This is a genomic window from Streptomyces sp. NPDC087215, assembly GCF_044744885.1.
Lineage (GTDB): Bacteria > Actinomycetota > Actinomycetes > Streptomycetales > Streptomycetaceae > Streptomyces.
This window is the reverse complement of sequence record NZ_JBIUZD010000017.1, coordinates 55,630-111,047: the sequence shown is the minus strand read 5'-3', so window position 1 is coordinate 111,047 and position 55,418 is coordinate 55,630. Positions and strand designations below refer to the sequence as shown.

Genomic DNA, 55,418 nt, shown 5'->3' with positions numbered 1-55,418 from the left:
GGGCGCGCTGGGAGCCGTCGTCCTCGCCGACACCCGCCGCCTGGAGGGCTGCTTCCCGGCGGTCGACCACTTCGAGCACCGGAAGATCCCCTTCGTGGCCGCGGCCGACTGCTTCACCGGCGCGCGTGCCCACGGAGCCGCTGATGTCTCTCGCGCCCTCGACCTGTACCGGGGCGCCCCGGTCGTCCTGTGCGACGCGCCCGACCGGGACTCCGGAAAGGAGGTCCTCATCCGTGCCGTCGAGCACGCGGGCCGGGTCCACACGGCCCGCTTCCTGGACACGGCGAACCGATCCGGCCCGTCCGACCGTCAGGACCACCACCCCGTCCTCCCGGTAGCCGTACGTCATCAGGGAGCGCGCGTCGGCGTACGGGAGCACGCCCCGGCGAGCGTCCGCCCTCCTTGATCCGCCGTACCCCGGCGCCACACCCACCGTGAGCCCGTCCCGCCTCTGGATTCCGCGCCACGGGGCCGGGATTCCCGCGGCACGCGCGGGCGTGGTGGGGTGCTTGCCCTGTTCACGACAGTGCGTAAGGCTTGCGGCGATACGGCTGACCACAGCGGTCCGGACCACGGGAGCCCGGCCCGCAGGGGACACACCAAGCAGGGGGAGGACCACTGATGGCACTGGACAAGGGACTTGACTGGCTGCTCGACGACCTGACCCAACGCGTCGGGTTCATACGACACGCGTTGGTGCTCTCGAACGACGGCCTGGTGACGGGTGCGAGCAGCGGGCTCGTACGGGAGGACGCCGAGCACCTGGCAGCCGTCTCCTCCGGCCTGCACAGCCTCGCCAGGGGCTCGGGACGGCACTTCAGGGCGGGCAGGGCCCGCCAGACGATGGTCGAGTTCGACGAGGCGCTGCTCTTCGTCACCGCGGCGGGCGAGGGCAGTTGCCTCTGCGTGCTGAGCGCGGCGGAGGCGGACGTCGGTCAGGTGGCGTACGAGATGACCCTGCTGGTCAACCGGGTCGGCGAGCACCTCGCCGTGGAGGCGCGGCAGCCCGGCGGGCTGGGCGGAGGGTCGTTCTGACGCCCTGACACTCGTTGTCCACAGGCCGTGCGACCTTCGTGACTCTGAGTTACTTTCGTGGAGTGGGTCCGACGGACTCACGGCACGAAGACACGGAGAAGCACGGGGAGGGCCGCGGAATGGCGGTGGACGAAGGAGTACGCACGGTGGCACCGGGGCGGGCCGCGCGAGAACTGGAGCTGAGGCGCGAAGAGTTCCAGCTCGCGGTCCAGATCGGCCTGGTGAGGACGGTACCGGCGGGTGAGAGCGGGCGACGAAGGGTCGAGCACCGCGAGATCGACCGGCTCAAGGCCGCGCCCGACTTCCCCGCCGGGCTGCGCGACCGGGTGAGGGCGGTCGGTACGGCCGAGGCGGCGGCGCTCCTGGCGATCACTCCGGAGCGCTTCACCCGGCTGGTCAGGACCGGGCACCTCAATCCGGTGCGGTTCTCGCTGAACCGCTACCGGGCGGTCGTGTGGACCTACCTCGCCGAGGAAGTGGTCGAGTTCGGGCTCCTCTGCCCCGACCTGCTCACCGGGCGCCTGCCCCAACGACTCCGCGACCGCCTCGCCGCCGACGAGGACCTGCGCCCCAGGAACTGGCGGACCCGTCGGCTCGGCGCTCAGCTCCGCGCCACGGACGACCCGTGGGCCAAGGCCGCGGCCATCGCCGACCTGCTCGACCCGGTGCAGGTGGCCGAGGTCGTCGACGACCCCTACGAACGACACCACCTCGACCGGCTGCGCCCGCCGCCGCTCCCGGGCCTGTCCTTGCGCGCCGTGGCGGCCCGGGACATCGCCGAGCGACTGACGCGGGCCGACGACCCGGACGAGATCCTGTGGCACCGGCTGAGTCTGGCCCTGGCCCTCGACGAGGCCCGCGCCGAGCGCGAGGCGCCGCACCCGGGGGAGGGGACCAGGGGGAGTGAGCGGAAGCCGGTCCCGTGGGAGACCGCCGCCGGGTGGGACCGAGCGACGAGGTGGACACCACCGGGGACGCGGGAGGGAGGCGGACCCTTCCGGACCGGCGCTTCGGCTGGTCGGACGGGGGTGCGGGGGCTCACCGAGCCCTTGCCGCCGGGGGTGCCGCAGCGGCCGGGTGAACGTCCGGGGCCTCTGAGCCCTGCGGGCTCTCCGGGGACTTCGCAGACTCCTGGGGCTTCGATGACTTCGGGAGCTCCGAGGCCGACAGGGCCCGGGGCGCCGTTGAGGGTGCCTGTGAACCGTCCTCCCGTGATGCCGCCGGTAGGCCCGGCGCCTCCGCCCGTGCCCGCGATGCCCCCGGCTGTGCCTCCGATGCTCCCGCCCGTGCTTCCGATGCCCTCGGCCGTCGTCGCGCCCGCCGGGCGCCTTCCGGCGGAGGACCGGCCACCCGGCAGGGCGGCCTGCGGTGGGCTGTTCGCCCGGTTCCGTCGAGCGTGTGAAAGGGCGGGCGGGCGACGGCCCGATCGGCGCGGACGCGAGGACACCTGGCCCTGACGATCCGGGCCAGGGTGTCGGCCGCCACCTGCCCCGACGTACCTCCGGCCCCGGCCCCGCTCGCCCGAGCGATGTGGATCTGCCCCGCACCGCACAGTCCTCCGTGATGCCGTGCTGTCGCGGGTGCCGGGGTGCCGGGGTGCCGGGTGCTGGCGGGAAGCGGGAAGCAGGAGGCTGGGGAGGGGAGGGGGCCACAGGGGGGGCAGGGGAGGCAGGAGCGCGTGCGGGCGTTGGTGTCTGGGGCCCGTGCCGGATTTCGCGTCGGCGTGCGGGAGGAACGGGGTTGTGGGGACGATGGGGGCATGATGTTCTCCCGTGTCGCGGAGGTGTCCAGAGAGGTCGCCGCCACTCCCGCGCGCTCGCGCAAGACCGAGTTGCTCGCCGAGTTGTTCGTGGAGGCTGAGCCTGCGGAGAGCCCCCTGGTCATCGCCTATCTGTCGGGTCGGCTGCCGCAGGGGCGGATCGGGGTCGGGTGGAGCGTTCTCAAAGAGGTCGTGCCTCCCGCTGTGCCGCCCGTCGAGCGGCCGGAGCTGACGTTGGGGCGGGTGGACGCGACGATGACGGAGCTGGCCGGGGTCTCCGGGGCGGGGGCCCGCGCGCGGCGGTCGGAACTGGTGCGCGCCCTGTTCGCCACCGCCACCCACGGCGAACAGGAACTGCTGTTGCGGCTCCTGGCCGGGGAAGTGCGGCAGGGGGCCCTGGACGCGGTGGCGCTGGAGGGCGTCGCGCGGGCGGCGGGCGTTCCCGCCACCGCGCTGCGGCGCGCGGTGATGCTCGAAGGGTCGCTGCCGCCGGTGGCGCGGGCCGTCCTCACCGAGGGGGTCTCCGCGCTCGACCGGTTCAGTCTGCGGGTCGGCACTCCGGTGCAGCCCATGCTGGCGCACACCGCGGCTTCGGTCACCGAGGCGATCGGGCTGGTCGGCCCCTGCGCGGTCGAGGAGAAGCTCGACGGCATCCGCGTCCAGGTCCACAGGCTCGGTGACGAGGTCCGCGTCCACACCCGTTCCCTGGACGACATCACCGACCGGCTGCCCGAGGCGGTGGCGACGGCCCGTGCGGTGGCCGCCGACGCGTTCGTCCTGGACGGTGAGGTGATCGCCGTCGATCCCGGGACGGGGCGTCCCGCCGCGTTCCAGTCCATCGCGGGCCGGGTCGGTTCCCGTACCGATGTGGCCGGGGCGAGTGCCGCACTGCCGCTGACGCCGGTCTTCTTCGACGTCCTCGCGGCCGACGGCGAGGAACTGATCGACCGGCCGGGGCGGGAACGGCACGCGGTGCTGGCCCGGCTCCTTCCCGCCTCCCAGCGGGTGGGGCGCCTCGTCGTCACCGATCCGGGCGACCCGGCGCAGGTCGAGGCCGCCGAGCGGTTCTTCGCCGACACCTTGGCGCGGGGGCACGAGGGTGTGCTCGTGAAGGCCCTGGACGCCCCGTACGTCGCCGGGCGCAGGGGGCGCGCCTGGCTCAAGGTGAAACCCGTCCACACGCTCGACCTCGTCGTCCTCGCGGCCGAGTGGGGCCACGGGCGCAGGACCGGGCTCCTGTCCAACCTGCACCTCGGCGCCCGGACCGCGGACGGCGGCTTCGTCATGCTCGGAAAGACCTTCAAGGGGCTCACCGACGAGATGCTGCGCCGGCAGACGGAGCGGCTCGGTGAACTGGCGGTGGAGGACGACGGATTCACCGTGCGGGTCCGGCCCGAACTGGTCGTCGAGATCGCCTACGACGGGCTCCAGGCCTCTTCGCGCTACCCGGCGGGTGTGACCCTGCGGTTCGCCCGGGTCGTACGGCACCGGCCCGACAAACCGGCCGCCGAGGCCGACACGATCGAGGACGTCGTCGGGCTGCACTGAGTCGGATCGTCGGACTCCACTGAGCCGAGAGGAGGAGTACGGCGGAGAGAGGCGCCGAGGGGCGAGTGGGATGCGGGCGCCCGCAGCGGTCGCGGCGCGCCACGGAGCACCCGAGGGAGGGGCGGGCGTCATCCCTCGCGGGCGGGAGGCCCGCGAGGGATGCTGGAGACGTGCCAGGAGGAGCGGTCGGCGCGATGGACAGGACGGCCACCGTGCGACCTGCGGGCCGCGAGGAGATGAGCGACGTGTACGACTTGCACATCGACACCGATGTCACCGTGCAGCTCAGTGACTGCTGCCGGGAGGACGCCCAGGCCGTTTTCGACGTGCTCGACGGCGTCTACCAGCGGGAGGACGTGACGGCTTCGAGCCCGCAGGCGGCCTCAGGGCCCGCTGTCACCGTATGGACGGCCACTTTCGACACGGCGGGCGGGCAGCGCCGGGAGGCGACTCCCGCCTCGTTGACAGCACCGGTCGGCGTCACGCTCACCGGCGGTTACCACGCTGTCGAAGCGGTCGAGAAGACCCTGGCCGTGGGTTTCGACGTCCGATCCCTGCAATCGGTCTCCGGTGACCAGGAGACCGAGGCGCGTCTGCTGCTCGCGTCTCGTTGAGAGCCACCCCCGATTCCCCGTGGCAGGGGCGCGGAGAACGCGGAGAACGCTGACACCCGGGTGCGACGGAACCGGTGGTCGGCGGTTTCGCGCCCGCCGTGCGACCCCGGTGACCCTTCTCGGTATACACCATGTGTAGAGTGCTTGATCGGTCGTGCAAACCATCCTGACCTGGCGGTTTCCGGCTGTACCGAAGACACCACAGGGGAAGCGGGTTCCGATATGTTCCGATCCAAGCTGGGCCGACGCAAGGGAGCGGCCGCCGCGCTGCTCGCCACCGCGTCTCTGATGCTGACGCTCGGCGGCTGCGGAATGGACACCGTCACCCCGCAGGACGCCCGGGGGGAGGCGGGCGCGGACGCGAAGGAGGCCGCTCCCTCGCGCCGGGTCGACTGCGACAAGGTCAAGTGCATAGCGCTGACCTTCGACGCGGGTCCGGGCAAGGACACGCCCCGACTCCTCGACGTCCTCAAGGAGGAGAAGGTCCCGGCGACCTTCTTCCTCCTCGGCAGCAAGCACGTCGACCGCTATCCCAAGGTGGTCAAGCGCATCGCCGACGAGGGGCACGAGGTCGCCAACCACACCTGGACCCACCGGATCCTGACCGACCTCGACGCCTCGGAGGTCCGGGAGGAGCTGTCCAGGACCCAGGACGCCGTGGAGAAGATCACCGGCCGCAAGCCCACTCTGATGCGTCCGCCGCAGGGCCGTACCGACGACACGGTCTCCGAGGTCAGCAAGGAACTCGGACTGGCCCAGATCCTGTGGAGCATCACGGCCAAGGACTACTCCACCAACGACTCCGCCCTCATCCGCCAGCGTGTGCTCGAACAGGCGCATGGCGACGGCATCATCCTGCTCCACGACATCTACGACGGTACGGTGCCCGCCGTTCCCTCGATCATCGACGAGCTGAAGCGGCGCGGCTTCACCTTCGTGACGGTGTCGGAGCTGCTCGCCCCCGGCAAGGCGGAGCCGGGCGCCGTCTACCGCCCGGAGAAGGACTGACGAGAACCGTCGAAAACCGGGTGAGGTGACTCACACCGCCCACACGGGCGTTCTCGGAACATTGGGGAAAGGTCGACCGTTCATAGGTATGTGACGGCGAAGGGGTCCGGTCCCCAGGTTCCCCCCCCAGAGGCGACCGCTCTTCGCGTCACGGCAGATCGGCCCCGGTTGGAATCCCCCGTCCAGCCGGGGCTCTGTCGTTCCCGGACTTCCCGCACTCCCGCCCTTCGGTGAGGGGTGCCGGAGGGTGCGCCGACGGCGCCCGGGAGGCGCGTGCTCCGGCGGATCCGACCCGTTCGAGTGAGGGCCCGCATGGTGGCCCCGTACTCGGGCACCGATCATCCCGAGCGGGGGAGAAGCACCCCCCGCTCACCGTTCCGAACAGGGACGATCACAGGGGGACACCATGATCCGAGCGACCTCGCGCACCCACCGCACCCTCCTCGCCGCAGCTGGTGCGCTGATGCTCTCCGGCTGCACCACCGTGGTGCCCGACAGTTCCCTGACCTCCGGCGGGGCGGCTCGGGACACGCGGTTCGCGGTCGCCGAACACCGGCTCGTCGCGGAGTGCCCGGACGGCCGACTCCTCGCCCTCACGGAGAGGCCCCGCGCGCCCGACGTGAACCGCGCCCCGTGGGCGGAGCCCTTCGGTGTCGGTCCCGGAGCAGACTCCTTCACGACCACCCTCACTCTCTCCAGGGGCGGCTGCCTCACCGTCGCTCGCGGCGGGCTCTACGGCGACCGGCACGGCCCCTTCCTCTCCGGGGTCACTTCCGGGGTCACTGTCGACGGACTCCAGTTCGACGCCCGGTCCGGGACGAGAACCGACCCCGCTCACCGGGAGGCCCTCGCCCGCCGGACCGGCTGCGCGTCACCGTCCGACCGGCCGCACCCCGACCGGCCGTACTCCGGCGAGTCGTACTCCGACCTGCCCCGTCCGGCCGACATCGCCCGATGCGGCCCCGAGGGCGCACTCGCCGCCGTCCGTGCCCGGCTCGAAGCCGTCGAACCCGGTACGATCCGCGCCCTGCGCCACGGCGAGGTCACCACCTACCGGGAACTGCGCGCCCGCACGCTGAGACGGGCGGCCGAACCGGCAGGACCCACCACCCTCCCGGAGCAGGGCACGAGCCATCCGTGACGCACGCCTTCGCCGTCACCCGGCCCGTTCCGGAAGGGGACGGTGGTCACGATCACGGCGCCGACGACCGGCGGCGTTCCGGGACGGTGGGCGACCGGCAGTCGGCGCGGCCCACGGCCGTCAGGCGCGGGGGAGCGCCCCCACCGGGTGACGCAGGGCGGAGGCCAGCATCAGCCCCGCGCCCCGGACGACGCTGGTCTGCGGATCGTTCGCGAGACGGAGCCGGGCCCGCAGCAGGTGCGCCAGACGTCCGGTCACCTCCAAGGACAGAGCCCCGCCGCCGGTCACCAGGACGCCCCGGCGCAGCGCGCCCCTGACCGCGCCGGTGCGGTCCCGCCGCCACAGATCGCTCACCATGTCCGCCGCCGTACCCGCCACCGAGTCCGCGGTGGACCGGGCCGTCCCGGTCGGCGTGCCGCCCGGGACCGGCAGGTCGTCCACCCCCGCCTCGGCCAGCCGTGCGTCCTGGACGAGACCGTCCACGACGAGCGTCACCTCGGTCAGCCGTGCGCCGAGGTCGATGACCAGGAGGGGGCCGCCGCCCGCCGGAGCCGCGTAGGCCGCCGCGGCCCGCGCGCTGTCCACGGCGATGACCCGTGCCGGACCCAGGGCGTCCACCAGACGCCGGGCCGCCGCCCGTTCCTCGGGGGCGGCGAGCACGGGATGGGTCAGCATGACGACGGTGTCGTGCCCTTCGTCGCCCGGAGCCGTCGCGGTGAGACGGCGCAGCAGGCTGAGCCGGGAGCCGGGTCCGGTCGTGTGCCCGCCTCGGACCGGACCGCTCGGGACGTCGGCGAAGACGCCCGCGCCCGGCGCCCACGCGCGGGTCCTGGCGCTGCCGATGTCCAGGGCGATCCCGCGCACCGGACGCCTCGCGCCCAGGGCGCCGCCTGCTGAACCGAACGATCCCATCGCTTCCGTCGCTTCCGTCCGTTCCTTGCGGACCCGCTGATTACGAGGCCGATATGGGGCCTCACTATGCAGTATCCGTGGCGGAAGCGCCATGATGCTTGTGGATCGAAGGGATTGAAGGGATCGCAGGGGAGGGCTGGTTCGGGCTCAGGCGCCCAGCCACAGGTCGGGGCCGAACACCTCGTAGTGGATGTCGGCGGCGGACGTGCCGAGCCCGAGGAGGTCCGCGCGGACCGTCCGGAGGAAGGGGAGCGGGCCGCAGAGGTACGCGGTCGTGCCGGTCGGCAGGTCCAGCGCGGTGACGTCCGCGCGCCCCGGCAGGGCGCCGGAGTCGCCCGGCTCCTCGTACCAGAGGTGGAGCGTGCCCTGCGGCAGAGCGTCCACGAGGCGGCGCAGTTCGACGGCGTGTGCGTGCGATTCGGGCGAGCGGTCGGCGTGGACGACCACGACGGGACGGGTCGAGCCGCCGGCCGCGAGGTGGTCGAGCATGGCCAGCATCGGGGTGCTGCCGATGCCCGCCGAGGCCAGTAGCAGTGGGGTGTCGCCCTCGGGCAGGACCAGGTCGCCGAACGGGGCGGACACGTCCACGAGGTCCCCGGTCCGGGCATGGGCGTGCAGCCAGGAGGAGACCTCGCCCGCCGGGTCGCCGTCGACGCGCTTCACCGTGATCCGCCACCGGGGGTGGCCGGGAGCGGCGGACAGGCTGTACTGGCGGATCTGCCGGGCGCCGTCGGGCAGGGCGACCTGGACGCTCACGTACTGGCCCGGCCGGAAGGCGGCCGTGGGGGTGCCGTCGGGGTGCCGCAGGACGAAGGAGACCGTGTCCGGCGTCTCCTCGTGCCGTTCGGCGATCTCCATCGGGTGCCAGACCTCGCCCTCGGCGACCCCCGCCTCCTGGTAGAGCCGGGACTCGACGGCGATCAGGGCGTTCGCCATCAGCCAGTACACCTCGTCCCAGGCGCGGGCGACCTCCGGGGTCACCGCCTCGCCGAGGACTTCCACGATGGCGGCGAAGAGGTGCTCGTGCACGACCTCGTACTGCTCGGACGTGACACCGAGCGAGGCGTGCTTGTGGGCGATCCGGGACAGCATGGCGTCGGGCCGGGTGTCCGGGTGGTCCAGGAGCGCGACGGCGAACGCGGCTATCGACCCGGCGAGTGCCTTCCGCTGGTTGCCGCTGGCCTGGTTGCCCCGGTTGAACAGGTCCCGGAGAAGCCCGGGGTGGGCGGCGAAGAGGCGCCCGTAGAACCGCTCGGTGATCTGGTCGAGCGCGCCCCCGACGGCGGGCAGCGTGGCGCGGACGACCGGGACGGCCTGCTCGGACAGCATGACGACCCCAAATCTGGTAGATGATCTACCTATTTAAAAGTGGGCGTGAGGCGCCGCCGGACGCGGCGCCCGGGAAGGGCGGATTCAGTCGGTGGGGCGCGGGCCGAGCGAGAGCAGCAGGGGGCCGGTCGGGGATTCCACCAGCTCCGCCACCGTCACCGGGTCGAGCACCCGGTAGAACGCCTCCTGCGCCTGCCGCAGGGCGCCCCGCAGTCTGCACCCGGAGCGCAGCGGGCACGGCGGGTCGCCCTCGCAGGCGACGACCTCGTCCTCGCCCTCCAGGGTGCGGGTCAGCCAGCCCACCGAGGCGTGCCTGCCGCGCTCGGTGAGGGCCAGGCCGCCACCCCTGCCGCGTCGCGCCTCGATCACGCCGAGGTGCTGGAGCCGGGTCACCACCTTGGCCATGTGGGCGTAGGGGACCTCCATGGAGTCCGCCACCTCGCGGGTGGTGACGGATTCCTCGGGAGCGGTGACCGCCAGGCGCATCACGGCACGCAGCGCCAGGTCGGTGAACTTCGTCAGCCTCACGCCGTGACCGTATCAAAGCGGCATGGAGGATACGTATTAAGGGGGTGTCTCGCCTCTCCGCCTCAGGAGGTGTCTCGTCCCTCCGCCGTGGTCGGCCCGCCCGTTCCTCTCGTCAGGTCGGCCCGTCCGTTCCCCTCGTCAGGTCCGCCTGGTGTTCCCGTCCGGTCGGGCCGTCCGTTCCCCGCGCCGCCGATGAAGCCGTCGCCACTGCCACCAGCCCCCGGTCAGCAGACACGTGCCGGTGAGGACGATCCCGGCGACCGGCCAGCGCCCGTCGGCGATCCTGGTGTCCGAGACGACCACCAGGAACAGTCCGAGCAGCGGCAGCAGCAGCGATCCGGCCGCGCGCAGGGCCGCCACGGCGACGGCCGGATCCATCCGGAGGCCGCGCGGGGCACGCAGATCGCGGTCACCGACGTAGAAGACGGTGGCCCTGTCCATGAGCCGACGGGTGGCCCGCAGATACGCGACGGCCATGTACGGCAGCCAGACCAGCGGCGCGACCAGACCGGTCAGGAACACCACGCCGACCAGCGCCCAGCGACCGAGCCGGGCGAGCGGTCCGCCGGACGCGTCGGGGGTGAGCAGACCGAGGAGCCGCGCCATCCGCATGACCAGGTCGAAGAGCACCGCCACCCGGCCCGGCCCGGCGGCGCCACGGCGTACGGCGGCAGCGCCCCCTTCCACCCCCTCGCGGTCCGTTTCCACCGCCTCGCGGCCCGCGCCCGAGCCTTCCGCGTCCCCCGGACCGTCCTTCTCCGGGATCGCGGCCAGCGAGGTCCGTGCGGTCGGCACGTCCTCGTACACCCCTTGCAGGACGAGGAGTTCCGCGGCCCGTTCCGGGTCCGTGGGGTCCCGCCCCTCGACGGCGGCGAGTTCCAGCACCGTGCGCGCCTGGCTGAGGAGGGCGCCGCAGAAGGCGAACGGCACGAAGAGCAGGAAGGGCCCGCCGACGAAGGCCCCCTCCGCCGCCACGGCGCGGCGCCCCCGGGCCACGACCAGGGCGCGCAGGGCCGCGTCGTCGGCCCCGGGGCGGGCGGCACGGAGCCGGTCGACGGTGGCTCCGGCCCCCGGGCCCAGATGGCGCAACGCGAAGGACGCGAGCGACTCCGGGAGCCTGCCGGGCCGTGCGCGGATCTCCCCGAGCAGGGAGCCCGCGAGCCCGGCGGCCGGTGCCGCCCGCGCCCTCTTCCGCACCTTCGTGTGTGCTTCCTTCCGGGCCCTGCCGGGCCGTCCGGAGGTGCTCAGGCCAGGACCTTGGCCTTCGCCTTCTCGTACTCCTCGGGTGTGATCGCGCCCTTGTCCTTCAGCTCGGCGAGCCGTGCCAGCTCGTCGGTGGGACTGGGGGCGCCGCCCTGGGTCCCCGCGGTCTTGCGGATGTAGTCCTGGAACCTGGCCTCGGAGTCCTTGGCCTGTTTGGCGTCCCGCTCGCCCATGCTCCGGCCCCGGGCGATCACGTAGACGAGCACGCCGAGGTACGGCAGGACGATGCAGAGGATCAGCCAGCCGGCCTTGGCCCAGCCGTTGAGCGAGTGGTCCCGGAAGATGTCCGTGATCACCTTGAACAGCAGGAACAGCCACATGATCCAGAGGAAGAACCACAGCATGGTCCAGAACAGGTTGAGGAGAGGGTAGTCGTCCATTCCTGCACGCTCCGTTCCCGCGACGGCCGGGAGGGGCCACGCGTTGAACCGAGTCTCACCCGCCGACGGCGCCCCCGCACGTCGTGGCCGCTCCGGTGGCGGACCGCCGGAAGACGTGCCGCGTCAGGAGGCGCGCAGAGCGGCCAGGGCGCGGTCGGCGTGCGCGCTCATGCGCAGTTCGCTGCGCACGACCTCCCGCACCCGCCGGTCCCGGCCGATCACGAACGTGACCCGCTTCGTCGGCGCGAGGGAGAAACCGCGGGTGACGCCGAACCGGTCGCGCACGCTTCCGTCCGGGTCGGAGAGCAGCGGATACCCGAGCGAGTGCCGCTCTGCGAACTCCCGCTGCCGTTCGACGCCGTCCGAGCTGATCCCGACGGGCAGCGCCCCGGCGGCCCGGAACTCGGCGGCGAGGTCACGGAAGTGGCAGGCCTCGGCCGTGCATCCCGGGGTCATGGCCGCCGGATAGAAGAAGAGGACGACCGGCCCCTCGGCGAGCAGTCCGGTCAGGGAACGGGGGGTACCCGTCTCATCCGGAAGGGTGAAGTCCTCCACCAGGTCACCGACGTTCACAGCGGCCGTCCCCGATCGTGTGCGAGCCGCCACCGGCGTCTGACGGTGGCCGACCGGTGACGCTACCCCAGGGCGGGAGCCACCGTCACCCCGCACCCCGCACCCCGTCGCGGACGCCGTCGCGTGGCGGCCCCGTGGACGGGCCCCGGACTCCGCCGGAGTGCTCGGTCAGCCCAGACCCGCCGTCACCGTGCCCCGTGTCGTGGCGGCGCGCCGGTCCAGGACCGCGAGCACCCGCTCGCCCCACCGAAGGTTCTCCTCCTCGAAGTACCGGCCGCGCATGAGCGTGAGGTACGGACCCACCCGCTCGGCCTCGTCCAGATACCGTTCCTCGTCCCGGCCGTCCAGCATCCGGTCCCGCATCCGGTCGTAACGGGCCAGCTTCTCCCGTGCCGTCTCCATGCGCCGGGCCACGAACGCCCGCACGGCCTGCGTGTCGCCCTCGTCGCAGGACTGCACCTGCACCATCAGGTCGTCACGGACCGCGCTGGGGCGCGGCGGGGTGGAGGTGTAGGCGGCCAGGTCCCGCCGTCCCGGTTCGGTGAGGCTGAACATCCGCTTGTTGGGGCGCCGTTCCTGCTCCACCACGCGCGCCGTGATCAGACCGGCCTCCGCGAGCCGGTCGAGCTCGCGGTACAGCTGCTGCGGGGTGGCGGCCCAGAAGTTGGCGACGGACACGTCGAAGATCTTGGCCAGATCGTATCCGGAGGCCTCGCCCTCCAGGAGAGCTGCGAGGACGGCGTGCTTGAGCGACATCCGGACACGCTAGCAGTACGTTGAAGGGTTCCCTCCGTGCCCGATCGACCCGCGGCCGGGGGCCGGACGGACGCTCTACGCTGGCACGTCCGTCCGCCGCCTGCCTAGGCTTGGAGAGGGGACGGCACACCCGAGGGGCAGCGCGATGGACAGCGACACGTTCGTCTACACCACCTACATCCGGACCACCCCGGACGAGCTGTGGACGGCGCTCACCGACCCGGCGTCCACCCGCCGGTACTGGGGCGTGGCCTTCGAGACGGAGTGGACACCCGGCGCCCCCATGGTCTGGGAGGAGGCCGGACGCCGGACCGCCGACCCCGAGCAGCTCGTCCTCGCGGCCGAACCCGGCCGCCGCCTCGCGTACACCTGGCACACCTTCACCCCCGGCTGGGCGCAGGCGGTCCGGCTCGATCCGGAGGTTCACCGGAAGCTGCTCCAGGAGCGCAGATCACGGGTGACCTTCGACATCGAACCCACCGGTGACACCGTGAAACTGACGGTCACCCACGGGGACCTGGAGGACGGCGGCCTGATGAAGGGGATGATCGGCGAAGGATGGCCCGCGCTGATCTCCAGCCTCAAGTCCCTCCTGGAGACCGGCGAGGAACTTCCCGAGCCGCCCCGCTGACCCATTCGAGTCGTCTCGTCCACGATTCGCCCGCCACACCCGACCTCTTGATCATCCTTTCCTCCTCTCATCCGATGTGATGCAGCGGTCGGCGCCGTCCGCCGGCCTCACCGTCCGGGAGGAGAAGGTGTCCGACGTGCCGTCACGCAGATACGTACGGGGATGGGGCGCGGTGTCGCTCGTGGCCGGAGCGGTACTCCTCGGGACGGCCGCGCAGTTCCCGGACCGCCCCGAGACGCCGGACCCGGCGGCCCCGGCCCCGGGCGCCGTCGTCTCCCTCGACGGCTGCGTCGCCCCGGGCGGATGGTGCTCCGCGCCCCGGCACATCGTCCTCCTCGGTGGCACCACGATGCTCACCGGGCGCCCGTTCACCGTCGACCGCCGGGTGGACGGCCCCGTCGAAATCGCCCTGCGCAGCCCCGGAACGCTCGCCGACGTCACCGTCACGGACCGGCGGGGCCGCCGGATCGCGGGCTCTCCGAGCCCGGACGGCAGCCGGTGGACCAGCGCCGCGCCCCTGCCCGCCGGAAACCGCTTCGCCGCCCGGCTCGTCGTCGAGGGCGGCGGCGAAGGCCCCCGGCGGCAGATCGCCCGTCTGGACTTCCGTACCGTCCCAGCTCCTGTGGGCGAGCGGCTCACCGCCTCCTTCGGGCCGGACGACGGCGGTAGGTACGGGGTCGGGCAGCCGGTCACCGCCGAACTCAGCCACCCCGTCCCCGAGGACGACGGCGAGGCCCGCAGGACCGTCGAGCGCGGCCTCGTCGTCGCGACGGAGCCCCGGGTCGAGGGCTCCTGGTACTGGGTCGGCCCCCGCACCCTGCACTACCGGCCCCGCCACTACTGGCCCGCGCGCACCACCGTCCGGGTCCGCAGCGGTCTCGAAGGGGTCAGGATCGCCGACGGACTCCACGGCGGCCGGTCACGTGCCCTCACCTTCACCACCGGGGACCGGATCGAGGCCGTCACCGACGTCGCCGCCCATGAGATGACCGTGCTCCGCGACGGACGGGTGCTGCGCACCCTGCCGGTCACCACCGGCAGGGCCGGGTACCGCACCCGGGGCGGCACCAAGGTCGTCCTCGGCAAGGAACCCCTGGTCCGGATGCGCGGCGACTCCATCGGCATCGCGCGCGGCAGCCGGGACTCCTACGATCTGAAGGTGCGCTGGGCCACCCGGGTGACCTGGAGCGGCGAGTACCTGCACGCGGCACCCTGGTCGCTCGACGCCCAGGGCACCGAGGACGTCAGCCACGGTTGTACGGGCATGAGCACGCGGGACGCCGCCTGGCTGTACGACACCGTCCGCGAGGGTGACCTGGTGAGCGTCGTCAACGGGTACGGGGCACCGATGGCCCCCTTCGGCAACGGCTTCGGCGACTGGAACCTCGGCTGGTCCGCGTGGCTGCGGGGCAGCGCCCTCGGCCCCGACACCCCCGAGCGGGCCGCCGCCGCACCCCGTACGGGCGGCGCCGTGGTGCTCAGGCCCGCGCTGTGACCCGGCGCGCTCAGAGTTCCGCCGTCGGCTCCCGTGTTCCCGGCGGGGCGTCCGGCGACGACTCCGGTGAGGGGGCCGCGGGCGGGACCGCGGCCGGGGCGGGTTCGCCGAGACTGACACGGGGACGGCGCTGGAGCCCGGCGCCCACCAGGACGCCCAGGGCGATGGCCGCCACGGTGATCACGGTGGTCACGAGACTGTCCAGACCGCCGCCGGTGTCACCCTCCACGACGATCTCCGACACGCTCGTGAGCCCGACCGCACCCGGCACGATCAGCCAGAAGCACGGCAGGAAGACCACCTGGTCCGGGGTGTGCGAGCGGCGCGAGATCCAGCGGGCCATCGGCGGCAGCAGCATCCCGGCGGCGAACGCGCCGAAGGCCGTACCGGCGAACCCGGCGGCGGCCGACTGCACGAACCGTTCCACGAGCAGGGCGCCGAGCAGCCAGAACGTCACCCGGGGCGGCGCGGAGAAGTACAGCAGGAAGCCGAAGCCGAGCAGCAGCACCCCCACCCACGGCGCCCATTCGCCCAGCGGCTGCGCCGTGGGACCGGACGAGGGGTGCGGGCGCAGGAGTTCGGTGCCGATCAGGATGCCGAGCGCCAGCAGGAACAGCACGCCCGCGGCACCCGCCAGCCGGGCCATCCCGGAGAGGGCCGCCCCGGTGGCGAGTTCGATGGCGCCGAGCGTCAGCGCGGCACCCGGCAGGAAGGCGATCAGAGGCGGCACGTACAGCACGGTGGGCGCCTCGTGCAGCAGCGGACCGGCCCAGCGCAGCGACACCGCCGTGACGAGGATCGCCGCGACCACCGGCAGCGCCGTACGGGCCGCCGGGAGCCGGTCGCCGAACAGCCGGAGCAGACCGACACCCGCGCCGAGCACCGCGTATCCGACGACCGCAGGGACGGTCGCGTGCCGCATCGAGCCCAGGCCCACGGTCAGCAGCACATAGCCGAGGACCGTCGCCGCCGGGCTGAACCGCTCGGGACGCTCCCGCAGTTCCCGCAGCCCGCGCGACACCTCGGGGAACGGCAGCGCCTCGGCGCGCATCCGTGCCACCAGCGACTGCAGCGCCTCCACCTGGTCCAGCCTCAGATCGGGGCCCTCCACCGGCGCGAAGTCCAGTTCGCCGCCCCGGCCGTCGGGCCCGCCGCCGACCCGGACGAACAGACCGGTGGGGACCACGAAGGACCGCACCCGCATCCCGTACCGCGCCGCCACGTCGGCCAGCAGCCGCTCCACCTCGGAGGTCTGCTCCCCGGCCCGCAGCAGTTCGGCGCCCAGCTCGCACAGGATCGCGGCCAGGTCCCGCAGCCGCTCCCGTCCCGAGTCCTCCGCCTCCGGCACGGTGACGGTGTTGCCGCCGCGCCGCAGGAGCCGCAGGGTGGCGGCCCTGCGGGCGAGGCCACGCACATCAAAACGGGGCAAAGAGCGCATTGTGGAAAATTAGCAGTGTGGAGCGCCGGGTACCCGGCGGCGCCCGCAGCGGCGCGCACCCGTACCCGCCCGTCGGGGCCGCCTCAGACCCGTCCGCCGCCCGTGGTGTCGGAGGAGAGCCGCTGCGCCGCGTAGATCGGCAGCACCGAGAGGACGATCAGGACCGCCGCCACCACGTTGACCACCGGGGCCTGCTGGGGGCGGGTCATGTTGTCGAGGATCCAGACCGGCAGCGTCCGGAGCCCCGGACCGGCCGTGAAGGTCGTCACCACGATCTCGTCGAAGGACAGCGCGAAGGACAGCAGCGCGCCCGCGAGCAGCGCCGACCGGAGCTGCGGGAACGTGATGTCCCGGAAGGCGCGGAAGGTGTGCGCGCCCAGGTCCGCCGCCGCCTCCTCGTGCGAGCCGGGCAGTCCGCGCAGCCGGGCGGCCACGTTGTTGAAGACCACCACGACGCAGAAGGTCGCGTGGCCCACGACGACGGTGAACATCCCGAGTCCCACACCGAGCGGTTCGAGGACCGTGCCGAAGGCCGAGTTGAGCGCGATGCCGGTGACGATGCCGGGCAGCGCGATCGGCAGCACCACCGCGAAGGAGACCGCCTCGCGGCCGAAGAACGCGTACCGCTGGACCGCGAAGGCGGCGAGCGTGCCGAGCACCAGTGCCACCGCCGTCGCCGCGAGCCCGGCCCGCACCGAGGTCCACAGCGCGGCCCGCGCGCCCTCGTTCTCCCAGGCGGCGGCCCACCAGTCGAGCGTGAACCCGGACGGCGGCCAGCCCGCCGCCCGGTCGGGGTCGAACGAGCCGAGCAGCACGAGGAGCAGCGGCAGGTAGATCCCCGCGAGGACGAGCCCGGCGGCCGTGCGCAGCGCGATCCGCGCGGGACGGGAGAGATGCATCGGTCGGGTTCCTTCCGGCCGGTCACAGGCTGCGCAGCGCGCCGGAGCGGCGCACCGCCAGCAGGTACACGACGATGACGGCGACCGGCACGGTGCCCAGCGCGGCCGCGAAGGGCAGGTTCAGGGTGACGTGGGAGGAGATGACGTTGCCGATCAGCTGGGTCTTGCCGCCGACGATCTGCACCGTGATGTAGTCGCCGAGGCTCAGCGAGAAGGTGAAGACGGACCCGGCCGCGAGCGCGGGCCGCACCAGGGGCAGGACGACCGACAGGAATGTCCTGCCGGTCCGCGCCCCCAGATCGGCGGAGGCGTCCAGCACGTTCGCCGGGAGCTGGACGAGCGCCGTGTGGAGCGGGAGCACCATGTACGGAAGCCAGAGGTACGTCAGGACGAGCACGGTCGCCGTCAGGCCGTACCCCGGCCCGGACAGGCCGAAGGGGCGCAGCACCGAGTCCAGCGGACCGCCCTCGGAGAGGATCAGCCGCCATGCGTACACCTTCACCAGATAGCCCGCCCAGAGCGGGGTGAGCAGGGCCACCACGAGCAGGGGGCGGCGGCGCGGGTGCGCCACGCGGGCGGTGTAGAACGCGAGCGGAAAGGCGAGGACGGCGCAGAGGGCGGTGACGCCGAGGGCGACGCCGACGGTCCGCAGGGCGACGGCGCGGTGGACGGGGGAGGTGGCGAGTTCCTCGAAGTTCCGCGTGGTCCAGCTCCGTACGACCTCGGAGGTGAAGCTGTCGGTCGTCCAGAACGCGGACAGGAAGAGGGCGGCGAGCGAGCCGAGGTAGGCGAGGACCAGCCAGAGCAGCGGGGCGGTGAGCAGGGCCGCGAGCCGCAGCCGGGGCCGCCGGTGCAGAGCGCCGGCGAGACGTCTCACAGCACCGGCCCCCCGGGCCGCGCGGGCGGCTCCGGGGGTCTCGGCGGGGGGCTCGGGGGAGAGCCCCGGGGGGAGCGGGGTGAACGAGGTCACGGCACGGTCAGCCCTTGATCTCGGTCCAGGCCCGCACCCACTCGGCGTACGGGACGCACCGGGTGTCCGTCCGGCCGTCGAGGCACTGCTCGATCGGGGTGGTCCAGAAGTGGACCCGCTTCCAGTACGACTCGTCGGAGGCGTGGAAGACGGTGCAGTGGTTCTTGTCGGCGGTCTCGGCGCAGGACTTCGCGTTGGCGGGGGCCTCTCCGAAGTACTCGGCGACCTGGGCGTTGGCCTTCGGCGAGACGATCCAGTCGAGCCACTTGTAGGCGCACGTCGGGTGCTTGGCCTTCGCGGAGACCATCCAGGTGTCGGACCAGCCGGTGGAGCCCTCCTTCGGCACGACGGCCTCGACCTTGGCGCCCTCGGCCCGGGTGAGGTTGGCGATCACCTGCCAGCTGGTGCCGACGACGGAGTCGCCGCTCTTGAAGGCGGAGACCTCCTTGAGGTAGTCGCTCCAGTACTCGCCGATGTGCTTGTTCTGCTCCTTGAGCAGGGCCACGGCGGCGTCGAACTGCTTCCGGTCGAGGGCGTACGGATTCTCGATGCCCAGCTCCGGCCGGGTCGACTTCAGGTAGAGGGCGGCGTCGGCCAGATAGATGGGGGAGTCGTAGGCGGTGACCTTGCCGCTGTGCGCGGAGGCCCGGTCGAAGACGGCGGACCAGGAGTCGGGGGCGGGCTTCACCTTCTCGGTGTCGTACATGAGGAGGTTGGCGCCCCGGCCGTGCGGGATGCCGTAGGGGACGCCCTTGACCGAGTTCCACTCCTTGTTCTTGAGCCCGGCGAAGACATCGGCGTAGTTCGGCACGAGCGAGGTGTTCACGGGGGCGGCGTCACCGGCCGCGATGAGCCGCAGGGAGGCGTCGCCGGAGGCGGAGACGGCGTCGTACGCGCCGGTCTTCATCAGCGCGACCATCTCGTCGGAGGTGGCCGCCGTACGGGAGTTGACCTGGCAGCCGGTCTGCTTCTCGAAGGGGGTGACCCAGTCGACCTTCGGGTTGTTGGAGCCGTCCTCGACGTAGCCGGGCCAGGCGATCAGATCGACCCGGCCCTCGGGCGCGCCGAGCGACGCGGGTGCCTTCAGATCGGGCGGGTTGAGGCCGCCGGAGCTCGTGGCGCCTCCCGGTTCGGACGAGCCGCAGGCCGTGAGGAGGAGCAGCCCGGAGACGGCGGCTGCGGCGAGCAGGGAACGGTGCGGGCGCACGTGGTTCTCCCTTGAGTGAGGGGACGGGAGCGAGTGGGGGGAGAGAAGGGCGGCGGAGGGGTGGGAGCGGACCTGCCCAGGCGGGGAAGGGCGGGCCGGGGAGTGGAGGAGCGGGGCGGGGCGGGCCGGTTCGGGAGGAGGGGAGGAGCTGGAACGAGCCGGTTCTGGACGGGGGCGGCGGGCTCCGGACGGGGACGGGACGAGGGGCGGCGGGCTCGCTCCGGACGGGGGCGGGACGAGGGGCGGCGGGCTCCGGACGGGGGCGGGACGAGGGGCGGGCCCGCCCTAGACGCTGTCCGGTACGCGCACGGCGTGGCGGGGGTCCCAGCCCAGGTCCACCCGGGCGCCCCGGTAGGCGGTGAGGTCGGCCGGGGAGGTCTCCACGTTCTGCTGGAGGGCGGTGAGCCGTCCGCCACCGTCGATGTCCACCAGGAAGCGGGTGGTGGCGCCGAGATAGGCGACCTCGGCGACGGTGCCGGTGGCGGTGAGCAGCCCGGATCCCGCAGGCTCTGCGGGGCTCCTGAGGACGCGGATCTTCTCCGGCCGGATGTTGTACGTCCCCGAGGCCCCGAGGAGCCGCCGGGCGATGTCGCCGACCAGCAGGTTGGAGGTGCCGACGAACCCGGCGACGAAGGGGGTGCGGGGACGTTCGTAGATCTCGGCGGGTGCGGCGACCTGTTCGACACGGCCCTGGTGGAGGACGGCGACACGGTCGCTCAGGGCCAGCGCCTCCTCCTGGTCGTGGGTGACGAAGACGAAGGTGATGCCGACCTCGCGCTGGATCTCCTTCAGTTCGAGCTGCATCCGCTCGCGGAGCTTGAGGTCGAGCGCGCCCAGCGGTTCGTCGAGGAGCAGCACCCGGGGCCGGGCGACGAGCGCGCGGGCGAGGGCGACGCGCTGGCGCTGCCCGCCGGAGAGCTCGGCCGGTCTGCGCCGTCCGAGCCCGTCGAGTCCGACGCGGGCGAGTGAGGCGCGGGCCCGCACCAGACGTTCGGCACGGGCCACCCCGCGCACCTTGAGGCTGTAGGAGACGTTCTGCTCGACCGTCATGTGCGGGAAGAGGGCGTAGTCCTGGAAGACGGTGTGCACGTCCCGCTCGAAGGGGGCGAGCCGGGTCACGTCACGTCCGGCCAGTTCGACCGTGCCCGAGGTCGGCGTCTCGAACCCGGCGATCAGCCGCAGCACGGTCGTCTTCCCCGAACCGGAGGGGCCGAGCATCGAGAAGAACTCGCCGTCGGCGATCTCCAGCTCCACTCCCGCCACGGCCTCCACCCGCCCGTAGGTCTTGCGCAGTCCCGTCAGCCGGATCGCCGGTCCGTCCATGGGGAGAGCCTTTCTGGTGCGATGGGGTGTCGATCGGGCGTGAGCGTAAAGATATGGAACCATAGTTCATGGCTCAAGACCCCTTTAAGGTGAAACCTGAGTCAACGCTTGACGCGCGAGGTGGTGAACGGTGAGACCAGACGGCAGGCCGGACGACGGCGGGGCACCCGGGGCGGGCACCGCCCGCAGGGCCGTCTTCACGCCCGTCGACACCCGGGCGCGGGTGGACACCGTCGCCCGCCGCATCGGCGACGCCATCGAACTCGGACTCCTCGCCGACGGGGAGCAGCTCCCCGGCGAGACCGAACTCGCCGGACAGCTCGGAGTCTCCACCGTCACCCTCCGCGAAGCCCTCATGGCCCTGCGGCAGCAGGGGCTCGTCATCACCCGCAGGGGCCGGGGCGGCGGCAGCTTCGTCACCCTGCCCGACGACCCGCCGCGGGAACGGCTGCGCGCCCGCCTCGCCGACTGGTCCACCGAGGAACTGCACGACCTCGGCGACCACTGGGCCGCCGTCTCCGGCGCCGCGGCACTGCTCGCCGCGCGCCGCACCCAACCCGGCGACCTGCGCCCCCTCGTCCGTATGGCGGACGAACTCGACGTCGCCGAGGACCCGGCGACCCGCGGCAGGCTCTTCGGGCGCTTCCACGTCGAACTCGCCGCCGCCGCCCGGTCCGCGCGCCTCACCCGTGAGGAGATCGCCCTCCAGACCGACCTGGGCGCACTGCTCTGTCTGGTCCTCGACGACCCGGAGCATCTGGCGAGTCTGTCGGATCGTCACCGCGACGTGATCTCGGCCGTGCGGGACGAGGCCGACGAGCGGGCCAGGACGCTCGCCGAGACATCTGTACGGGAGTCGGTGGGGCGGCTGATCGCGCTGCGCCTCGCCTTGGCGGGCCGCCCTCGGGGCACCCGCCACGAGCTGCGAGGATGACGGCATGAGCGACCACGACGAGAAGGACGCGCGACTGGCCGAGGCCGTCGCGCTGCGCGGGCGGGGAGAGAAGGAGGAGGCCCGCAGGCGGCTCGTCGCCCTCGCCGCCGCACACCCGGACGACGCCGAGACCGCCTACCAGACGGCCTGGGCGCATGACGTCCTCGGCCTGGAGGCGGAGGCCGTGCCGTACTACGAACGCTCCCTCACGGGCACCGGACTCACCCCCGAGGACCGGCGGGGCGCGCTCCTCGGCCTCGGCAGCACCTACCGCGTCCTCGGACGGTACGAGGACGCCGTCACGCTGCTGTCCGGCGCCGTCGAGGAGTTCCCCGACGACGGCGCCCTGCGGGCCTTCCTCGCGATGGCCCACTACAACACCGGCCGGAACCACGAGGCGGTGGCCCTGCTGCTCCGGCTGCTCGCCGCCACCAGCGAGGACCCGTCGGTACGGGCGTACCGCCCGGCCATCGAGCACTACGCGGCGGACCTCGACGCGCTCGGCTGAGCCCGGCCCGTCAGCTCCCGGTTCGGTGAGCCCAGGGGCCCCGGGGCGCCGCCCCTGGCCGCCGGGGCCGCGAACGGTGGACATGACCCCATGCTGCTGCCCCGCACCCGTACCGAGACCGAGGTCGTCCGGTTGACCGCCCCCGGACACCTCACCCCGAAGGGCCTGTCCGGCGACACCGTCGACATCCGGGTGGAGCACGAAGCACGGCGGGCCCTGGAGCTGATCGCCGCCCTGCCGCCCGGAGAACAGCACCGGTGCTTCGTCCCCGGCTGGGGAATCAGGGCCCACGGCCCCGCCGACCCGCTCTTCGGGATCGCCTTCTGCTTCCGCTGCCACGGCGCCCGCCTCCGGGGGCCGGACGTCCCTCCCGGGCTGCGGGGGCAGCCCTTCGACGCCGACAGCCCGGCAGCCCATGAACTCCTCCGCCGGTTCCGGGCCCGCCTGCCCCCGGAACCGGCCGACGCGCCTTCCGGGTGACCGGATCAGTCGTTCACCGCCGTCAGGAGCACCACCGCGTCCTCCAGGGCGGTGAGCCCGTGCCGCTCCTTGGGGATCATCCGCAGCGCACCCGTCGTCAGTTCCTCGGCCCGCCCCGCCGCCGTCAGGTCCACCCGGCCGCGCAGCACCTGGAGGCTCGCGGCGGGCGGTGCGTTGTGCTCGTCCAGGGAGGTGCCCGAGGTGAGGGCGATGACGGTCTGCCGGAGCACCCCGTCGTGCAGCACCACCCGGGCGCTGCGTCCGTGCGGCGCCGTGCGGGCGGCGCTCAGGTGCTCGTCGGCGAGGGCGGCGAGGTCCAGGATCATGTCTCTCCCTGCGGGTGCGCGGCCGGATGCCCCCAGCCTCCCGCCTGCCGACGGTGCCGCAACTCGGGAAGGCCCGGACTCAGCCGTCGTCCCGGGGGAGCAGGGCACCCGCGAGATGGTCGTGGGCCACGTGCGCGTGCAGCCGCACAGCGGTCACCAGGGTGTCGTCGTCCGCGTAGAAGCCCGGGTTGTGATTGGTCGCGAGCCCCCGGCCGCCCGGTTCCGGCACCGGCCGGCCCGCCGCGTCCAGCACCGTGTCCTGGACGCCGAGCATCACGTACAGGCCGCCGAACCGGCCCACGAGCTCGGACACGTCGTCGTACCCCAGCGTTCCCGGCGTCTCCACCACCCGCTCCGCGCCGACCACCCGCCGGAACGTCGGAAGACCGGCCGCCACCCACGGACCGGTGTTGCGCACGGGCGGTACCGGCTGGAGGTACGCCACCTCGGCCGTCGCCCCGTACGCCGCCGCCGAGTGCTCCGCGAGCGTCGTCAGACGCTGCCGCACCCGCTCCATGTCGGACTCCACGGCGCAGCGGACCGTGCCCCACAGCGTCACCGTCTGCCCGACGATGTTGAAGCGGCCGACGTCCTCGACGTGCCCGATCGACACCGTGACCGGATCGAACGCCGACACCTGCCGGTAGAGCTGGCCGATGCCCGTCAGGACCGCCCCGACCGCGGGCATCGGATCGACGCCCTCCCACGGCGTGGAGCCGTGCGTCTGCCGGCCGGTGACGACGATCCGCACGAGGACCGAGGCGCCGTACTGGTTCCCGATCCGGTACCCCACGTACCCCTTCGGATACGGGGTCACGTGCAGCCCGAACACCATCGTCGGCACGGGACCGTCGAACGCGCCCGCCTCCACCATCGCGCGGGCCCCGCCCTCCTCGGTGACCGGAGGCCCCTCCTCGGCGGGCTGGAAGACGAACAGGACGGTGCCCGGCAGCCGCTCGCGGACCCCCGCGAGGACCGTCGCGGCGCCCAGCAGCGCCGCCGTGTGGCAGTCGTGCCCGCAGGCGTGGGAGACCGGGAAGGGGCCGCCGGGGTACTCCGTGTCGACCACCTCGGAGGCGAACTCCGCCCCGCACAGGTCCCGGACCGGCAGGGCGTCGGTGTCGGCGCGCAGCGCCACGACCCGCTCGCCGGGCACGCCCCCGCGCAGCACACCGACGACCCCGTGGCCCGCGATGCCCGTACGGACCTCGTCCAGGTCCAGGGCGCGCAGCCGGTCGGCGACGAGGCGGGCGGTGTCCACCTCGCGGTTGGACAGCTCCGGATGCCGGTGCAGATGGCGGCGCCATGCCACGACCTGCTCCGCGACGGCCGCCGCCCGTTCGTCCAGCTCGTCATGGATCGGGTCGCTGCCCAAGGGAACTCCTCCGGTCGCCGGACGTGGTCGCCGGACGCCGGGGCGGCCGGAGCGGTGACGGGCGGCCGTCCGGGGACGGTGGCCGTGCGGGCATGGTCCCACCGGAGCGCGAACGGCGCACGCCCCGCCGGGAAGGGCGGGGCGTGCGCCGTTCGCGCGGACGCGGGGGCGTGCCCTGTCCGGGCGGCCGGTCAGCCGGTGAAGACCTCCACCAGGGACCAGATCGCGAGACCGGCCATGCAGACGCCGCCGATCCGCTGCACGACCTTGAGCGGTACGCGCTTGGCGATGAACCGGCCCGCGACCAGGGCGAGCGCGGAGACGCTCATCAGAGCGGCGAGGGAGCCGATCGCCGTCGACCAGGTGCCGTTCGTGGCGGCCAGGTTGGCGGTGGTGATCTGGGTGAGGTCACCCCACTCGCTGATGAAGACGGCCATGAAGGCGGTCGAGAAGACGGGCCAGAAGCCGGTGACGGTCTTGCCGCCCTCCTCGCTCTCGTCGTCGTCGCCCCCGCCGCGCAGCAGCATGAACGCGCCGAAGGCGAACAGCAGGGCGGAGACCAGCTTCACCGACCAGCCCGGCAGCAGCCCGAGCAGGCTGCCCGCGCCCACGGCGATGGCGACATGGGCGAGGAAGGCGGTCGAGGTGCCGAACCAGACGTACAGCGGACGCATCCGCGTGCCCATGGCGAGGGACGCGAACATGGTCTTGTCGGGAAGCTCGGCGAGGAAGATCAGCCCGAAGGCGGTGAGGATCGCCAAGGGGTCGAGGTGCATACCGGGGCTCTCTGCTCGGTCCGGGCCCCGGGCCCGGCACGGCACCAAGAAGGCGACGGGAGGACCACTCGGCCCGGCATGACGGACCACGCCCACGGAAGCGCGGACGCGGTTGATGCCTGGCCGAAGGTCTCGCCCGTCCGTGTCACACGGACCCGGTCACCGGGAACCCGGAGGTTCCAGTATGTCGACGGCCGGTTCGCAGGGCTACTCCCCTTCGCTGCGCCCAGTGTAGCCGACTGAGCCGGACGGGTGAGGAGACGGTGTCCGCCCCACCCGGGCACCACCCGCGCCGGACGAACCACACGCCGGACGGAACCACAGGCCGGACGAACCTCATGCCGGACGGACCACAGGCCCCGGCACTCCCCGCCGCCCCGCCCCGGCGGCGGACACGCCCGGACCCCGCGCCACCCGGGACCGGACGCCGCTCCTGCGTACGATCATGAAATGCCCGCAGGTCATCGGAGCCGTCCCGGTTCAGCGACGCGCACCCAGTTCAACCTCGGTCGCACCCTGCCCTTCCTGGTCCTGGCCCTGGCGTTCCTCATGGACCTGGTGACCCCCGACCAGGAGCGGTTCGACCGGCTCCTGATCGCCGCCCCGACGCTCGCCGCCGTCACCTGGAGCGTGCGCGGCACCCTCGGCATCGGCCTGCTCGCCATGGTCGCCCGGCTGCTGCTCGGCCTCATCCGGGGAGAACCGCTCGTCTCCGAGGTCCTCGCCAGCGAGGTGGTCCTCGTGATCGTCACCCTCGCGGGCGCCTGGGTCAGCCGCGTCCGCACCCGCTACGAGCAGGATCTCGCGGAACTCAGCGCCGTCGCCGAGGTCGTCCAGCGGGTCGTGCTGCGCCCCCTGCCCGCACACCTCGGCCGGTACGACCTCCACCTCCTCTACGTGGCCGCCGCCGCCAAGGCCCGTATCGGCGGTGACTTCTACGAGGCGGTACGGGTCCCCGGCGCGGTCCGGATCATGCTCGGCGACGTCCAGGGCAAGGGCCTGGGCGCCGTCGAGACCGCCTCCGTCCTGCTCGGCTCCTTCCGCGCCGCCGTCAGCGACGCCGTCGACCTCGCGGCCCTCGCCGACCGTCTCGAAGAGGGACTCGCCCAGTACGGAGCCTGGGACCCGGACTCCGACGCCGCCGAACGCTTCGCCACGGTCGTCCTCGTGGAACTCCCCGACGGCCGGGACCTCGCCCGCCTCCTCAGCTGCGGCCACCCCGCCCCCCTGGTCCAGCGCGGCACCGAGGTCACCCAGGTGCGCTTCACCGACCCCTCGCTGCCGGTCAACCTCGCCGGGCTGTGCGCCTCCCGCCACCGGATCGAGGAAGTGCCCTTCGGACCGGGGGACCGGATGCTCCTCTACACCGACGGCGTCAACGAGACCCGCGACCGGGCCGGGGTCTTCTACCCGCTCGAACAGCGGCTCCGGGGATGGGCCGGGGAACCGGCCGGGGAACTGCCGGGCATCCTCCACCGGGACCTCACCCGCTACGGCGGCGGAGACCTCGACGACGACGTCGCCGCCCTCGTCGTGGTCTTCCCGGCCCGACCCCGCTGAGACGGACCGCCCCCGCCCAAACCTCCCGCCGGGGGGCGGCTTGTGTCGCCGCCGCGCCGCCGGGTGTCCCGTGCGCTCTCCGCGCGCTCTGGCCGCTCCGCCCGGGATGCGTGAGGCTGGCGGACCGTCCGTCCCTCGGACGGCCACGAGTCCAGCCGAGAGGAACGGGTGCACGTGTCCCAGCAGAACCCCTTCACCACCGGCCCGGCCGAACCCTTCCCCGGCTTCCCGGGCATCACGGCCGGACTCACCGACGCCGAGGCCTCCCGGATCGCCGGACGCGGCCTGTGGGCCCCCGACGGGACCGTGGAACCCGGCGCGGTCCGCCTCGGCCAGACCCTCGCCAACGCCCTCCTCACCGGGACGCCCGGCGACCCCGACCGCACGGCTGGGAACGCGGACACCGCCCCGACCGCGCTCCTGCCCGCCGGGCTGGCCGCCGTCGTCGAGGAGGTGCGCGGCCTGGCCCTGCCCGCGTACCACCGGATCGAGGGTGCGTCGGACGACGTCCGGCTCTCCGCCCTCAGCCTCCGGCAGCGCGGTCCCGGCCCGCACCCGCTCGTCGTCCTCCCGGCCGGCTGGACCCCCTTCGGCTGGTCGCTCTTCCTCTGGACGTACCTGGTCCTGGCCCGCAAGGGCTACCACGTCCTCGCCTACACCCCGCGCGGCCTCGGCACCCCCGGCCTGCCGTCCACCTCCAGCGGCCTCGTCGACGTCGCCGGACCCCACGACTGGGCCGACGGATCGGCCGTCGTCGACTTCGCGGTCGACCACTTCGCCCCGAGCGTCATCGGCTTCATGGGCGAGTCCTACGGATCGGGCATCAGCCAGCTGGTCGCCGCCCACGACGACCGGGTCGCCGTCGTCGTCGCCCTCAGCACCTGGGGCAACCTCGCCACCGCCCTGTACGACCACGGGACCCGTCACGTCGCCGCCGTGAAAGCCCTCCTCGCCCTCACCGGCGGACCCGTGGAGACCAAGTTCGACGAGGACAACCAGAGCGTCCTCGCCGACTTCCTCGCCGACCGGAACCTGCCGGACGTCGTCGACTGGGGCCGCCGCCGCGCCCCGGAGTCGTACCTCGATCTCACCAACGACAACGGCACCCCGACCTTCTTCTCGAACACCTGGCACGAGAGCCTCTTCGCGGTCAACCAGCTCCTGGAGACCTTCGAGGGCCTTGACGTGCCCAAACGGCTCAACCTGTGGATCGGCGACCACGCCGCCCCGGAGGGCCCCGGGCTCATCGGCCCGCCCGGGGAGACGGACCCGCCGCTGGCGGAGGCGTACGCCTGGCTCGACCACCACCTCAAGGGCGCCCCCAACGGCGTGGCCGCGTGGCCGGAGGCCAGCGCTCAGGTGATGTTCACGTACACGACGGAACCGGTGCCGGACCCGGCGACCGGCGAACCGACCGGCGAGCGGCGGATCCTCGCCCCGGCCCGCCGCGAGGCCCACGAGCGGTGGAGCGGCTTCACCCGCTCCACCGAGGTGTTCGGCCTCACCGGCGACGGCGCGGGCGGCGCCGACGGACGGCTCCTGCCCACCGGCGGAGCGACCCCGGGCCCCGGGGGGACCGGCTGGCGCCGCACCTTCCTCGCGGGCGTGGACACCGAGGCCACCGCCATGGACGCGATCATGAGGACCGGCCGGGCGGAATGGACCGGCAACCCGAAGACCTACGACACCCGCAAGATCGACCGCAGGCACGCCGTGGCCTGGACCACCGACCCGCTGACACCGCTCCGGCCCGGCGACACGGCCGGCCGCCGGATCCGGGGCGTCCCACGGCTCCGCCTCACCGTCCGCTCCACCGTCTCCTCGGCCAGTCTCTACGCGCACCTCTTCGACGTGGCCGAGGACGGCACGGCCCGGATCGTCAGCCACGAGCCGCTCAACGCGTACGGTCTCGCGCCCGACCGGGACACCACGGTGACCTGGCGGCTCCAGGCGGCGGCGTACGACATCGCCGCCGGTCACCGGCTGATGCTGGCCGTCGACAGCAAGGACCCGCTGTACGGCGACGCCACCGTCACCTGGACCCAGACCGTCGTCGGCTCCCCCGACTCCACGCCGTCCTTCCTGGAACTGCCGCTGGGCTGAGCCCCCGCCCGGCGGAGGGCCGGGAGGGGGCACGGGCTCAGGCCACCGGCGCGAGCCCCAGGTGCTCGCGGAGCGTGCCGCCCGTGTACGCGGTCCGGTACACGCCCCGTTCCTGGAGCTCCGGGACCAGCAGGTCCACGATGTCGTCGAGACCGTCCGGGACCAGGTACGGCGAGATGTTGAAGCCGTCGATCGCCCCGTGCCGGACGAACCGCGCGAACTTCTCGGCGAGGCCCGCCGGGGTGCCCACGTGCCCGCGCTGCGGCCCCAGCTCGATGACCGTCTCGCGCAGCGACCATCCGTTGGCCTCCGCCTTCGCCCGCCACTGGGCCACCACCGGGCGGGGGTCCTCCAGCCAGCGGGTCCCGAACGTGCCCGTGTACTGGCCCACCACCGGGTCCTCGGCGGGCAGCGGGCCGTCGGCGTCCCGCCCCGACAGGTCGAAGCCCCACAGCCTGCCCGCGATCCCCAGGGCCACGGCGGGCGTGACCTGCGAGAGACGCACCCAGCGCTCCTTCTCCTCGGCCTCCTTCTCGGTGGCCCCGATGACGATCTCGGTGCCGGGCAGGATGCGCAGCGCGTCCTCGGCCCGCCCCGCCGCCCGCAGCCGCCGCCGGATGTCCTCGGCGAAGGAGAGGGCGTCGTCGAAGTCGGTGCCGTGCGCGGAGAAGACGACGTCCGCGTTGCGGGCGGCGAAGTCCCGGCCCTCCCCGGAATCACCCGCCTGGAAGATCACCGGATGCCCCTGGGCGCTGCGCGGCAGGGTCGGCGCGAGATCCACGTCGAACTGGGCGCCCCGCCCGCTGACGCGGCCCACCGCGTCCGGCACCGACCAGGACCGGGCATCCGCCGAACCGGCGACGGAGCCCTCCGCCCAGCCGTCCCACACGGCGCGCGCCACCGAGAGGAACTCCTCCGCCCGCCGGTAGCGGTCGGCGTGGTCGAGGAAGCCGCCCCGCCGGAAGTTCTCGCCGGTCCAGGCGTTGTGCGTGGTCACGACGTTCCACCCGGCCCGGCCGCCGGACAGCAGGTCCAGCCCGGCCAGACGGCGGGCGAGGTCGCCCGGCTCGTTGAAGGTGGTGTTCGAAGTGGAGACGAGACCGATCCGGTCGGTCGCCGCGGCGAGCGCCGACAACTGGGTGATCGAGTCGGGCCTGCCCGCCACGTCCAGTTCGTGGATGCCGCCCTCCGACTCCCGCAGCCGCAGGCCGTCCCCGAGGAAGAAGGCGTCGAACAGTCCCCGCTCGGCGGTGCGCGCCACCCGCAGGAAGGTCGCCGGGTCGATCTGCGAACCGCTGGCCGGATCGGACCAGATCGTCCAGTGGTTGACGCCCTGGACGAAGACCCCGAGATGGAGCCGGGCGTCCGGGCGGGGGACGTCGGTCGGGTCGGTGCGGGTCATCGGGTCTCCTCCCGGACGGGCGCGGCGGCGCCGTCGGTCGTGAAGCGGCTGAGCGGCCGGGGGAGGCCGAGGGAGGTGCGCAGGGTGGCGCCGGGCAGCGGCCGGGCCGCGATCCGCCGGACGAACAGCTCGGGCAGGACCAGCCGGGACAGCACCGCCAGATCCTCGTCGAGGACGAGCGGCCGGAGCCGTACCCCGTCGACGTGCTCGGCCAGTTCGGCGAGCAGGGACACCAGCCCCTCCGCCGGGCCGGTGTACCGCAGCCGGTCCGGACGAGCGGACCACGGGGAGTGCCGCTCCAGGTCCGCCACCCGCTCCCGCGCCGTCTCGCCGGGCGTGTCGAGGGCCACCTCGACCTCGGCGAAGACACGGGGGGTGCCCGCGGCGGAGGCGGTCCGGGCCGCGGGGCCCACCTCGGCGACATCAGTACCGCCGACCAGTGCCACATCGGTCAGTCCGGCCGGGACGAGACCGGACCGGGCGAGGACCACGGGCCTGCCCTGCGGCGGGCGCGGCACGATCGAGGGTCCCTTCACGGAGTACGTGTCCCCGACGAAGTCCACGAAGTGCAGCCGGGACCGGTCCAGATAGCGGCTCGTGGCCACCGACCGGATCACCGCGTCGTCCTCCCACGAGTCCCACAGGTCCCGTACGACCCTGAGCCCGTCACGGGCCTCACGGGCGAGGGCGTCCGGGCCCTCGACCGGGGGCCGCCCCCAGGCGCGGGCGGCGGCCGGGTCCTCCTCGACCCCCACGACCCAGCCGGACCGGCCGGCTGACAGGTGGTCGAGCGAGGCGAGCTGCGAGGACACGTGGAACGGTTCCGCGTACGTGGTCGACAGGACCGGCGCGACACCGAGGACGCTGGTCGAGGCCGCGACGAACGCGGCCCGTTCCACCGCCCCGATCCGGCCCACCGGGTCGGGGCCCGCACCGGGCGGGAGGATCGAGTCGTCCAGGGTCACCAGGGTGAACCCGGCGTTCTCGGCGACGGCCGCGACCCGGGCGAGCCGACGCGGGGTCAGCAGTTCGCCGGGGGCGTGCGCGGCACGGCGCCACGCGGCCGGATGGGCGCCGTCGCCGTCTATCTCGACGGCCAGGCGCAGGGCGGGGCGGGGCATGGGAGGTCCTTCCGGAAGACAGCGGCGCGCACCGGGACCACGGGCGCGCGGGGGCGCGCCGACCCGGGACCGGGCAACGGGACGTCAGGGAGCGCGCGGACCCTCGTGGGACGGGGTCAGGCGCGGGCGGAAGGACAGATGGCCGAGGAGGTCCGGCAGAAGTCGACATGGCGCCTGCACACGAGCGGCGTGCCCGCCGGGGGCACGGACCGGAGGGCACGCGGCACCGAGCCAGTTGCGCGCACGTCCGCCTCCCCGCAGCTCAGGCCCCGGATCCCGGCCAGGACCGGAGGGCACCTCAGCTTAGGCGGGCGGCCTTCCCCGCTGTCAAGGCCGTTCCGGACGGCGGACGGGCGGCCGGAGCGGGGGAGCCGGGTGCCCGCGCGGACGGAGCCGCCACGGCGCGCCGCCTGCCGGGCGGCACCGGGCCCGCGCTCCGTTCTCACCGCGACGGCCCGGTGGCGGGCCGGACGGCCCCGGGCGAGGACGGTCGGTCGGTTCGCCACCGGGCCGTCGCGGCGGCTGTGCGCGGGCCGCGACGGGGCGGGTCCTGTCGTCTGGTCGGGGAGCGGCGGTCACCCCTGGATGACGGCCGAGTCCCGAGGGGCGGGCCGCCCGCGCTGGACGGGACCGGAAGGCGGTGGCCTGGGGCGGCTCCGGAGCACGGTCTCCGGGGACGAGGGGGCCGAGGGGGCGACGAGCCGTCACACGGCGGGCGGTGTGCCCCGGAGCGTGCCGGGGACGGTCCTCGGGTCCGGAGCGTGCCGGGGACGGCCTTCCGGTTCGAAGGGCCGGTGCCGGGGGTGGCCTTCGGGTGCCGGGGGAGGCATTCCGTGGAGGCGGGCGGGCCCGTGCGACGGAGTCGTCGCGGGCCTGGCCTGGCCGGGCCGGGGCGGAGGGGATGGGTGGGGGCGTCGGGAGCGGTCTTCGGCCTGGGGGCGGCCAGTTGCCGGGGGCGGCCTTCCTCCCGGGGCAACCGCCTGTCCGGGGCCGCTGTCTGCCCGGGGCGGGCAGGGCCGTGCGGCGGAGTCGGCCCGGGGCGGCGGGGTCGTCAGCGGGGGCGGGTCCCGGGGGCGAGGGACGGGCTCCGTCGCCCCCGGAGAGGGGAGTCCGTGCGGGGCAAGTGGCCCCAGGAGCAAGGCAGATGCCCTCGGCAGGTCGGTTCCCGGTAGTACAGGTCGGTTCCCGGTAGTAGAGGCGGGCTCCGCGCATCGGCCTTCGGGCGGACAGGGGATGCGACCCGAGCAGGACGCGCGGGGCCGCCGATGGCACCTACCGTGCCCGCATGACGCGACTCACCAGAGCGGCAGCCGCCGCACTCCTCGCCTGTTCCCTCGCCTTACCCGCCGGAGTGGCCACCGCGGCGGCCCCCGACCCCTCCGCAGTCTCCGCCACACAGCGCGCACGGGCCGCCGTGCTGCCCGCGCCGACCGGTCCGCACGCCGTCGGCAGCACCGTCCTGCCGCTGGTGGACCGCTCGCGCACCGACCCGTGGGTGCCCACCGCCGACGGCCGGGCGCTCATGGTCACCCTCCACTACCCGGCCGCCCGCCCCGGTGACGGCCGCCCCGCCCCGTACGCGCCCCGCGAGTCGGCTCGGCTGCACGCCGAGCAGCTCTGGCCCGGTGTCTCCGGAGACGTCCTGGCCCGGACGCGCACCCACAGCGCGACCGACGCCAGGCCCGCGCCCGGCCGCCGCCCCCTGGTCCTGCTCTCACCGGGCTTCAGCGTCTCCCGCTGGACCCTCACCCACCTCGCGGAGGACCTCGCCTCCCGCGGCTACGTCGTCGCCTCCGTGGACCACGCCTACGAGTCGTACGGCATGGGCCTGCCCGACGGCCGCACCCTCACCTGCGTCGCCTGCACGGCCCTCGACGGGGGCGGCGTGCACCCCGGTGTCGTCACCACCACCCGCGCCGCCGACATGCGGTACGTCCTCGACCGGCTCACCGGGCCCAAGCCCGTCTGGCGGTACTCCGGCCTGATCGACAAGAGCCGGATCGGCATGGCGGGCCACTCGATCGGCGGCGCGAGCGCGGCGACCGCGATGGTGGCCGACCGCCGCATCGACGCCGGGATCAACATGGACGGCGCCTTCTGGGAGGACCTTCCGGCGGAGGGCCTGAACGGGCGCCCGTTCATGCTCCTCGGCACCCACGACACCACCCATCTGCCCGGTGGCACCGACACCACCTGGGACCGGACCTGGGCCGCCCTCGACGGATGGAAGCGCTGGGTCACGGTGGCCGGGTCGGACCACGGCACCTTCTGCGACGCCCCCGTGCTCGCCGGCCACTTCGGTCTGCCCCAGCCCGAACTGCCCGTGGACCGGGCCGTCGCCGTCACCCGGACGTACGTCGCCGCTTTCTTCGACCAGCACCTGCGCGGACGTGACCGCCCGATCCTGGACGGACCGACCCCGGCGAACCCGGAGGTCCACTTCCAGCACCGCTGACCGGCCCGGGGCGGCGGCGCTCAGCCCCGGTACGGGGTGTTCGCCGCCGTCCAGTCGGCCAGGGCCCGCGCGCACTCGGCGACCGATTCGCGCCAGGTGCGCGCGGCACCGTCCCCGGCCTCGTCACTGACGTGCTTCACGATCCGCAGCGGCACCCCGGCGAGCGCGGCGGCCGCGGCGAGCGCGTACCCCTCCATGTCGACCAGGGGTGCCCGCTCGGCGAGCCGCGCGCGGGCGGCCTCGTCGGAGACGAACGTGTCACCGGTGGCCAGGACCACGTCACCGCCGTCCGGCAGCGTCAGCGGAGCCCCGTACGTCTCACCGGTCAGGGTGGCGAGCAGACCACCGTCGAGGTCGTGCTGCACGACCGTGCCGACCACGTGCGTCCCGGTCCAGCCGGACCGCAGCGCCCCGGCCGTCCCGAGGTTCACGATCCCCGACGGCCGGGGACCGCGCCCGAGGACGGTCGCCAGCGCGGTCGCCGCGTTCACCTTGCCCATGCCGGTCAGCAGCACCGGCAGGTCCGTGTCCAGGAACTGCGCCTCCTCCCTGACGGCGAGGACGAGCAGCGGACGGTCGACGGTGATCTCTCCCAGGAGTTCCATGGGGTCACGCTAGTTCGAGGGCCGGGCCGCCGTACAACCAGGTCCCACGCCGGAACCAGCCGCCCGGTCGGCGCCCCCGGCTCACGGGTGTTGCGGCACGGGCACGGCGTGACCAGCTCGAGGTCGAGCCGGTGGACCCGGCGGGCCGGTCCGCGATCCTCCGCGGCGCCGCGGAGGATCGGGCCGGAGCCGTTCGCACGGGCGTCGCCCATGACGAGGCCGACCGTACGCGGGCCGACCGCCTCCGCGTACCGGTCGGCGAACCCGCCGAGGGCCGTCCCGTAGTCGCTCCGCCCGTGCCGACCGGTCAGCTCCGCCTCCACGAGGGTGCGCGCCGAGACCCACCGGGGCACGGTGGTCCTGGAAGTCACCCAGGACCTCCAGGAGCAGACCCTCCCCTCGACGTCCTCCCCGCCCGTCCCGTCGACGAGGAGCACGGTCGGCCCCTCGGAACGGATCGCCGTGAGCAGCGGCCGGGGCGGCGGGAACCCCTCACCGAAGACGTCCGTACGGGTGTCCTCCCCGGACCCGCCGCGCCCGGCGGTGCTCCGGAGCGGCTGCTCGGCGTGGCTCCACGTCTCGCTCGCCCGGCTCGCGGCCCTCCGGCTCCCCCGGGCTCCGGCCCCCGCCAGGTCGTCGACGAGGTCCTGCGGCGCAGGGACGCGCACACGGCGGAGGACGACGTGGCCGTCCTCGCGGCCCGTGTCCGCGCCCGCCCCGCATCGTGACACCGCGTCACCCCCTGGCCCACGCAGAGCCCCGGGGAACCCCTCTCCGACCGGCGGGAACGCCCGGATTCGTGCCCCGGCGGGATTCTTTCCGCAGGACGCTTGTGCACGGCCCCGGCGCGCGTCACTCTCCTCGGTATGAACACGGCCAGACATGCCAGTGAACGTCTGATGAGCTGGCCCTCGCTGACCCCCGGCCGCGCCCATTGCGGCGCCGAGCTCGGACTGGGCACCGCGACGCACGAGATCGTCCACTTCCACGGAGAGCACGAGGCCGACGTGCACCTCACCCGCGCCATGGTCGCGAAACTTCGCCCGGCGCTCCTCGGGTCCAGCGCGGTCCGGCTCCGCGCCGGTTCAGGGTGGGTGACGGTCCGTCTGGACATGGGCTCGGACATCGACCTGCTCGCCACCCTGGTGAGCGCCGCCCTCCAGGCCAACGGGGTTCCCGACGTCGCCCCCGACGGCTGCACCCGCACCCGCCCGGTCCCGGGACTCCGCTGAGCCCGTGGACCCCGGGACCACGTCGGACGGGAGGCCATCGGCACCACCTCCGTGCAGCCTCCCGGCACCACCTCCGTGCAGCCTCCCGGCACCACCTCCGTGCAGCCTCCCGGCACCACCCCCGCGCAGCCTCCCGGCCACGCCCCCGCGCGGGCCGGACGGCAGTGCGCCCGCACCCGTTCGGCCGTATCCGGGAGGTGTCCCCCCGCCCGGCCGGGTAGCGAACCAGTCATGCCCTCCACACCGCCGCCGCACGACGGTGACCCCACCGAGGACGGTTCCTGGTTCCGGCGGCTCCACGCCCGTGTCGCCGCCTCGCCCGTCGGGCTCGCCTGGAACCGCGGCCGCGCCATCGAACTCATGCACCGCGCCATGGGTTTCGCCGCGCTCAGCCTGCTCACCCTCGTCCCCCTGCTCATCGTCGTCGCGGCGGCCGACCTCGCCAGCGGCCAGGGCTTCGCCCGCTGGCTCGTCCAGGGCCTCGGGGTCTCCGAGGTCTCGCAGGAGGAGGTCGAACGGCTCTTCGGCCAGCCGGGACAGGCCCTCCAGCGCACCACCGCCTTCGGACTCGCCGCCCTCGCCGCGTTCGGCGTCACCTTCGGCTCCGCGGTACAGACCGGATACGAACGGGTGTGGGACCTCCCCACCGCCCGCTGGCACACCATGTGGCGGCACGTCGTCTGGCTCGCCGTCCTGGTCGGCTCACTGCTCCTCTTCGTGGCCACCCCGGCGCCCGCCCGGTCCTCCGCCGGGATCACCGTCCTGGTCGCCCTCTCCGACCTCGCGGGCACCTTCGTCTTCTTCTGGTGGTCGCAGCGGTTCCTGCTCTGCGGCCGTATCCGCTGGCGCGCCCTCGCCCCCGGAGCGGCCCTCACCGCCCTCGGACTCCTCGGCCTGCGGATCTTCTCCCAGCTCGTCTTCTCGCCCCTCATCGCCTCCAACGCGGTGACGTACGGCCAGTTCGGCACCGTCCTCGTCCTCCAGTCCTGGCTGGTCGGCGTCGGCTTCGTGGTGTACGGGGGCGCCCTCGCCGGGCGCCTCGTCCACGAGGTGCTGCTCGACCGCAGGCTGGGCCGGGGCGGCCCGCCCCCCGGCTGACCGGGGCGGCGGGCCGCCCGCCCGGGACAGGAACCGTCACTGGTCCCGGCGCCGCACCGCGAGCACCGTCACCGCCGCACCGCACACCACCCACAGCGCGTACACCAGCCAGGCGCCCCCCGTCGACCACGGGAAGGGCTGCTCGAAGGGGCCAGGCGCCGCCAGCCGCTGCCAGGCCTTCAGCGGCGTCATGTGGGAGAGCGTCGCGGTGAGGTGCCGCCGCTCCCCGAGCGCCATCGGCAGGAACAGCAGCACGACCACCGCACCGACGACGGACACCGCGCCGCGCCGCAGCAGCGCCCCGAGCGCCATCCCGGCCATCGCGCACACCGGCGCGAGCAGCGCCGACGCCACCATCAGCCGCAGCGCCCCGGGGTGGGTCACCGGAAGTCCCGCGCCCCGCACCGACAGCACGGCCTGCGTCAGCCAGAACGACACCGCCGCGACCAGCGCCCCGAACAGCACCTGCGTCAGGGCCACCACCAGCACCTTCGCCGACATCAGGGCGCCGCGCGCCGGTACCGCCGCGAAGCTCGTACGGATCAGCCCGCTGCCGTACTCCCCGACCACCGCCATCGCTCCCACGGCGGCGGAGCAGAGGATCAGCACCGTCGACGCGTTCCCGGTGAAGGCGTCCCCGAGCGCCATCCCGTCGGCCACGAACGCCACCCGGCCCGACTCGTCGTACGCGTACCAGTACCGGTAGTGGTCCCACGCGGTCCCCAGGTTGAACGCCACCACCACCAGCGCCATCAGCAGCAGCGACCAGCCCGTGGACCGCAGCGACCACAGCTTCAGCCACTCCGACGCGACCAGGTCGCGGAAGCGGGCACGGGGCTCCACGAGGGGAGCGGACAGCGTGGTCATCGGGCGTCTCCCGCGAGATGGTCGGCGTGGCCGGCGGTCAGTTCCATGAACGCCTCCTCCAGGGAGGCGGTGTGCGAGGTCAGTTCGTCGAGCGGCAGCCGGTGCGCCAGGGCCAGTTCCCCGATCCGGGCGGCGCCCATTCCCGTCACCGTCAGGCGCCCGCCCTCCGTGGTCACCCCGGCCCCCTCCGCGAGCAGCACGGAGGTCAGGGCCGTGTGGTCGGGCGTGCCCACGGTCACCCGCGGGCGTCCGCCGCGCGCCGCGAACTCCACCAGGCCCTCCGCCGCGACGAGGGAGCCCCGGCCGATGACGACCAGTTCGTCCGCCGTGTGCTCCATCTCCGTCATGAGATGGCTGGAGACGAAGACCGTCCGGCCCTCCCCGGCCAGCCGCCGGAACAGCTCCCGCACCCACCGCACGCCCTCCGGGTCGAGCCCGTTGAGCGGCTCGTCGAACAGCAGCACCGGCGGATCGCCGAGCAGCGCCCCCGCGATCCCGAGCCGCTGCCGCATCCCCAGCGAGTAGCCGCCGATCCGGCGGCGCGCCACCGACGCCAGGCCGACCTCCTCCAGGAGCGCGTCGACCCGGGCGAGTGGGACGCGGTTGCTCCGCGCGAGGACCCCGAGATGGGCCCGCGCCGTCCGGCCGCCGTGCACGTCCGAGGCGTCGAGGAGCGCGCCGACGTGCCGCAGCCCGCGCGGCCGGTCCGCGAACGGCCGGCCGTCGACCGTCACCGACCCCCGGGTCGGCGCGTGCAGCCCCAGGACCATCCGGAGCGTGGTGCTCTTGCCCGAGCCGTTCGGCCCGAGGAAGCCCGTCACGCGCCCCGGCCGCACGGTGAACGTGAGCCCGTCCACGGCGGTCGTCCCGCCGTACTGCTTGGTGAGTTCCCTTGCTTCGATCATGTGCACCACCCTGGCGCCCGGCGCCCGTCGCGGGCATCGGACCGGTGCGGACAATCCACGGCCCCGCTGTCACCCCCGGGTGTACGACCGGGGGACGACGACCGGCCCGGGGCCCGCGCCCTACGATCACCGCATGTCCGCGACCACGTCCGTTCCGCTCCTGAGAAGGGTCACCCCCGGTGGGTGGGCCGCGACCGCCTGGCTCGCGGGGCTGCTCTTCACCGTCCTCCTCCGCGTCCGGCTGCCCGGCCAGGAGGAGGCCGACGTCATGGCGGGCGTGGTCATCCTGCGCTGGGACGGCATCACCATGCTGCTCCTCGCCACCGCCCTCGCGCTGTACGGAGCCCGGCTGCTGTCCCGCCGCCCGGCGGCGGCCCTGCGCCACCTCCTGGCGGCGGCGGTCGTCGGCAGCACCCCGCTCGGCGTCACCGCCATCCCGATGGCGCAGTACCTCGCCGTGGACGTCGCCCTCTACGTCATCGCCGCCGCCCGCCCGCCCCGCGAGGCCCGCCGGGCCCTGCTGCTCGCCCTCGGCGTCCTCGTCGCCCACCTCGCCGTCCGGCTCCTCGCCGGCTGGAGCGTCGGCACCACCGGAGCCCTGGCGGTCGCCCTCACCGCCGCCGTCGCCTGGCTGCTCGGCCGTTCCGAACAGCAGAACAGGGCGCACGCCGCACGCACCCGCGCCCAGACCGCCGCCCAGGCCGTCACCTCCGAACGGCTCCGCATCGCCCGCGAGATGCACGACACGGTCGCCCACAGCATGGGCATCGTCGCCCTCCAGGCGGGCGCCGCCCGGCGCGTCATCGACACCCGGCCCGAACAGGCCCGGCAGGCCCTCGCCGAGATCGAGACCGCGAGCCGCGAGACGCTCGCCGGACTGCGCCGGATGCTCGGCGCGCTCCGCACCGGGGAACCGGACGCCGCGGAGCCCCCCGACGCCGGACTGCCCGAGATGCCCGGCCTCGCCGCCCTCGACCGGCTCGCCGAGATCACCGCCGCCGCGGGCGTGCGCGTCGCCGTCCACCGGGTCGGGGCACCCGGCCCACTGCCCCAGGACATCGACCTCTCCGCCTTCCGCGTCGTCCAGGAGTCCGTCACCAACGTCGTACGGCACTCCGGCGCCGACTCCTGCACGGTCACCGTCGACCACCGGGACCCCGAAGCCCTGCTCCTCACCGTCGAGGACCGGGGCCGGGGCGCGGCTCCGGAACGGGCCCCCCACCACGACGGCACGGGCTACGGCCTCGTCGGCATGAGGGAGCGCGTCACACTGCTGTACGGAGAGTTCGACGCGGGCGCCCGCCCCGGCGGCGGATTCCGCGTCACCGCCCGCCTCCCCCTGCCCACAGGAGCCACCGCACCATGAGCGACACCACCGCCGGACGCCCCGTCCGGGTCGTCCTCGCCGACGACCAGCCCCTGGTGCGGACCGCACTGCGCATGGTCATCGCCGACCTCCCGGACCTGGTCGTCGCGGGCGAGGCGGCGAACGGCGCCGAGGCCGTCCGCCTCACCGAGGAGACCGGCGCCGACGTCGTCCTCATGGACCTGCGGATGCCCGGCACCGACGGCATCGAAGCCACCCGTCTCATCACCGGGGGCCCCACCGGCGCCCGGGTGATCGTCCTCACCACCTTCGACGACGACGAGCACGTCCACGGCGCCCTCCACGCGGGCGCGTCCGGGTTCCTCGTCAAGGACATGGCCCTCGACGACATCCTGGCCGCCGTCCGCGTCGTCGCCTCCGGGGACGCGCTCATCGCCCCCAGCGTGACCCGCCGCCTCATCAAGGAGTTCACCGGCCGCCCCAGGAACCCCCCGGTCACCCCCCGCCGGACCACCGAGGGCATCACCGACCGCGAGCGCCAGGTCCTCACCCTCGTCGGACGGGGCCTGTCCAACACCGAGGTCGCCGCCGCGCTCCACATCAGCGTCGCCACCGCCAAGACCTATGTGACCCGGCTCCTCGCCAAACTCGACGCCCGCGACCGCGTCCACCTCGTGATCATCGCGTACGAGGCGGGGCTGGTCTCCGCCGACCGCCCCGACGGCGAAGGGGAGCACGCCCACGGGAGTGATCACACGATCCGGTGATCCCCCGGGGACCGTCCGGACGCCGGGCCCCGGACGGCTTGGATGGGTACGAACCCACCCACGCGTCCAAGGAGAGCCGTCCCATGACGAACACCTGGCTGCCGCCCGGCGAGTACGTAGCGACCCTGCCGAGAGCGACGGCCTACGCCTGTCTCTACTTCACCGACACCCGGGGCCGCCCCTTCCAGCTCCGGGCCACCTACCGCACCGAGACCTGGCAGTGGCCCGGCGGCAACATGGACCCGGGGGAGACCCCCTGGGAGACGGCGGTGCGCGAGTGCCACGAGGAGACCGGGATCACCTTCACCGGCGAACCCCGGCTCCTCGCCACCCACTTCGTCACCGACCGGGGCGAGGAGTGGCCCGCGAACCACATCGGTTTCATCTTCGACGGCGGCGAACTGACGGACGAACAGATCGCCGCCGTCGTCCTCGACCCCGACGAGCACAGCGAATACAGCCTGCGCACCCTCGACGCGTGGGCGCGGGAGATGCCACCGCACGAGTTCAGCCGCCTCGCGGACATCGACCGGGCCCGCAGGACCGGCACCCCGGTGTACCTGGAGACCGGCCCGGACGAGGACTGACCCCCACCTCCCGCACGAGGGCGGGGGCCGCCCCGCGCGGCCCCCGCCCCCGCCGGAACCCCGCCGGACCGCCGGGTGGCCGAACGACCCGGCCCCGCGCCCCGGGGGACCACCGCCCGATGCGGTGGAAGGCCCCCAGGCGCTGGAGCGCGACGGCCGACCCGTGGGCGGGCCTCGGCATCGGCGCCGTCGGTGTGGCCGCCCTCACCTCCGTACGGCGCCCCGGGGACCTGCCGCTCGCCGCGCTGCCCCTCCTCGGCGCCCACCGGATCGTCCAGGCCGCCGTCCGGCACGCCGACGGAGGACGGGCCCCGCCACCCCCGCCCGGCCGTGATCGGCCTCCCCCTGCTGCCCCTGTGGGTACCGCTCGGCGTGCTCACCGCGACCCGCCCCGCCGACCGCCGACGCCCGCTTGCCGCCGGAAATCCTGAACCTCCGGCCTCCTCGCCCACCTCGCCACCCACCCCGTCTCGGCCGAGATCCGCAGCCCCACCAGCGGCTACGCCGTCGGCCCGCCCCTCGTGCCGCCCGTGACCGGCTCCTGCGGCTCCTCGGCCTGGTCACCGGGGCCGGAGCGGTGCTCTGCGCGGTCCTGCGGCGCACCGCGTTCCTCTCCACGTGGTGCGCCCCGGCGGCCGTCGCCCCGGTCCTGCCGCTCGTACGGATCCGCACCGGACCCGTAACCCCTCGGCCGTTCAGCAGTTGACCCGGTCATGAAGAAGCGCAGTATGCTCGCCATCGCCTCCCTCGCCGCAGGCGTCGTCACCGCCCTCATCACCCCGCCGCCGCACGCGAGCGCCGCCGAGAGCCCGCTGGGCGGCGCCACCGGCCTCCTCCGGGAGGACGGCGTCGGCCCCGTGCTCCACGACCTCGTCGAAGGCGCCGAGGGAGTCCTCCAGAACGAGGAGCCCGGCGGGCTGATCTGACCCGAGCCGTACCGCGTCCGGTGCCCCGCGCCCCCTGAGGGCGGCGGGGCACCGGCACGTCGTGACCTGGGAGGAGGCGCCCCGGTGCGGGGCGTGCGCCGGTAATGACAGGATGTCCCCATGACCAATAACGTGTACTTCGACATCACCATCAACGACGAGCCGGCGGGCCGGATCGTCTTCCAGCTGTTCGACGACGTCGTCCCGAAGACGGCGCAGAACTTCCGTGAGCTCGCCACCGGCGAGCACGGCTTCGGCTACGCCGGTTCCCCGTTCCACCGCGTCATCCCGCAGTTCATGCTCCAGGGCGGCGACTTCACCCGTGGCAACGGCACCGGCGGCAAGAGCATCTACGGCGAGAAGTTCGCCGACGAGAACTTCAAGCTGAAGCACGACCGCCCGTACCTGCTCTCGATGGCCAACGCCGGCCCGAACTCGAACGGCTCGCAGTTCTTCGTCACCACCGTCGTGACCGACTGGCTCGACGGCAAGCACGTCGTCTTCGGCGAGGTCGTCGAGGGCCAGGACCTGGTCAGGAAGATCGAGGGCCTCGGCTCCCGCTCCGGCGCCACCAGCGCCTCCATCAAGGTCGCCGAGTCCGGCGTCGTGAAGGTCTGACCCCCTTCCGAAGCTGACCGGAGGGCGCCCCGCGCCCTCCCGCGGAACCGCCCGGCCGGGGCGGGGGAAGACCCTCGCCCCGCCGCACCGGGCATCCCCTGTACGAACGTCGCTACCGGACACTCCCTGGGCGGTCTGCGGACGGAGGCGCCGCCTCCGCCGGAACACATGCGGAGCCCACCGCCCGCCTCCGGCAGGAACCGCTTCGGCCGGGACCCTCCACCACCGCGCTCAGGCTCCCCACCGGGACACCGGACGCACTGCCCGTACCCGCTCCACCGGACGGTCCCGTACGGCCCCGGCCTCCGCACCGCCTTCTCAGGCCCTGCGGTGAGGCACACGAGGGAGCCCGGATACGGCTCCCACCGGCCGCGCGGCCAGGAACGCGGCACCAGTCGTCGCACACCCGCCGCCACGGACCCGCCCGTCACGCCCCTTCGCCGCCGCGGGCCGTCCCCGATTCCCCGGACCGGTGGCCTCGCCCCGGCGGTCGTGAGCGACCGCACCGGCGGACGTCCGACCCGCTCGGCGGCTCCCTGCACCAGGAACAGGCCGTCTCTCCGCCGACGGGCGCGCGAGCGCCCGCCGGACTCGCCCACCCGCCGTGGGCCGCGCACCCGCCGTGGGTGGCGGACCGGCCGTCTCCCGGTGGGCCCGCCGGAGGGGACTCTCAGCTCTCCCCGCCCTCCCCGTACCGCCGCTCGAACTTGGCGATCCGGCCCTCCGAGTCCACGGTCCGGGCCTTGCCCGTGTAGAAGGGATGGCTCTCGGAGGAGATCTCCACGTCGATCACCGGATACGACTGCCCGTCGTCCCACTCGATGGTCCGGTCGCTGGTCGCCGTGGACCGGGTCAGAAAGGCGTACCCGGCCGAGCGGTCACGGAAGACCACCGGGCCGTACTCGGGCTGCTTGTCCTGCTGCACGTGTCCTCCTCGGGCTCCCGCCCAGACTCGGCCGGCCGGATCGGCACGGCACCCCCAGCCTCCCCGCGCCGCCCTCCGCCGACCAGCGCCACGGGCCCGACCGGGTGAACGGCGGCGGAGCGAGGGCCGCCCCCTCGGGCGGCGCGCCCGCACGCGACGGCCACCGCACGGGGGCCAGGCGCCGGGGAGCCGACACCCACGTGACCCGCACGGACACCGCCGGGGCAAGGCCACGACACGGCTGCCCTCCGCCGTGCGCCCCGGCGCCCCCTGGACCGCGAACCACTCGCGTGCCTCGACCGGCCCGGCGGTCTCCTCACGGCGCTGGAGGAGCCCCACCGGTCGGCCCCTGGCCCTCCAGGGATGGTCCGATGCCCTGACGGAACCCCGGTGAACCGACGCTCGGCCCCCGCGCGCCACTCCGGGCCCGGACGCCTGTGGTCGGGGGCGACGGCTCCACCGGCGGACGCCTACCTCCGCTCCGGCCACCGGGCCGCGAGCAGCAGGGCGATGTCGTCCGGGCGGGCCGTGGTCTGCCGGGCCTCCCGGATCAGCCGGTCGGCGGCCTCCGCGAGGGGGAGGGAGCCCGCCGCGGACAGGGCCTGCCGCAGGGCCTCGATCCCGTCGTCGATGTCCTCGCCCGGCCGCTCCACCAGCCCGTCCGTGAACAGCGCGAGGATCGCGCCGGGCGCCAGCCGCAGCCGCGTCACCGGATAGGAGGCGCGCCCGTCGATCCCCAGCACCATCCCGCCCGCGAGCTCCACCAGTTCCGCAGTGCCGTCCGGCCGGGTCATGAGCGGGTGCGGATGCCCCGCACGCACCGCCCGCAGTTCCCCCGACTCCGGGTCGAGGAGGACGTAGCAGCAGCTTGCGAACTGCCCCGGGTCCAGGTCGATGAGCAGCCGGTTCGTCCCCCGCATCACGTCCTGCGGCCGGTGCCCGGCCAGCGCGAAGGCCCGGACCGCGCTGCGCAGCTGGCCCATCGTGGCCGCCGCCGCCACCCCGTGGCCCTGGACGTCGCCGATCACGAGGGCGAGCCGTCCCTGCCCGGTCTCGATCACGTCGTACCAGTCGCCGCCGACCTCCATCCCCTGGGTCCCCGGCAGATACCGGCCCACCGTCTCCACCCCCTCCCGCTCCGGCAGCCGGTGCGGGAGCAGCGCGTCCTGGAGCCCGCGGGCCACCGCCGACTCGGTCTCGTACCGCTGTGCCCGCTCCAGGGCCTGCGCGATGAGGCCCGCCAGTGCCGTCAGCACCGTCCGTTCCTCCGGGGTGAACCCGCGCGGCCGGTCGAAGCCCAGGATGCAGGAGCCCACCGGCCGTCCCGAGGCGATCAGCGGCAGGAACGCCCGCGCCCCCGTCTGCGCGTCCAGCGGAAGGTCCGGATAGGTCCGGCCGAGCCGTTCCATCGACTCGAAGAACAGCGGACGGCCCGTCGTGAGCGTTTCCACCCCCGGCACCCGGGCGTCCAGCGCGACCCCGTCGAAGGGCTCGAGGAACCCCGGCGGGAAACCCGTCTCCCACGCCAGGTACAGCCGCCGGTCGCTCAGCAGGTAGATGGCCAGCTGCCGCCCGCCGAACGCCGGCAGCAGCTCCTCCGTCACCACCGACGACACCTGACGGGCCGTGACCGCCTCGGAGAGCGCGATGGCCAGCGCCACCGGCCGGTACAGCGCGGTGATCCGATCGTCGGAGGGGACGATGCCGTCCGCCCCCGCGGGGTCCGGGGCCAACGCCCCGGGCAGGGCTTCCTGAGCCCCGTCCACCGGGCCGTCCTCCGGGACCAGCACCATCGTCACCCCGTCCCGCCCCGGGTACAGCGACACCGAGAGCCACCGGCCCCGCTCGGGGCGGGCCAGGAACCGCACCGGCTCCTCGGAGAGGAGCGCCGCACGCAACTGCTCCTCGTGGAACGGGAGGCCGAACCAGGGCAGCACCTCCCAGAGGGTCCGCCCCGCGAGCACCGCGCGCGGCCGGCCGAGGAGCCGCTCCGTGCGCTCGTTGAGGTACGTGACGCGGCCCAGACGGTCGATCGCCAGGATCGCCCTGGGCAGCCGGTCGGTCGCGTCGGAACCGACCAGACCGGTGCCGAGGTCCACGAGCGTGCACGTCAGGTGTGCCGCCCCGGCACCGGGACCGCCCGGCGGGCCGCCCGTACCGCCGTCGGGAGCCACCGGGGGCGTCCGGGCCCCGGTGACTCCCGACGGGCCTGAAGCCCGGCCGGACCCGTCCGCGTCCGCCGCCGTGCCCGGCCCTCCGTCCCGGGCGGGCGACTCCCGGCGCGCCCGGGTGGAGACCTCCAGGAGGTGCAGGCCGCCGTCCGGGCCCTTCAGCCGTATCCGGCGCACCGCCGGTCTGCCGTCCGGACCCGTCGCCTGCCGGGCCGCCGCCCACAGGGCGTACCCGTCCTCCGGTTCGAGCAGCGACGTCAGGTCCTCGATCGAACAGGGCGAAGCCATCTCCGCGCCGAGGATGCGCAGCAGCCCGGGGTCCATCGTCACCGTGCCCGCGCCCACGTCCCAGTCGAAGGAGCCGAAGCGGACCGGTGGCGCGCCCGCCGTGGACCGCTGGACGCAGACCGGGTCGGCCGACCACTCGACCGTCGTGCCCCGCCGGGCCAGACCGGACAGGGCCTCACCGAGGTGGAGCGCCCGGCGGGTCATCCGGGCGCGGTCCCGGGCGGAGACCGGGACACCGGGGCTCGGAGGGCGCAGCGCGGCCAGCACCCCGAAGCGTTCACGGCCCGCGACGACCGGCGCGTACAGCGAGGAGAACGGGAAGGGCAGGTTCGCCACCAGCTGGGGGAAGCGCCGCATGGCCTCCTCGACGTCGGCGAGGTGCACGGACTGGCCCGAGCGGTGCACCTCGGCGACCGGGAACGGCCGGTTGGCGTGCATCCGCCACCACGGTCGGAACACCGGTCCCGGAAGCCCCACGAGAACCGCGAGCCGCAGCAGTCCCGGCGTACCGGAGCGCAGGTACACTCCGCCCGCGTATCCGCCGACCTCCTCCACGGTCCGCAGTACGGCTTCCGTGAGGGTCCAGGTCAGGGGACCGGGAGCGGGCCCGCCGGCAGCCCTGTCCCCGGACGTACGTCCGGGGCCGCCCGCCGGTCCGGTGCCGGACGCGCCGTGGGTGGTCACACAGCCAGGATGCGCCCGACCGGAACGGCCCCGCATCCCGGCGGGGCTCCCCGGGAGCGGCCCTGTTGACCGCGTGCCGCAGTCCGGTCACACTCGGTGCTCGACCGCCGTCGCCCCGGTACGGCACGGTCCCCCTCTCCGACCAGGGAGCACGATGACGGGCCAGGTTCTTCCGTACGACGTCCACGGCACCGGTCCGCGCAGGGCCCTCGTCCTGCACAACTGGTTCGGCGACCGCACCAGCTTCGCCCCGCTGCGGGCCCGGCTGGACGCGGACGCGGGCACCTACGCCTTCGTCGACTGCCGGGGCTACGGCGAGGCCCGTGACCGCACCGGCGCCTTCACCATGGAGGAGGTCGCCGCCGACGCCCTCGCCGTCGCCGACGACCTCGGCTGGGACGACTTCTCCGTCATCGGGCACTCGATGGGCGGCAAGGCGGCGCAGCTGATGCTCCTCGACGCCCCCGCGCGCGTCCGCTCGATCGTCGGCATCTCGCCCGTCTCCGCCGCCGGGTTCCCCCTCGACGACGAGACCTGGGAACTGTTCGCGGGCGCCGCCGGGGAACCGGCCAACCGGCGGGCCATCATCGACAACACCACCGGCGGGCGCCGCGACCCCGCCTGGCTGGACGCCCTCGTGGAACGGTCCGTCAGCCGCTCCTCCGCCACCGCCTTCCGCGCCTATCTGGACTCCTGGTCCCGCGTCGACTTCCACGAGCGGGTCCGCGACAACCCCACCCCGGTCCTGCTCGTCGTCGGTGCCCACGACCCGGCCCTCGGCCGCCAGGCGATGGAGTCCACCTGGCTGCGCTGGTACCCCAAGGCGCGCCTCGAAGTCCTCGCGGACGCCGGTCACTACGCTCCGGAGGAGACCCCCGGACCCCTCGCCGAGGCCGTCGAGGCGTTCCTCGCCGACTGACGGGACCTTCGCCGCGCCACCCGGGACCTCCGTCCCGGGTGCCGCTCCGGCCGCCGGGTAGCCGACGGGTACCAGGGTGCGCGAGCGCACCGGCGGAGCAGCGGAAGGGCTGAGGACGATGACGGAACAGACCGCGGGCACACGGCACGAGGGCGGCGACGGCCGGGACCGGGGCCCCGTACTGGTCGGGGTGGACGGTTCAGCGTCCGCGCTGCACGCGGTGGAGACCGCGGCCGGGGAGGCCCGCTCGCGCGGGGCGCGCCTGGCCGTCGTGCACGCCTTCACCTGGCCCCTGCTCCCCGTCCCCCTCGGCCCCTCCCCGTACGGCCCGCCCGGCGGCGGCCTCCGGCAGCAGGCCCAGGAGATCCTCGACACGGCCGTCGCCCGCGCCCGCGCGTGTGCCCCGGACGTCGAGGTGACCGGGGAGATCATCGAGGGCGAACCCCTCACGGTCCTGGCCGCCCGGTCCCGCTCCGCCGCCCTCGTGGTCGTCGGCAGCCGGGGCGTCGGCGCGTTCACCGGACTGCTCCTCGGCTCGGTCGCGGTCCACCTCGCCGCGCACGCCGGGTGCCCGGTCCTCGTCGTCCGGGGCCGCGAGGGCCCCAGCGGACCGGTGCTGCTGGCCGTCGACGGCTCCCCGGACTCCCGGGCCGCCGTCGACTTCGCGTTCGAGACGGCACGGGCCCGTGGCGCGGAAGTCCTCGCGGTGCACGCCTGGGCGCCGAGGACGGGTCCCGGCGACCTCACCCCTCTCTTCCAGGGCGAGGAGGTGATCAGGGACGAGGAACAGCGGGTCCTCGACCAGGCCCTCGCGGCGGCCGGGGAGCGCTGGCCCGAGGTGTCCGTGGAGCGGCGGCTCGTGCGGGGCCGGACCCGGTCGGTGCTGCTCGCGGAGAGTGCCGGAGCCCAGGTGGTGGTGCTGGGGGCCCGGGGGCGCGGCGGGTTCGCGGGCCTGCTCCTCGGCTCGGTCAGCCAGGCGATGCTGCACCACGCGCAGAGCCCGGTCGTGGTGGTCCGGGGCGCGGCGGGAGAAGCCGGAGCGGCCTGAGGCGACCGGGGCCGGATTCCCCCGGCGGGACCCGCTTCCCACCGGGAGCGGTGCCTACCCTGGAGGGAGGAGACACGGGTGGGCACGCTCCGCCCGGGGCCGCGCGGCTGGAAGGGCGGCGGACGATGTTCTTCGGCGATCGTACGGACGCGGGGCGGCAGCTCGCCGCCCGTCTGGACCACCTCAAGGGCCGGGACGTCCTGGTGCTGGGCCTGCCGCGCGGGGGAGTCCCGGTCGCGGCGGAGGTCGCCGACGCTCTCGGTGCCCCGCTCGACGTCTGTCTCGTCCGGAAGCTGGGCGTGCCACGGCAGCCGGAGCTGGCGATGGGCGCGCTCGGCGAGGGCGGCGTACGCGTGCTCAACGAGCGGGTGCTGCGGGACGCCGGGGTGACGGAGCGGGAACTCGCGGCCGTGGAGGAGCGTGAGCTGCGGGAACTGGAGCGGCGGGGCCGCCGCTACCGGGGGAGCGGGCCTCCCGAACCGCTCGGGGGCCGGACGGTCCTGGTCGTCGACGACGGGCTCGCCACCGGGGCCACCGCCCTCGCGGCCTGCCGGGTGGTACGGGCCGGGGGCGCCGCCCGGATCGTCCTCGCGGTCCCGGTCGCCCCGCGCGACTGGACGGCCCGGCTGGGCGGCGAGGCCGACGAGACGGTGAGCGTCCGCACACCGGACCCGTTCTTCGCGATCGGACGGTTCTACCGGGACTTCTCGCAGACCCCGGACACCGAGGTGATCGCGTGCCTGGAGCGGAACCGGGCCGCGCGGGGGCGGGCGGCCAGGGGCGCGGACGGTCGGACGGTCCGGGACGCGGACGCTGCGGCGGCCGTTCCGGGCGGGGGCGGGCCCGTGGCGCGGGACGTCCGCGTCCCGTTCCCCGGCGGCGAGCTGCCAGGACGGCTCGTGGTGCCCGAGGGCGCCACCGGCGTCGTGCTCTTCGCCCACGGCAGCGGCAGCGGCAGGCACAGCCCCCGCAACCGCGCCGTCGCGGCGGCGCTGAACCGGGCCGGGCTCGGCACGCTCCTGTTCGACCTGCTCACCGAGGCCGAGGCGGCCGACCGGGCGCTGGTCTTCGACGCGCCGCTGCTCGCCGGGCGGCTGGCCGGGGCCACGGAGTGGCTGGCAGGGGACCCGGCGGGCGCCGGACTGCCGCTCGGGTACTTCGGGGCGAGCACCGGGGCCGCCGCCGCGCTGTGGGCGGCGGGCGATCCCGCCTCCCGGGTGGCCGCCGTCGTCTCGCGGGGCGGTCGGCCGGACCTCGCCGCGAGACGGCTGGGACTGGTGCGCGCCCCGACGCTGCTGGTCGTGGGCGGCCGTGACGCACGGGTCGTCGAGCTGAACCGGCGGGCCCGGTCGCTGCTGCGCTGCGAGAACGGGCTCGCCCTGGTGCCGGGCGCCGGTCACCTCTTCGAGGAGCCGGGCGCCCTGGAGGAGGTGGCCGAGCTCGCCACCTCCTGGTTCACCGGGCACCTGCGGGATCAGTAGGCCCCGTTGACGTTGTCGATGGAGCCGTAGCGGTCGGCCGCGTAGTTGCAGGCGGCGGTGATGTTGGCGACCGGGTCGTACAGGTCCACGGGAGTGCCCGGCACGTGGTAGGCGAGGAAGGTCGGCTCGATGACCTGGAGCAGCCCCTTGGAGGGCGTGCCCGCCACCGCGTTGGAGTCCCAGAGGTTGATGGCCCGGGGGTTGCCGGAGGACTCGCGCATCACATTGCGGAGGATGCCGTCGTACGAGCCGGGGATGCCGTGCCGGGCCATGACGTCCAGGGACTCCCGGATCCAGCCGTCGAGGTTGTCGGTGTACTGGACGGCGGCGATCGGGACGGCCTTCAGGGCGACGGTGGCGGCGGAGGAGACCGCCCCGGTGGCGGAGGCGCCGGTGCCGGTGGCCACGGCGGGGACGGCCCGGCTCTCGGAACGGTTCGCCCGTTCGGCGGAGTCGGACGCCTTCCGCGCCTGTGCGGGGGCGGCCTTCGCGGAAATCCGATGAATCGTCAGTTCAAGGCCGGGGTGAATGAGTGACGGATTGTCACCCACGGCGTTCTTGTTGATCCGGTAAAGGTCTTCCCAGCCGCCCTGAATTCCCTTCTTCTGGGCGATGAGGGAAAGGGAGTCACCGCTGACGACCGTGTAGGTGCGGGCGGCGGCGGGGGCGGCCGGGGCCTTCGCGGGGGCGGCGGGGGCGGCTGCCGGGGCGGCGACGGCGGTGCGGGCGACGGTTTCCTGGACTCCGGAAACGGGCGCGGCACCGGCCATGGCGGGGGCGATCAGGGGCAGGGCCAGGGCGGCTCCACCTGTGCTGATCAGCGCCCAGCCACGGGAGACGGAGCGGCGGGGGCGGCGGTGCTTGCTCTGTGCGGGCATGGCGGATTCCTCTCCGGCGCCTGCGGGGTGAGCTGTCGGGTTCGGACGGGAGATGTCCGGCCGCGCGCACGCGGCTGCACCCCGAGCCGCCCCGGATTCCCGGGTCGGCGTATTCGTGGGTCCCCCGCTCCTGCCGTCGGGTGAAAAGGGGAAGTATTTCGAACGGTGGCAGGATTCGGCGATCCGCTCGAATGCAGGTGACCGTAGGGCAGCCATACGGTGCGGAACAAGAGGATCAGTGCGGAGAAATGCGGAAAGGATCACGGAATTCTGATTGTTCAAGATCGAACGCGGCCGGGGCGGGCGGGGAATTCCTTGCCCGGTACGGGCCCTGAGCCCTCGGCCTCCCGGTTCACCGCAAGGAGAGTGAGTCGCGTCACGCGGAAGCGGATGTCCCGATATGGTGCTTAGTTCCGTTAATAGGGAAGTGCGACATAAGGACTAGTCGCCACGACGGGCATTCAATGTCAAAAGTCGCAAAACGGGCATTTGACATGAAAGATGAGGGTGATCCCGACCGAGGAGCCCCCGGATGCCACCCACCGCCCCCCAGCTCAGCCCCGACGACCTCGACCGCGAGGCCGCCGCCCTCCATGACAGCGACGCCTGGCAGCGGATTGTCGAGGAGTGGACCGCCGCCGTGCCCGCCGCGACCCCTTCCGCTTCTCCGGCCCTGACCCCGACGGCGTCCCCGATCCCGATCCCGACCCTGACCGTGTCCCCGGCCCCGGCCCCGGCCCCGGCCCCGGCCCCGGCCCCGGCCCCGGCCCCGGCCGTGTCCCCGGCCCCGCTTCCGCTGGCGCCCGTGCCCGGCCCGCCGCCCGCTCGCGTGCCCGTCCTCGCGCCCCCGCCCGCACCCGGCGAGGACGCGGACCCCGAGGCGTGGCGGCGGCTGCTCACCGTCCCGGTGGACCGGCTCGTCGCCGACGCGCTCGGCACCCTGCCCCCGCCCCCGCCCGTCGAGCGCCGCCTCCCCGGTCGGATCGGAGCCGTCCTCCCCGACCGGCTGCACGCCTGGCGCCGGATCGGCAGCCCGGAGCTGCGCCCCTCGGTCCACCTCGGCTACGCCCGCCTCGTCCTGACGGAGTGGGGCTGGCAGAACACCCCGTACCGGCTGCGTGACGCCCGGGGTGCCCGGTGCGTGTGCGGCGCCCTGCTCGCCGCCCACCGCCTGGGATACGGCGGCGGGGCGACCATGAACGAGGCGGCGGCCTGGATCATGACCGAACTGCGCTCGCGCGGATGGCACGAGCTGATCGGGCCGTGGAACCGGGCCCCCGGCCGCACGGCGGGCGACGCGGTGGCCCTGCTCGACGCCACGATCCGCCGCGCCGCGCTCGCCGGGCGCTGAGCCGCCCCGGATCAGCCGCTGACGCTCGGTGCCCCGGTCTCGATGTGTCCGGTGTACCGGCGCGACCAGGTCCCGTCGAGGTCGGCGAGGACCGTGAAGTCGTACCAGCCGTTCTGGTGGGCGACGGCGTCGAAGTGGTCCTCACGGGTGGAGTTCGCCGGGACGGTGTACGTCCACGGGCCGTCCGTACGGTAGGCGTTCGAGCGGATCGTGAACGTCACGGGACCCGCAGAGGAGTTGCTCAGCCGGAACCACAGGGCCGTCTCCCCGGTGCCCGGCCCGGTCGCGTACCGGGCCGCCACCTCGACGGCTCTGCCCGCCCTGGAGGCGTCGCCGATGAAGCGCCGGAGGAAGCGGTTCGGGCCCATCATCGAGATGTCGTACTTGCCCGACCCCGACCCCGTACCGATGTTGAAGTAGTCCGACGCCGTGCCGCCGGGGTCGACCGTGTACTGCCAGGCGGCCGTGTCGCGGTGCTGGTGGGGGTGGATCGAGAAGTGCGCGGCGCTGCGGGCCTCGGCGCCCTGGTTGGTCATCGAGAACCAGGCCAGGATCTTGCCCGCGGCGCCGAACTCGAAGCGGTCGAGGTTGCCGTTCACCTGGTACGGCAGGGCGCGCGCGGGCCGGGTGCCGGGCTCCTGCGCGGGCAGGGCGTTGTTCTGCGGGGCCGGATTCGGCAGCGGCTTGCAGGTGGCCTGGCCGATCACCTTCGCCGTGGACGGAAGCCCGGCGGGCACCCCGTACACCGGGTGCGCGAAGTCGAAGACACCGGTCAGGTCACCCGTCACCTTCCGCCGCCACGCGCTGATGTTCGGGCAGGACGCCGGAGTGCCGAGGGCCGTCGTCCAGGTCTCCAGGAAACGCAGTACCGAGGTGTGGTCGAAGACCTCGGAGCTGACCCAGCCGCCCCGGGTCCACGGGGACATGACAATCATGGGAACGCGGAAGCCCAGCCCGATCGGCACGCCGTCCAGATACTCGCCCGGGGTGCCCGGCGGCGCCACCGGCGGCGGCACGTGGTCGAAGAAGCCGTCGTTCTCGTCGTAGTTCAGGAACAGCACGGTCGAATCGAAGACGTCCGCGTCGGCGGCGAGCGCGCGGTGCACGAGGTCCACGAAGTGCGCGCCGTCGCCCGGCGGGGCGTAGGGGTGCTCGGAGAACGCCTCGCTCGCGACCACCCACGACACCTGGGGCAGCGTCCCCGCGACGACGTCGGCGCGGATGGCCGCCGCGATGTCGTCCGGGGTGGAACCGGTCACCCTGGGCACCGAGCCCATGCCCCGGTCGTACAGCGGGTCCCCGGGACGCGCGTCCGTGAACCTCCTGAAGTACGCCAGACCGTTGTCGCCGTAGTTGTCCTGGGCGTTCTGGTAGACCTTCCAGCTCACCCCGGCGCGCTGGAGGGCCTCGGCGTACGTCTCCCAGGTGAGCCCCGACTCGTCGCCGCCGTCCTTGCTGGAGGCGTCTATCCTCCCGCTCCACAGGAAGGTGCGGTTGGGTCCGGTCGCGCTGAGCGCCGAGCAGAAGTACGCGTCACAGATCGTGTAGTGGTCCGCGAGCGCGTGGTGGAAGGGAATGTCGCCCCGGTCGAGATGGCCGAGCGTCCGGTTGTTGCCCACGCCCATGACCCAGTTGTCCAGACGCCCCTTGTTCCAGGCGGCGTGCTGGGAGGTCCAGCTGTGCGGCAGGTCGCCGTTGCACTGGGCCAGGGTCTCGCCGTCCGCGCCCCCGGCGGGCGGGGTGTCGCTGAGCTTCCAGGGGTACCGGCGGCCGCCCCAGTCGGGCTGGTCGAACATCCCCCAGCCGCCCGGGATGTTGCCCGCCGCGCGGTCGCCGAAGCCCCGGACCCCGCGCAGGGTGCCGAAGTAGTGGTCGAAGCTGCGGTTTTCCTGCATGAGGATCACCACATGGCGCACATCGGAGAGCGTGCCGGTGGCCGCCCGCGCGGCGGCGGACGCCCGCACCGGAGGCAGCGCGGCTCCCGCCACGAGTCCCGCGCCGATCCCGACGAACCCCCTGCGGCTGATGGGAACCATTCCCCGCCCCTTCCGTCACGGTGTGCCCTGGCGGCACGCCGGAGACATGATGGGGGAGCGCCGCTCAAAGGTGTACGGACGCGCAGTGAGGACTGGACCAACACACCATGACCATGGGGCGCCGGGGCGGAAATCGGTTCGGATCCAGACCGATGCCCCGGCCCGCTCAGACGGTACGGACCTCCACGCCCGCCTCGGTGAGCCGCGCCACGGCCTCCGGGGTGATGCCGGTGTCCGTGACGAGGAGGTCGACGTGGTCCAGACCGCAGATGCGGGCGAACGCCCGGCGGCCCAGCTTGGAGGAGTCGGTCACCACCACGACCCGGCTGGCGCGCTCGGCGAAGAGCCGGCTGATGCTCGCCTCGTCCTCCTGATGGGCCATCACGCCCAACTGGGGATCGACCCCGTCGACCCCCAGGACCACCACGTCGAGCACGACCTCGTTGAGCACTCCGACCGTCAGCGGTCCCACCAGCTCGTACGTCTGGGGTCTGGCCACCCCGCCGGTGGCGACGATCTTGATCTGGGGGCGCACCGCCAGCTCGCCCGCGATGTTCAGCGCGTTGGTGACCACCGTCAGCGCGGGACCGGGCGACGCCATCGCCCCCGGGAGCTCCGCGCGACCGCTCGCGAACCGCAGTGCGAGCGCCCGCGCCACCTCCGTCGTGGTCGTGCCCCCGTTGAGCCCCACGACCTCGCCGGGAGCGACCAGATCGGCCACCGCCTCCGCGATCCGGCGCTTCTCCGGGGCGTGCCGCGTGGACTTGTACCGCAGGGGCAGCTCGTACGACACGCCGTGCGCGACCGCGCCGCCCCGGGTCCGCACGAGCAGCTGCTGCTCCGCGAGCTCGTCGAG

General features: G+C 74.1%; 52 protein-coding genes, 1 pseudogene and 1 riboswitch (2 of these 54 only partly in view). Of the genes and pseudogenes, 28 read left to right on the top strand and 25 right to left on the bottom strand.

What is annotated here, in order from left to right; all coding sequences use genetic code 11:
- From ACIO92_RS30330 to ACIO92_RS30300, 7 genes and pseudogenes are all read left to right on the top strand, one after another.
- Positions 1-289, top strand: a pseudogene (locus ACIO92_RS30330) (ATP-binding protein) (its annotated part extends 20 nt beyond the left edge of the window); the annotation flags it as partial.
- Between the two features lie 332 nt (positions 290-621).
- Positions 622-1,035 (top strand): roadblock/LC7 domain-containing protein, encoded by a 414-nt coding sequence (locus ACIO92_RS30325; RefSeq protein ID WP_366443631.1) that lies wholly within the window; start codon positions 622-624, stop codon positions 1,033-1,035.
- Positions 1,036-1,181: 146 nt separating this feature from the next.
- A complete protein-coding gene (locus ACIO92_RS30320; protein WP_402283563.1) occupies positions 1,182-2,492 on the top strand; it encodes a DUF6397 family protein in 1,311 nt (436 codons plus the stop codon).
- 302 nt (positions 2,493-2,794) lie between these two features.
- Complete coding sequence (locus tag ACIO92_RS30315; RefSeq protein WP_366443633.1) at positions 2,795-4,342, top strand: ATP-dependent DNA ligase; 1,548 nt, start codon at positions 2,795-2,797, stop codon at positions 4,340-4,342.
- 194 nt (positions 4,343-4,536) lie between these two features.
- Positions 4,537-4,956 carry a hypothetical protein gene (locus tag ACIO92_RS30310; RefSeq protein WP_366443634.1) on the top strand — a complete coding sequence of 140 codons (420 nt, stop codon included), beginning with the start codon at positions 4,537-4,539 and terminating at the stop codon, positions 4,954-4,956.
- A gap of 222 nt (positions 4,957-5,178) precedes the next feature.
- Complete coding sequence (locus tag ACIO92_RS30305) at positions 5,179-5,964, top strand: polysaccharide deacetylase family protein (protein ID WP_366443635.1); 786 nt, start codon at positions 5,179-5,181, stop codon at positions 5,962-5,964.
- 406 nt (positions 5,965-6,370) lie between these two features.
- Positions 6,371-7,105, top strand: coding sequence for a hypothetical protein (locus ACIO92_RS30300; RefSeq protein WP_402283566.1), 735 nt, complete (start codon positions 6,371-6,373; stop codon positions 7,103-7,105).
- 120 nt (positions 7,106-7,225) lie between these two features.
- Here ACIO92_RS30300 and ACIO92_RS30295 read toward each other — a convergent pair whose 3' ends face one another.
- From ACIO92_RS30295 to ACIO92_RS30265, 7 genes are all read right to left on the bottom strand, one after another.
- On the bottom strand, positions 7,226-8,017 hold the full coding sequence (locus tag ACIO92_RS30295; RefSeq protein ID WP_402283567.1) for a rod shape-determining protein MreC: 792 nt from the start codon (positions 8,015-8,017) through the stop codon (positions 7,226-7,228).
- Between the two features lie 147 nt (positions 8,018-8,164).
- On the bottom strand, positions 8,165-9,346 hold the full coding sequence (locus tag ACIO92_RS30290; protein ID WP_402283569.1) for a globin domain-containing protein: 1,182 nt from the start codon (positions 9,344-9,346) through the stop codon (positions 8,165-8,167).
- A gap of 84 nt (positions 9,347-9,430) precedes the next feature.
- A complete protein-coding gene (locus tag ACIO92_RS30285) occupies positions 9,431-9,874 on the bottom strand; it encodes an Rrf2 family transcriptional regulator (protein ID WP_366443639.1) in 444 nt (147 codons plus the stop codon).
- 138 nt (positions 9,875-10,012) lie between these two features.
- A complete protein-coding gene (locus tag ACIO92_RS30280) occupies positions 10,013-11,071 on the bottom strand; it encodes a hypothetical protein (RefSeq protein WP_402283572.1) in 1,059 nt (352 codons plus the stop codon).
- 47 nt (positions 11,072-11,118) lie between these two features.
- Positions 11,119-11,517: an SHOCT domain-containing protein gene (locus tag ACIO92_RS30275; protein ID WP_366443641.1), complete on the bottom strand. Its 399-nt coding sequence runs from the start codon at positions 11,515-11,517 to the stop codon at positions 11,119-11,121.
- A 123-nt stretch (positions 11,518-11,640) separates the two neighbouring features.
- Complete coding sequence (locus ACIO92_RS30270) at positions 11,641-12,090, bottom strand: peroxiredoxin (RefSeq protein WP_366443642.1); 450 nt, start codon at positions 12,088-12,090, stop codon at positions 11,641-11,643.
- Positions 12,091-12,258: 168 nt separating this feature from the next.
- The gene (locus ACIO92_RS30265; RefSeq protein WP_366443643.1) at positions 12,259-12,846 is read right to left on the bottom strand and encodes a PadR family transcriptional regulator; all 588 of its coding nucleotides are present in this window, start codon (positions 12,844-12,846) and stop codon (positions 12,259-12,261) included.
- A gap of 145 nt (positions 12,847-12,991) precedes the next feature.
- Between ACIO92_RS30265 and ACIO92_RS30260 the strand changes: the two genes are divergently transcribed.
- The gene (locus tag ACIO92_RS30260) at positions 12,992-13,477 is read left to right on the top strand and encodes an SRPBCC family protein (RefSeq protein ID WP_366443644.1); all 486 of its coding nucleotides are present in this window, start codon (positions 12,992-12,994) and stop codon (positions 13,475-13,477) included.
- A 136-nt stretch (positions 13,478-13,613) separates the two neighbouring features.
- Positions 13,614-14,972, top strand: coding sequence for an Ig-like domain-containing protein (locus ACIO92_RS30255; protein ID WP_402283575.1), 1,359 nt, complete (start codon positions 13,614-13,616; stop codon positions 14,970-14,972).
- 10 nt (positions 14,973-14,982) lie between these two features.
- Here ACIO92_RS30255 and ACIO92_RS30250 read toward each other — a convergent pair whose 3' ends face one another.
- The 5 genes from ACIO92_RS30250 to ACIO92_RS30230 form a co-directional block, all read right to left on the bottom strand.
- On the bottom strand, positions 14,983-16,410 hold the full coding sequence (locus tag ACIO92_RS30250; protein WP_402283577.1) for a threonine/serine exporter ThrE family protein: 1,428 nt from the start codon (positions 16,408-16,410) through the stop codon (positions 14,983-14,985).
- Positions 16,411-16,493: 83 nt separating this feature from the next.
- The gene (locus tag ACIO92_RS30245; RefSeq protein ID WP_401240464.1) at positions 16,494-17,309 is read right to left on the bottom strand and encodes an ABC transporter permease; all 816 of its coding nucleotides are present in this window, start codon (positions 17,307-17,309) and stop codon (positions 16,494-16,496) included.
- 22 nt (positions 17,310-17,331) lie between these two features.
- Positions 17,332-18,186: an ABC transporter permease gene (locus ACIO92_RS30240; protein ID WP_366443648.1), complete on the bottom strand. Its 855-nt coding sequence runs from the start codon at positions 18,184-18,186 to the stop codon at positions 17,332-17,334.
- Positions 18,187-18,286: 100 nt separating this feature from the next.
- On the bottom strand, positions 18,287-19,486 hold the full coding sequence (locus tag ACIO92_RS30235) for an ABC transporter substrate-binding protein (protein ID WP_401240467.1): 1,200 nt from the start codon (positions 19,484-19,486) through the stop codon (positions 18,287-18,289).
- 285 nt (positions 19,487-19,771) lie between these two features.
- A complete protein-coding gene (locus ACIO92_RS30230) occupies positions 19,772-20,809 on the bottom strand; it encodes an ABC transporter ATP-binding protein (protein ID WP_401240470.1) in 1,038 nt (345 codons plus the stop codon).
- A gap of 130 nt (positions 20,810-20,939) precedes the next feature.
- Between ACIO92_RS30230 and ACIO92_RS30225 the strand changes: the two genes are divergently transcribed.
- The 3 genes from ACIO92_RS30225 (at position 20,940) to ACIO92_RS30215 (ending at position 22,731) form a co-directional block, all read left to right on the top strand.
- A complete protein-coding gene (locus ACIO92_RS30225; RefSeq protein WP_402060049.1) occupies positions 20,940-21,743 on the top strand; it encodes a GntR family transcriptional regulator in 804 nt (267 codons plus the stop codon).
- Positions 21,744-21,747: 4 nt separating this feature from the next.
- Positions 21,748-22,251, top strand: coding sequence for a tetratricopeptide repeat protein (locus ACIO92_RS30220; RefSeq protein WP_401240475.1), 504 nt, complete (start codon positions 21,748-21,750; stop codon positions 22,249-22,251).
- A 90-nt stretch (positions 22,252-22,341) separates the two neighbouring features.
- Positions 22,342-22,731 carry a hypothetical protein gene (locus tag ACIO92_RS30215; protein ID WP_402283581.1) on the top strand — a complete coding sequence of 130 codons (390 nt, stop codon included), beginning with the start codon at positions 22,342-22,344 and terminating at the stop codon, positions 22,729-22,731.
- Between the two features lie 5 nt (positions 22,732-22,736).
- Here ACIO92_RS30215 and ACIO92_RS30210 read toward each other — a convergent pair whose 3' ends face one another.
- From ACIO92_RS30210 to ACIO92_RS30200, 3 genes are all read right to left on the bottom strand, one after another.
- Complete coding sequence (locus ACIO92_RS30210; RefSeq protein WP_351788266.1) at positions 22,737-23,057, bottom strand: cupin; 321 nt, start codon at positions 23,055-23,057, stop codon at positions 22,737-22,739.
- A 79-nt stretch (positions 23,058-23,136) separates the two neighbouring features.
- Complete coding sequence (locus ACIO92_RS30205; protein ID WP_402283583.1) at positions 23,137-24,432, bottom strand: M20 family metallopeptidase; 1,296 nt, start codon at positions 24,430-24,432, stop codon at positions 23,137-23,139.
- Between the two features lie 191 nt (positions 24,433-24,623).
- The gene (locus ACIO92_RS30200; RefSeq protein WP_351788262.1) at positions 24,624-25,208 is read right to left on the bottom strand and encodes a TMEM165/GDT1 family protein; all 585 of its coding nucleotides are present in this window, start codon (positions 25,206-25,208) and stop codon (positions 24,624-24,626) included.
- A 450-nt stretch (positions 25,209-25,658) separates the two neighbouring features.
- Between ACIO92_RS30200 and ACIO92_RS30195 the strand changes: the two genes are divergently transcribed.
- On the top strand, positions 25,659-26,768 hold the full coding sequence (locus tag ACIO92_RS30195) for a PP2C family protein-serine/threonine phosphatase (RefSeq protein ID WP_366443655.1): 1,110 nt from the start codon (positions 25,659-25,661) through the stop codon (positions 26,766-26,768).
- Positions 26,769-26,942: 174 nt separating this feature from the next.
- Positions 26,943-28,871 (top strand): CocE/NonD family hydrolase, encoded by a 1,929-nt coding sequence (locus ACIO92_RS30190; RefSeq protein ID WP_366443656.1) that lies wholly within the window; start codon positions 26,943-26,945, stop codon positions 28,869-28,871.
- A 37-nt stretch (positions 28,872-28,908) separates the two neighbouring features.
- Here ACIO92_RS30190 and ACIO92_RS30185 read toward each other — a convergent pair whose 3' ends face one another.
- Positions 28,909-30,273, bottom strand: a complete 1,365-nt coding sequence (locus ACIO92_RS30185) for an NtaA/DmoA family FMN-dependent monooxygenase (protein ID WP_366443657.1) — start codon at positions 30,271-30,273, stop codon at positions 28,909-28,911.
- On the bottom strand, positions 30,270-31,394 hold the full coding sequence (locus tag ACIO92_RS30180) for an LLM class flavin-dependent oxidoreductase (RefSeq protein WP_366443658.1): 1,125 nt from the start codon (positions 31,392-31,394) through the stop codon (positions 30,270-30,272). Before ACIO92_RS30180 ends, ACIO92_RS30185 begins: the two co-directional genes overlap by 4 nt.
- 1,285 nt (positions 31,395-32,679) lie before the next feature.
- Between ACIO92_RS30180 and ACIO92_RS30175 the strand changes: the two genes are divergently transcribed.
- Positions 32,680-33,849 carry an alpha/beta hydrolase family protein gene (locus ACIO92_RS30175; RefSeq protein WP_401240487.1) on the top strand — a complete coding sequence of 390 codons (1,170 nt, stop codon included), beginning with the start codon at positions 32,680-32,682 and terminating at the stop codon, positions 33,847-33,849.
- A gap of 20 nt (positions 33,850-33,869) precedes the next feature.
- Here the strand turns inward: ACIO92_RS30175 and ACIO92_RS30170 are convergent, their stop codons facing one another.
- The gene (locus ACIO92_RS30170) at positions 33,870-34,454 is read right to left on the bottom strand and encodes a nucleosidase (RefSeq protein ID WP_366443660.1); all 585 of its coding nucleotides are present in this window, start codon (positions 34,452-34,454) and stop codon (positions 33,870-33,872) included.
- Positions 34,455-35,320: 866 nt separating this feature from the next.
- On the opposite strand from ACIO92_RS30170, the gene ACIO92_RS30165 reads away from it, so the two are divergent.
- Both ACIO92_RS30165 and ACIO92_RS30160 read left to right on the top strand, forming a co-directional pair.
- Entirely contained in the window at positions 35,321-35,686 is a 366-nt protein-coding gene (locus ACIO92_RS30165; RefSeq protein ID WP_366443661.1) for a luciferase family protein, read from the top strand.
- A gap of 231 nt (positions 35,687-35,917) precedes the next feature.
- Positions 35,918-36,784 (top strand): YhjD/YihY/BrkB family envelope integrity protein, encoded by an 867-nt coding sequence (locus tag ACIO92_RS30160; protein ID WP_366443662.1) that lies wholly within the window; start codon positions 35,918-35,920, stop codon positions 36,782-36,784.
- Between the two features lie 36 nt (positions 36,785-36,820).
- On the opposite strand, the gene ACIO92_RS30155 is transcribed toward ACIO92_RS30160, so the two are convergent.
- Both ACIO92_RS30155 and ACIO92_RS30150 read right to left on the bottom strand, forming a co-directional pair.
- Positions 36,821-37,651, bottom strand: coding sequence for an ABC transporter permease (locus ACIO92_RS30155; protein WP_366443663.1), 831 nt, complete (start codon positions 37,649-37,651; stop codon positions 36,821-36,823).
- The gene (locus tag ACIO92_RS30150) at positions 37,648-38,556 is read right to left on the bottom strand and encodes an ABC transporter ATP-binding protein (protein WP_401240493.1); all 909 of its coding nucleotides are present in this window, start codon (positions 38,554-38,556) and stop codon (positions 37,648-37,650) included. Before ACIO92_RS30150 ends, ACIO92_RS30155 begins: the two co-directional genes overlap by 4 nt.
- 133 nt (positions 38,557-38,689) lie before the next feature.
- Here ACIO92_RS30150 and ACIO92_RS30145 point away from each other — a divergent pair, with 133 nt between their 5' ends.
- From ACIO92_RS30145 to ACIO92_RS30115, 7 genes are all read left to right on the top strand, one after another.
- Positions 38,690-39,922 carry a sensor histidine kinase gene (locus ACIO92_RS30145; protein ID WP_401240496.1) on the top strand — a complete coding sequence of 411 codons (1,233 nt, stop codon included), beginning with the start codon at positions 38,690-38,692 and terminating at the stop codon, positions 39,920-39,922.
- Positions 39,919-40,650: a response regulator gene (locus ACIO92_RS30140; protein WP_402060072.1), complete on the top strand. Its 732-nt coding sequence runs from the start codon at positions 39,919-39,921 to the stop codon at positions 40,648-40,650. The genes ACIO92_RS30145 and ACIO92_RS30140 overlap by 4 nt, the downstream gene beginning before the upstream one ends.
- A gap of 83 nt (positions 40,651-40,733) precedes the next feature.
- Entirely contained in the window at positions 40,734-41,237 is a 504-nt protein-coding gene (locus ACIO92_RS30135) for an NUDIX hydrolase (protein WP_366443667.1), read from the top strand.
- A gap of 119 nt (positions 41,238-41,356) precedes the next feature.
- Positions 41,357-41,668 (top strand): DUF6629 family protein, encoded by a 312-nt coding sequence (locus tag ACIO92_RS30130; protein ID WP_402283586.1) that lies wholly within the window; start codon positions 41,357-41,359, stop codon positions 41,666-41,668.
- A gap of 146 nt (positions 41,669-41,814) precedes the next feature.
- A complete protein-coding gene (locus ACIO92_RS30125) occupies positions 41,815-41,943 on the top strand; it encodes a hypothetical protein (RefSeq protein ID WP_366443669.1) in 129 nt (42 codons plus the stop codon).
- A gap of 7 nt (positions 41,944-41,950) precedes the next feature.
- Positions 41,951-42,163 (top strand): hypothetical protein, encoded by a 213-nt coding sequence (locus ACIO92_RS30120; protein WP_366443670.1) that lies wholly within the window; start codon positions 41,951-41,953, stop codon positions 42,161-42,163.
- Positions 42,164-42,283: 120 nt separating this feature from the next.
- A complete protein-coding gene (locus ACIO92_RS30115; protein WP_366443671.1) occupies positions 42,284-42,781 on the top strand; it encodes a peptidylprolyl isomerase in 498 nt (165 codons plus the stop codon).
- 670 nt (positions 42,782-43,451) lie between these two features.
- On the opposite strand, the gene ACIO92_RS30110 is transcribed toward ACIO92_RS30115, so the two are convergent.
- Positions 43,452-43,706: a type B 50S ribosomal protein L31 gene (locus ACIO92_RS30110; protein WP_351788214.1), complete on the bottom strand. Its 255-nt coding sequence runs from the start codon at positions 43,704-43,706 to the stop codon at positions 43,452-43,454.
- Positions 43,707-44,176: 470 nt separating this feature from the next.
- Complete coding sequence (locus ACIO92_RS30105) at positions 44,177-46,849, bottom strand: SpoIIE family protein phosphatase (protein WP_366443672.1); 2,673 nt, start codon at positions 46,847-46,849, stop codon at positions 44,177-44,179.
- Between the two features lie 154 nt (positions 46,850-47,003).
- Between ACIO92_RS30105 and ACIO92_RS30100 the strand changes: the two genes are divergently transcribed.
- From ACIO92_RS30100 to ACIO92_RS30090, 3 genes are all read left to right on the top strand, one after another.
- Positions 47,004-47,768: an alpha/beta hydrolase gene (locus ACIO92_RS30100; protein WP_366443673.1), complete on the top strand. Its 765-nt coding sequence runs from the start codon at positions 47,004-47,006 to the stop codon at positions 47,766-47,768.
- A gap of 118 nt (positions 47,769-47,886) precedes the next feature.
- Positions 47,887-48,816, top strand: a complete 930-nt coding sequence (locus ACIO92_RS30095; RefSeq protein WP_402060082.1) for a universal stress protein — start codon at positions 47,887-47,889, stop codon at positions 48,814-48,816.
- Positions 48,817-48,941: 125 nt separating this feature from the next.
- Positions 48,942-50,297: a phosphoribosyltransferase family protein gene (locus ACIO92_RS30090; protein ID WP_366443675.1), complete on the top strand. Its 1,356-nt coding sequence runs from the start codon at positions 48,942-48,944 to the stop codon at positions 50,295-50,297.
- Here the strand turns inward: ACIO92_RS30090 and ACIO92_RS30085 are convergent.
- The gene (locus ACIO92_RS30085) at positions 50,291-51,175 is read right to left on the bottom strand and encodes a LysM peptidoglycan-binding domain-containing protein (protein ID WP_366443676.1); all 885 of its coding nucleotides are present in this window, start codon (positions 51,173-51,175) and stop codon (positions 50,291-50,293) included. The genes ACIO92_RS30090 and ACIO92_RS30085 overlap by 7 nt on opposite strands.
- Before the next feature lie 4 nt (positions 51,176-51,179).
- A riboswitch (cyclic di-AMP (ydaO/yuaA leader) is annotated at positions 51,180-51,366 on the bottom strand.
- Between the two features lie 341 nt (positions 51,367-51,707).
- Between ACIO92_RS30085 and ACIO92_RS30080 the strand changes: the two genes are divergently transcribed.
- Positions 51,708-52,526, top strand: a complete 819-nt coding sequence (locus ACIO92_RS30080; protein ID WP_402283590.1) for a hypothetical protein — start codon at positions 51,708-51,710, stop codon at positions 52,524-52,526.
- Between the two features lie 11 nt (positions 52,527-52,537).
- On the opposite strand, the gene ACIO92_RS30075 is transcribed toward ACIO92_RS30080, so the two are convergent.
- Positions 52,538-54,562, bottom strand: a complete 2,025-nt coding sequence (locus tag ACIO92_RS30075; RefSeq protein ID WP_366443678.1) for a phosphocholine-specific phospholipase C — start codon at positions 54,560-54,562, stop codon at positions 52,538-52,540.
- Positions 54,563-54,728: 166 nt separating this feature from the next.
- On the bottom strand, positions 54,729-55,418 hold the 3' portion of the coding sequence (locus ACIO92_RS30070) for a DeoR/GlpR family DNA-binding transcription regulator (RefSeq protein ID WP_402283592.1). It continues 117 nt past the right edge of the window; 690 of the gene's 807 nt are visible here — the last part of the coding sequence; its start codon lies beyond the right edge, outside the window; it ends in the stop codon at positions 54,729-54,731.

What these genes read in the sequence shown, in the direction of transcription:
- ACIO92_RS30325 (WP_366443631.1), top strand. Translation starts at nt 622, where the DNA reads ATGGCACTGGACAAGGGACTTGACTGGCTGCTCGACGACCTGACCCAA.
- ACIO92_RS30315 (WP_366443633.1), top strand. Translation starts at nt 2,795, where the DNA reads ATGATGTTCTCCCGTGTCGCGGAGGTGTCCAGAGAGGTCGCCGCCACT.
- ACIO92_RS30310 (WP_366443634.1), top strand. Translation starts at nt 4,537, where the DNA reads ATGGACAGGACGGCCACCGTGCGACCTGCGGGCCGCGAGGAGATGAGC.
- ACIO92_RS30305 (WP_366443635.1), top strand. Translation starts at nt 5,179, where the DNA reads ATGTTCCGATCCAAGCTGGGCCGACGCAAGGGAGCGGCCGCCGCGCTG.
- ACIO92_RS30300 (WP_402283566.1), top strand. Translation starts at nt 6,371, where the DNA reads ATGATCCGAGCGACCTCGCGCACCCACCGCACCCTCCTCGCCGCAGCT.
- ACIO92_RS30295 (WP_402283567.1), bottom strand. Translation starts at nt 8,017, where the DNA reads ATGGGATCGTTCGGTTCAGCAGGCGGCGCCCTGGGCGCGAGGCGTCCG.
- ACIO92_RS30290 (WP_402283569.1), bottom strand. Translation starts at nt 9,346, where the DNA reads ATGCTGTCCGAGCAGGCCGTCCCGGTCGTCCGCGCCACGCTGCCCGCC.
- ACIO92_RS30275 (WP_366443641.1), bottom strand. Translation starts at nt 11,517, where the DNA reads ATGGACGACTACCCTCTCCTCAACCTGTTCTGGACCATGCTGTGGTTC.
- ACIO92_RS30265 (WP_366443643.1), bottom strand. Translation starts at nt 12,846, where the DNA reads ATGTCGCTCAAGCACGCCGTCCTCGCAGCTCTCCTGGAGGGCGAGGCC.
- ACIO92_RS30260 (WP_366443644.1), top strand. Translation starts at nt 12,992, where the DNA reads ATGGACAGCGACACGTTCGTCTACACCACCTACATCCGGACCACCCCG.
- ACIO92_RS30250 (WP_402283577.1), bottom strand. Translation starts at nt 16,410, where the DNA reads ATGCGCTCTTTGCCCCGTTTTGATGTGCGTGGCCTCGCCCGCAGGGCC.
- ACIO92_RS30245 (WP_401240464.1), bottom strand. Translation starts at nt 17,309, where the DNA reads ATGCATCTCTCCCGTCCCGCGCGGATCGCGCTGCGCACGGCCGCCGGG.
- ACIO92_RS30230 (WP_401240470.1), bottom strand. Translation starts at nt 20,809, where the DNA reads ATGGACGGACCGGCGATCCGGCTGACGGGACTGCGCAAGACCTACGGG.
- ACIO92_RS30220 (WP_401240475.1), top strand. Translation starts at nt 21,748, where the DNA reads ATGAGCGACCACGACGAGAAGGACGCGCGACTGGCCGAGGCCGTCGCG.
- ACIO92_RS30215 (WP_402283581.1), top strand. Translation starts at nt 22,342, where the DNA reads ATGCTGCTGCCCCGCACCCGTACCGAGACCGAGGTCGTCCGGTTGACC.
- ACIO92_RS30210 (WP_351788266.1), bottom strand. Translation starts at nt 23,057, where the DNA reads ATGATCCTGGACCTCGCCGCCCTCGCCGACGAGCACCTGAGCGCCGCC.
- ACIO92_RS30200 (WP_351788262.1), bottom strand. Translation starts at nt 25,208, where the DNA reads ATGCACCTCGACCCCTTGGCGATCCTCACCGCCTTCGGGCTGATCTTC.
- ACIO92_RS30195 (WP_366443655.1), top strand. Translation starts at nt 25,659, where the DNA reads ATGCCCGCAGGTCATCGGAGCCGTCCCGGTTCAGCGACGCGCACCCAG.
- ACIO92_RS30185 (WP_366443657.1), bottom strand. Translation starts at nt 30,273, where the DNA reads ATGACCCGCACCGACCCGACCGACGTCCCCCGCCCGGACGCCCGGCTC.
- ACIO92_RS30180 (WP_366443658.1), bottom strand. Translation starts at nt 31,394, where the DNA reads ATGCCCCGCCCCGCCCTGCGCCTGGCCGTCGAGATAGACGGCGACGGC.
- ACIO92_RS30175 (WP_401240487.1), top strand. Translation starts at nt 32,680, where the DNA reads ATGACGCGACTCACCAGAGCGGCAGCCGCCGCACTCCTCGCCTGTTCC.
- ACIO92_RS30170 (WP_366443660.1), bottom strand. Translation starts at nt 34,454, where the DNA reads ATGGAACTCCTGGGAGAGATCACCGTCGACCGTCCGCTGCTCGTCCTC.
- ACIO92_RS30165 (WP_366443661.1), top strand. Translation starts at nt 35,321, where the DNA reads ATGAACACGGCCAGACATGCCAGTGAACGTCTGATGAGCTGGCCCTCG.
- ACIO92_RS30160 (WP_366443662.1), top strand. Translation starts at nt 35,918, where the DNA reads ATGCCCTCCACACCGCCGCCGCACGACGGTGACCCCACCGAGGACGGT.
- ACIO92_RS30155 (WP_366443663.1), bottom strand. Translation starts at nt 37,651, where the DNA reads ATGACCACGCTGTCCGCTCCCCTCGTGGAGCCCCGTGCCCGCTTCCGC.
- ACIO92_RS30150 (WP_401240493.1), bottom strand. Translation starts at nt 38,556, where the DNA reads ATGATCGAAGCAAGGGAACTCACCAAGCAGTACGGCGGGACGACCGCC.
- ACIO92_RS30145 (WP_401240496.1), top strand. Translation starts at nt 38,690, where the DNA reads ATGTCCGCGACCACGTCCGTTCCGCTCCTGAGAAGGGTCACCCCCGGT.
- ACIO92_RS30140 (WP_402060072.1), top strand. Translation starts at nt 39,919, where the DNA reads ATGAGCGACACCACCGCCGGACGCCCCGTCCGGGTCGTCCTCGCCGAC.
- ACIO92_RS30135 (WP_366443667.1), top strand. Translation starts at nt 40,734, where the DNA reads ATGACGAACACCTGGCTGCCGCCCGGCGAGTACGTAGCGACCCTGCCG.
- ACIO92_RS30130 (WP_402283586.1), top strand. Translation starts at nt 41,357, where the DNA reads ATGCGGTGGAAGGCCCCCAGGCGCTGGAGCGCGACGGCCGACCCGTGG.
- ACIO92_RS30120 (WP_366443670.1), top strand. Translation starts at nt 41,951, where the DNA reads ATGAAGAAGCGCAGTATGCTCGCCATCGCCTCCCTCGCCGCAGGCGTC.
- ACIO92_RS30115 (WP_366443671.1), top strand. Translation starts at nt 42,284, where the DNA reads ATGACCAATAACGTGTACTTCGACATCACCATCAACGACGAGCCGGCG.
- ACIO92_RS30100 (WP_366443673.1), top strand. Translation starts at nt 47,004, where the DNA reads ATGACGGGCCAGGTTCTTCCGTACGACGTCCACGGCACCGGTCCGCGC.
- ACIO92_RS30095 (WP_402060082.1), top strand. Translation starts at nt 47,887, where the DNA reads ATGACGGAACAGACCGCGGGCACACGGCACGAGGGCGGCGACGGCCGG.
- ACIO92_RS30090 (WP_366443675.1), top strand. Translation starts at nt 48,942, where the DNA reads ATGTTCTTCGGCGATCGTACGGACGCGGGGCGGCAGCTCGCCGCCCGT.
- ACIO92_RS30085 (WP_366443676.1), bottom strand. Translation starts at nt 51,175, where the DNA reads ATGCCCGCACAGAGCAAGCACCGCCGCCCCCGCCGCTCCGTCTCCCGT.
- ACIO92_RS30080 (WP_402283590.1), top strand. Translation starts at nt 51,708, where the DNA reads ATGCCACCCACCGCCCCCCAGCTCAGCCCCGACGACCTCGACCGCGAG.
- ACIO92_RS30075 (WP_366443678.1), bottom strand. Translation starts at nt 54,562, where the DNA reads ATGGTTCCCATCAGCCGCAGGGGGTTCGTCGGGATCGGCGCGGGACTC.